Source organism: Clostridium frigidicarnis (assembly GCF_900111985.1).
Lineage (GTDB): Bacteria > Bacillota > Clostridia > Clostridiales > Clostridiaceae > Clostridium_Z > Clostridium_Z frigidicarnis.
On the sequence record NZ_FOKI01000006.1, the window covers coordinates 115,343 to 173,013 of the forward strand.

Sequence of the window (57,671 nt, forward strand, 5' to 3'; positions counted from 1 at the left end):
CTTTTTCATTTTCTTTAGGCATTATAATTGTATCTATACCCGCTCTATAAGAAGCTAAAGTCTTTTCTTTTAATCCACCAATAGGAAGTACCCTTCCTGTTAGTGTTACCTCTCCAGTCATAGCAACATTGTGTTTTACTTTCTTATTTGAAAGAGCCGATACTAAGGCTGTTGCCATAGTTATGCCAGCTGATGGACCATCCTTTGGTATAGCACCTTCGGGAGCATGAATATGTATATCTTTATTTTTGTAGAATTCATCATCTATGTCATATTCTTTAGCTATTGATCTTACTAAGGAATATGCTGTTTTAGCTGATTCTCTCATTACATCTCCAAGCTGACCTGTAAGCTCTAACTTTCCAGTACCCTTCATAACACTAACTTCTACTGGTAATATATCTCCACCATAAGCAGTCCATGCCATACCTGTAACTACACCTATTTTATCCTCATCATCAATTCTTTCCATTGAGAATATTGGATTGCCTAAATATTTTTTTATATGATTAGTAGTTACACTTATACTCTTTTTATTTTTAGCTATTATTTCTGTAATTGCTTTTCTTATTATAGCTCCTATTTTTCTTTCTAAGCTTCTTACTCCTGATTCTCTAGTATATCCTTCTATGATAAATTTCAGAGCTGAGTCGCTAAACTTTATCATTTTTTCTTCTATTCCATGTTCTTTTAATTGTTTAAAAACTAAATATCTTTTACTTATATTTAATTTTTCATCATAAGTATATCCTGATACTTCTATTATTTCCATTCTATCTAATAATGGTCTCGGAACAGTGTCTAGAGTATTAGCTGTTGCTATAAACATACATTTAGATAAATCCATGTCTAGTTCAAGATAATGATCTCTAAACTTATTGTTTTGCTCACCATCTAAAACTTCTAGTAATGCATCTGATGGATCTCCCTTATATTCACTACCCATTTTATCTATCTCATCTAAAAGTATAACGGGATTCATTGACTTAGCTTGTTTCATCCCATAAACTATTCTTCCAGGTATAGCTCCTACATAAGTTCTCCTATGTCCTCTTATTTCTGACTCATCCCTTACACCACCTAAAGAAATTCTAACAAAATTTCTTTGAGTGGCATTAGCTACTGACTTTGCAATAGAAGTTTTTCCAACTCCTGGTGGTCCAACTAAGCATAATATTGGCCCTTTTAACGTTTTAGACATATTCTTTACTGCCAAGTATTCTACTATTCTTTCTTTTACATCATCAAGACCAAAATGTTCATTATCTAATACAACCTTAGCATTTTTTATATCTAAATTATCCTTAGTCTCCTTACCCCACGGTAAGTCTAAAATCCAATCTAAATATGATTTTATAGTTCCACTTTCTGATGAATACTGTCCTGAATTTTTTAATTTATTCAGTTCGTAAAGAGCTTTTTCTTTAATTTCCTTAGGAAGTTTTCCTTTAGAGATTTTCTTTTTATATTCTTTAATCTCTTTCTTTAATTCATCATCTTCTCCAAGTTCCTCTTGAATAGCCTTAAGTTGTTCCCTTAAAAAATATTCTGTTTGAACCTTATCAATTTTCTTTTTTACTTTTACTTCAATTTTCTTTTCAATCTTTAATATTTCTATTTCATTACTAAGTATTACTATTAATTTCTCTATTCTCTCATCTAGATGATTTGCTTCTAAAATTTCTTGTCTCTTATCTACCTTTAATGTAATATAAGAACTTATAACATCTACAAGCTTTGAATCTTCCTCTATATCATCTAAAGAATCTAAAATTTCTTCTGGTAAAGTACCTATTAACTTTACGAAAGCCCCAAAAGTATCCTTTAGTTTAGAAACTAATGCCTCAGCTTTTAAAATATCTTTATCTATTTCATCTGGTACTTTTTCAACCTTAACCTTAAAATACTCATCTTCAGTAAAATCTACAATTCTTCCTCTCTCTTCACCCTCTACAAGAACCCTTACAGTTTCTCCTGGTAACTTTAAAAGTTGTTTAACTGTACATATAGTACCTATTTCATATATATCTTCTTGTTTTGGATCCTCTACTTTAGCTTCCTTTTGAGTTGCTAAAAATATTTTTTGTTCCTTTAGCATAGCATCTTCTAATGCCATTAAAGATTTTTCTCTTCCCACGTCAAAATGTAATATCATGTATGGAAAGACTACCATTCCTCTTAAGGGAATTAAAGGAAGATTTAATGCTTCGTTTTCCATATGTATCCCCTCATTTCTATAAGTTTAACTCTTGAAGCTATTATATAATTATATATTAATTTATATTGTATATCAATTGAAAAAAATATTATAATGTTTATATATAACATTTACATAGCAATTTAAACTATTTTAAATCAAAAAAACAATATACTGTTACAATACGGAGGTACTTATGAAGATTTATATAGTAAGACATGGATACACTCATTGGAATTCCTTAGGAAAACTTCAAGGAGTTCAAGATACTGAATTACATGAAACTGGACTAGAACAAGCAAAAACTTTAGGAAAACGTCTTAAATGTGAAAATATAACAAAAATATACACAAGTCCATTAAAAAGAGCATTTACAACTGCTGAAATAATAAATGAATATACACATGTTCCTATAATAAAAGATGAAAATCTAATTGAAATGAACTTTGGTGTTTGGCAAGGGCTTACTTTAGAGGATGTAAAAAAAGTTCATAGCAAATTTTTCTCTTACTGGGATGATAATAGATTTGAAACCGTTATTCCAAACGGGGAATCCTATGAAATTGTTTCCATTCGTGCATTTAAAACTATAGAAAAAATTGCTAAATCTAATGATAAAAATGTATTACTTATTAGCCATGGATCTCTAATACGTGCCCTTTTTTGTAAAATCCTTAATATTAATATTAAAGATTCAGATAATTTAAACATTGATAATTGTGGAATATCTGTTCTTGAGTATAAAGATGGATGTTTTTTCATTGAAACTATAAATGATTTAGGACATTTCCAATGATATAGAACGAATCAATTCATCTAAACCCCAAAGTGAGGTCTAAGCAACTTGTCGCTCAAATAAGTTCTATTTTCATTACATCATTTTATTGTATAAGAATATATAACTCATAGAAAAAATAAATTTAAAAACTCCTATAATTATCCTTCAATTAAAAAGAGTACCATTTTTATTCATTGGTACTCTTCTTAATAAATGCATATCATTCACTTGTTCTAGATAAGTTTACCCTTGTACCTTGCCAATTACTTAAGTTACCTTTAATAAAAGTCAATATAAACTAGAAAGCATTTAATTAACCATTTATAGATTGGGCTGCTAAAATTTCAACTTTTTCTTCGTTAACTTCTAATTTATTTTCATTTTCTTCCATAACCATTAAAGCTAACCTTATAACTTCTTTTAAATGAGTTACCGGTATTATCTCTATGTCTTTTATCATATTGAAACTATCTGCCCAGTTTTCCTTTGGAATTATTACCTTTTTGACTCCTGCTTTTTTTGCAGCAGCTATTTTAGCACTTACTCCTCCAATTGGTTTTACTGATCCTTGTAGTGATAACTCTCCAGTCATTGCAATTTTATTATTTATTGGTGTACCTTTTATTGAACTGTATATTGCACTTGCTATACTTATACCAGCCGATGGACCATCCACTGGTGCTCCTCCTGGAAAATTCACGTGAATATTATAATCCTCACAATTTAAGTCAAATATATTTTGTAAAACTGTTATTACATTTTCTACAGAGCATCCTGCAGTACTTTTTCTTTTAAATTTCTTGCTTCCGCTTTCTACCTCTTCCTCTTCTATAATTCCAGTTACTTTTATTATACCCTTTCCTTTTTCAACTTTTTTACTACTAACTTCAATTTCCATAAGTGCTCCTATATTAGCACCATACACAGCCAACCCATTTACACAACCAACTCTTGGCTCATCTTCTATAGTTTTATCTAATCTTGGTGAGTATTGACCATTTTCAACCACCCACTCAACATCATCAACTGTTATTATATCTCTATCATCATTTAGAGCCATACCTGCACATAGTTGTATAAGGTTAACAACTTCCCTTCCATTACTACAAAACTTGCTTATAAGACTTATTGCTGCATTTTCTATATTTAAATTCACTTTTTTAATAGCATTTCTAGCTATTATTTCGATTTCATCTGCATTTAAAGCTCTAAAAAATACCTCTACACATCTTGATCTTATTGCTGGAACTATTTCTTCTGGATTTCTTGTTGTTGCACCTATTAGTCTAAAATCTGCTGGTAATCCATTATCAAAAATCTCTTTTATATATAATGGTACATTGGGATCTTCTGAGCTATAATAAGAGCTATCTAAAAATACCTTTCTATCTTCCATTACTTTAAGAAGTTTATTTAATTCTATATGATGTAATTCTCCAATTTCATCAATAAATAGAATCCCTCCATGGGCCTTAGTTACAGCTCCTGGTTTAGGTTGTGGTATACCTGCAACACCTAGAGCCCCTGCTCCCTGATATATAGGGTCGTGGACTGATCCTATTAATGGATCTGCAATCCCTCTATCATCAAATCTTATGGTTGTTGCATCTATTTCTGTAAATTTTGCAGCTTTATTAAATGGTGAATTTTGATTCTTTTTAGCTTCCTCTAATACAAGTCTTGCAGCTGCTGTTTTTCCTACCCCTGGTGGCCCATATATTATTACATGCTGCGGATTTGGTCCACATAAAGCGGCCCTAAGCGCCTTAATTCCTTTTTCTTGACCTATGATTTCCTCAAATGAAGATGGCCTACTTCTCTCTGCTAATGGTTCTGTAAGCTTTATGTTTCTCATTCTCTTTAGTTTATCCATCTCCTTTTTATTTTCTTTGTCAATTACAACCTTGTTTTTCTGTTGACCTTTTAACGCAGTAAAAAAATATAATCCCATTATAAGAGATATAAAGAACTGAATTATAACTAAAATTTCTGCCATAAGTTGCACAACTCCTCACCTTACTTAATCTCTTATATATTGTTTCCTTTTAAATATATTAATATTCCACAACATAGCATTTTTAGTTATACATTCATTTTTACCATTGATGATCCTTTATTTTCAATTGTCAATTCTAAATCTCTTTAGCCCTAGGTTTTGTAATAATTTTACAATCAAAGATTATTATACTTTCCTCGTATAAGGCGCATGAAAGAAAATAACAAGTCAAAGATGCCATGTATATTTTGTGTCATACTGACTTGTTATTTTTTGAATGTGCCTAATAAAAAAAGGTAGAGTTAAACTCTACCTTTTCTTTAAGCGCTCTCTATATCTTTTTTAGTTTTTGCCTTCTTAGCTTTTAATTGAGGTCTTTTTTCACCTTCAACACTTACAAGCTCTGGTTTCTTAGTTTCTATTGTATCACCTTGAACTACTACTTTAGTTATTTCTTCGTTAGATGGTAAGTCAAACATAGTTTCTCCCATCATTTCTTCCACTATAGCTCTTAATCCTCTGGCACCTGTATTTCTCTTAATTGCCTCATCTGCTATAGCTCCTAAAGCTTCATCAGTAAATTCTAATTCCACATTATCCATCTCAAACAATTTTTTATATTGTTTAACAAGGGCATTTTTAGGTTGACTTAAAATATTAACTAAAGTGCTTTTATCAAGAGCATCAAGAGTTACTATTATAGGTAGTCTTCCAACAAACTCTGGTATTAAACCAAATTTTAATAAGTCTCCTGGCATTATATCTTTAAGAAGTTTACCAAGGTCTTTATTAGTTTTCGATTGGATATCTGCTCCAAATCCCATAGAACTCTTTCTTGTTCTTTTTTCTATTATTCTATCAACTCCATCAAAGGCTCCACCACAAATAAATAATATATTAGAAGTATTTATTTGTATAAATTCTTGATGTGGATGTTTTCTTCCACCTTGAGGTGGTACTGATGCTGTAGTTCCCTCTAATATCTTTAACAGGGCCTGTTGAACACCTTCTCCAGAAACATCTCTTGTTATTGAAGGGTTTTCAGATTTTCTAGCTATCTTATCTATTTCATCTATATAGATAATTCCCTTCTCAGCTCTTTCTATATCGTAATCTGCATTTTGTATAAGTTTTAATAATATGTTTTCAACATCTTCTCCAACATATCCTGCTTCTGTAAGAGTAGTTGCATCTGCTATAGCAAAAGGTACATTTAAGAATTTTGCTAAAGTTTGAGCAAGTAATGTTTTACCTGATCCAGTTGGTCCTAAAAGTAATATATTACTCTTTTGAAGTTCTACCTCACTGTCTGCTTCATTACTATGAATTCTCTTATAATGATTATAAACTGCTACAGATAATAACTTTTTAGCAATGTCTTGACCTATAACATATTGATCTAAATATGCTTTTATTTCACTTGGTTTAGCTAAAGTAGATACATCTAAGTCTACAGTCTCCTCGAATTCATCGGATATTATTTCTGAGCAAAGCTCTATACATTCATCACAAATATAAACTCCAGGTCCTGCTATAAGCCTTCTAACCTGATCTTGATTTTTGCCACAGAATGAGCATTTTAACTGCTTTTTGTCTTCATATTTCACCATGTAACACCTCGCTAGGTTTTAATAAGTCTATTTGCTTTCAGCTGGATTTTCGTGCTTTTCAAGAACTCTATCTATCAATCCATACTCTGCAGCCTCTTGTGCTGACATAAAGTAATCTCTTTCAACATCTGATTTTACTTTGTCTAAAGACTGACCAGTTCTTTCACTAATTATCTTATTTAAAGTTTCTTTCATTCTTAATATTCTTCTTGCATGTATATCTATATCTGTTGCCTGACCCTTAAATCCACCTAATGGTTGGTGAATCATTATTTCACTGTTTGGAAGGGCAAATCTTTTGTTTTTAGCACCTGCATTTAATAAGAAAGCACCCATAGATGCTGCCATACCTATGCATATTGTACAAACATCTGACTTTATATATTGCATTGTATCATAGATAGCCATACCAGCTGTTATTGATCCACCTGGACTATTTATATACAAATATATATCCTTATCTGGATCTTCACTTTCTAAAAATAATAATTGTGCAACTACAAGGCTTGCTGTTGCATCATTAACCTCATCACTTAACATGATTATTCTATCCTTTAATAACCTTGAATAAATATCATAGGATCTTTCGCCTCTGTTAGTCTGCTCTACTACCATAGGAACTAAAGCCATATAAAATCCCTCCTTAAATTTATTTAAAAGTATAATTAGCAAATTTACATATCATATAATATAACCAAAAAATTTAATTATAACCATTAACTAAATTATATAATAAAATTCCATACTTTGCTAATAATTATTTAGAAAATTTGGTTATTGTTAATATTATATCCTATAGGGTATTTATTAACAACCTAATATTTTTTAGGTTTAAAATAATTGCCAGAAAATACTTTCTGGCAATTACATTATACTTATTATTGAATTATTAAGCTATTTTAGCACTTTCTACTAATAATTTTATAGCTTTTTCTCTTACAACATCTTGCTTTATTAATGAACCTTGAGATTCTACTAATAAGTCAGCCATTTTCTCTACATCTTTATCTCCGTATTGCTTAGCTATTTCTAAAGCTTTTACTTTCATTTCTTCTTCTGTAGCTTCTAGTTTTTCATCTTTTATTACAGCTTCTAGAACAAGATCAGTTTTAACCTTCTTCTCCGCGCCTTCTTTCATGAATTCCTTCATTTTTTCTTCTGTGTTGTTTGTGTAAGCATAATAAGTTTCAAGATCTAATCCTTGATATTTTAATCTCATTTCAAGATCTTTTATCATTTGATTAGTTTCATTTACTATCATAGCTTCTGGTATTTCTACCTTTGCATTTTCACTAACAGCAGTTAATACAGCTTCTTCTAATTCTCTAGTTGCTCTTAACTCGTTTGATTCTTTCATATTCTTTTCTATATCTGCTTTAAAATCTTCTAATGTATCAAACTCTGATACTTCTTTTGCAAATTCATCATCTAAAGCTGGAAGCTCTTTAACTTTTATTTCGTTAACTTTAACTTCAAATAAAGCTTCTTTTCCGTTCAAGTCTTCTCTTCCATAATTTTCTGGGAATGTAACTTTAACTTCTTTTTCGTCTCCAACTTTAGAACCAACTAATTGTTGTTCGAAGTTGTCTATGAAAGTACCTGAACCAATCTCTAAGCTAAAGTCTTTTCCTTCTCCACCTTCAAATGCAACACCATCTATAAATCCTTTAAAATCTATAATAGCTATGTTTTCATTTTCAACTGTTCCTTCAGTCTTAACTTCAACTCTAGCATTCTTTTCTTGCATTGATTTTAGTTGTTTCTCAACTTCTTCTACATTAACAGGGTATTCTATTTTTTCAACTTCAACCCCTTTATATGTTCCAAGCTCAACTTCTGGTTTAACAACAACTGTTGCCGTATATATGAAGTCTTTGCCTTCTTCTATTTGTACTATGTCTATTTTTGGGTAATCTACTGGAGATATTTTATTTTCATCTAAAGCCATTGGGTAAGTGCTATCACAACAGAAGTTTATAGCATCTTCATATAAAGCCTCTACTCCGTAGTATTTTTTTATTAAATTCATCGGTGCCTTTCCTTTTCTAAATCCTTGCACGTTAAATTTCTTAGCATTTTTGTTATATGATTTCTTTATAGCTTCATTGAATTTAGCAGCTTCAACTACAACTTCTAATTTAACTACGTTAGTTTCAACTTTTTCCATCTTTACATTCATTGCTAATTCCTCCTAAAAACTCTTTATTATTAAATTATTTTAAATAGCAATTGCTACAGATTTTCTCTTTAACATAAATGTACGCAATTTGCCTAACTCAGACATTATAACATATTTTTAAAAATCATTTCAAATATTAATGTAAAATATTTATGTTTTTATGCTAAATTACCTTTATTTTATTAAATTTCAAATGATTTTTATCGTTACGAATCCATTTTATTCATATATTTCAATAATTATGATTATATGTTTTTGTATATTTCTTCTAAATTCTCCTTACTTTCTCTTAATTCTTCATAAGAATTAAAATTTTCTCTATATACTTCAATTATTGCATTACCTTCATACTTAATATCTTTTAGTTTCATAAAAATTTTTTTATAATCTATATTTCCTTTTGTTGGTAACAAACATGATTCATTTTCATTTTTATCATTTATATGAAAATTTTTTAAATCTTTTCCCATAATATCAATATAATCTATAGGTTTAACATTAGCCTTAAATGCTTGTTTTAAATCTAAGGTATATCTTAGTTCTTTTATCTCACTTTTTAAAAGTCTTATAAAGTTTATATCACTTGATTGACACCAACTCACATTTTCTTGGCACAAATATATATTATTCTCCATAGCGATATATACCAATTCTCTATATATGTTTAATACATGGTCTATATCTATGTTTTGTCCCATATATCTTGGACCATGAAATGTATAACATTTTGCTTCCAAAAGTTTTGCAGCTTTACATGCCTTTTTAAATGTTTTTATAACATCTTTTCTTCTTCTTTCATATTTATCAAATAAATATGGCTCAAACATTGAAGAATAGCAGTGTATTGAATTTATATTAAACTTATATTTTTTCTTTTCTTTCAAAAGAATATTAATAAATTTTTTTTCATATTCACTCTCTGTATTTAAAAATATTTCACCAATATCAAATCCTATACTTTTCATAATCTTTATTGACTCTTCTGTATTTACTGTTGGATAAAAACTTGCTGAAGATAATCCTATATTCATAAAACCTCACCCTTTTAAAATCAATTAATATAAATAACATATTATTTTTTAAATAACAAAAGCTATGAACTTTAGATTTTTATTCTAATTTCATAGCTTTTTACATTTCAAATAATTTTTAATTTATTACCTTACCATCTGTAGTTACATATTTTAAAGCTCCATCTATAGTAACTTCTAATCCCTTATCACTTAAATTTCCAAAATCTACTTTCTGACCTTGTACATTCAAACATTGATGGTTTTTGTTATTTAAATCTATCGTCCATATATACTTATCACTTTTATTAAACCATGGAAGTTGACTTACATATACTAAAGTATTTTCGTTTAAAAATCTAGGAGACTCATTCCATATATAGGTTGGATTTTCTCTTAATACATTTTCTTTACTAAACTGAGTTCCGCTACTAGCATTATATGTATCTAAACTAATATCAGTTAATGTGCCATTAGTATCGCTTAAATATAAATTTTGATTATCTTCATCTAAAAGTACTGAATACATTCCTTTAGAATCTATATCAAAAGACACCTTATTTCCATTAGTATCTATGCTCTTAAATATTTTTCCTTGATCTGTTTCATCAAAATTAGCTTTAACAAGTTTTCCATTACCTATATCCAAATCCATAGAAAGACTATTTTCTTCCTGTTCTTTTGGTTCTTCAATTGGTGTTTTTTCTTGTTTATTGTCTTCTTTTGGTTCTTCTTTTATATTTTCCTTTTGGGTTTCATTATCTTTTTTAAATAAACTAGTTAAATAGTCTGAAGAGTATTTATAACTTCCCCCTAAGAAAAAAAAACTTACTCCAAATATAATTACAACCAAACATATAATGCTTAATGTTATATTCCTTGTTCTTCTTCTTTTCATCTTTTTTTCGTAATCTTTACTGAACATGCTAGGTTTTCCCACCTTGAACCCTCCTAGTAATTTTCTTCTCAATTACACTGATTCTTATATCAGTGTGCTATTTGTAGAAATTTTCTTTATTTAATTGATTCTATTATATAGTTTATATGAAATATCTAAATAAGTAATAGAATAAATTTTAAACTTTATTTAGATATAACAGTAAAGTCTACATATTAAACTAAATTAGATTAAAGCATTTGTACACTTAAGATTTCAAATTGAAGTTAAATATGTTCTTTCAAAGTCTTCGATTAATATTATAACACATTTATTCTTATATTAATCAAATAAAATGCTTTTCTATTTTGATATAACTTTACTTTAAACTATGTGCACATTTACTATATTACACTGATTGTTTTTAGGTGTAAATATTTTAGCTATATATAACTTAACTATATTTTAATATTTTTTATTTCATACCTTTTTTCTTGCAACATCCTTTTTCACACTTTGAACAATCTTTCTTTTCTTTACAATTACAATTACATCCGCATGATCTTTTGTCAAATGTATAGATTACCTTTTCTGCATAAATATTTTCTGTATATTCTTCATAACCATGCTCTAAACTAGTTTTTAATAAATTATCTTTATCCAAAAAATCACCTCTAACTATTTATTCTATAATACTAGTATTGTTCTAATTTTAAATATTACTATTATAATACTACAAAGTTTATTTTTCAAAAACTTATGTATATTTTTTTCATTATTAATAAGTTAATCTTATTAATTTATTAATATGCTAAAATTTTGCACATAACAAAAAATCCATTTAATTATGTGTTATTATAATTCATGGGGAATATCTTTACAATACTTTGTTAAAACAATAACTATTATAAAAGGGGATCTACTTATGTATCAAGATAAACTTTTTACTTTTGTATACATTTTAAATTTGTTAATGATATCAATAAATTTATATTTAAGTTATAAATATGATGAGAAAAAAGATGACGATAAAGTTGATAAAACTCTAAAATAGCAAAACCTGGTATAATGTTCTATGCACTATACCAGGTTTTGTTACTTTTGCTCATAAAAGTCCTTGTTATTTAATAATTTTTTCAGTTTATCCCTATCAGTTTTAATTTTTTCTAAAGAATATATATTAACATAAATATTTTGTAAATCATTACATTCTTCAAATGTTAAATACTCATTTAAAATAATGTTTCTTTCTTCTAAATAAGGTCTCATAGAATCCTGAGTTTCTCTTATATCTAACAAGATTTCTCTTTTTTTCTCTTCTCTCTCCTCAATATCTTTATATGTTATGCTAGAATACTTTAACTCGTCCTGTAAATTTATAAGTACCATATAATATTCACTTAACTCATTTAAAAGAAATGTTACTCTATTCCATTTCTTAAATGGGACTTTTCTTAAAATATCTATCTTTTTTTCATCATATTCATTTATTTTCTTATTTATATTCAATAATTCTTCCTGTCTAGGATTGTTTATATTCATAAATAAATACCCCCCTTATTTTAAGTTAATTTTATCATAAATCACTATATATATACAATTCATAAAATTCTCGCATATTAAAATCATCTGTATTTAATATACAAATATATGTTACTCTATAGGTATAAAAGTTTATTTTAGGAGGTAATTATCCATGAGCATTCATATAAATGCAAAAAAAGATTCTATCGCTGATACTATATTGCTACCTGGAGATCCTTTACGAGCAAAATACATAGCTGAAAATTTTCTTGAAAACGTAATTTGCTACAATGACGTTAGAGGAATGTATGGATTTACTGGAATTTATAGAGGTAGAAAAATTTCAGTTCAAGGAACAGGAATGGGAGTTCCTTCAATAAGTATATATACTAATGAATTAATTACTAGCTATAATGTAGAAAAATTAATAAGAATCGGTACAGCTGGTTCTATTAGAAAGGATGTAAAAGTTAGAGATGTTGTTATGGCAATGAGCGCGTGCCACGATTCCAATATTAATTCTAGTAGATTTCCTAATATGACCTACTCTCCTACTGCCAATTTTGAATTACTTAAAAATGCTTATGACATAGCCACTAGCCATAATTTAAATACTAAGGTAGGATCCGTTTTAACTACTGATTCTTTTTACCAAGATGACTTTGATCACTGGAAAAAATGGGCTGATTTTGGATGTTTAGCTATAGAAATGGAGACTGCTGCTTTATATACCTTAGCCTCAAAATATAATAAAAAAGCATTATCTCTCCTTACTATAAGTGATAGCTTAGTAACTGGAGAAGAAACCTCTGCTTTTGAGAGACAAACTACTTTTAATGATATGATTGAAGTAGCTTTAGAGTTATAATAAAAAATATCAATTCCTTGGAAATTCGAAATGAACTCCATGGAATTGATATTTTCATGTTTAAAAAACTTCTATTTTAGATAACTCATTGGATCTTTAAAGTCTCCATTTACACGAAACTCTAAATGAAGATGAGGACCCGTGCTCATACCTGTAGATCCTACCTTAGATACAACTTGTCCTTGTTTAACAGTTTGTCCTTCACTAACATTTAATTCACTATTATGTGCATATAATGTTTGTATTCCACCACCATGATCAATTATTACACAATTTCCATATCCAGCATTTACTCCTGCAAAAATAACTTTTCCATCTTTTACAGCCTTAACAGGTGTTCCCATAGCTGAACCAAAATCGGTTCCTGTATGTAGCTTTTGTTCACCAGTTACTGGGTGAGTTCTATATCCAAATGGAGATGTTATAGAATCATTCACAGGATATATCCATCCACCTGTTGATGGGGTTACTTGTCCACCATTTGATCCATTATTTGCAGTATTTATTATATTATTTATTTCTTTTTGTATGCTATCATTCATAACTTCAAGTTCATATATTTGACTTTGTATTTGTTTTTGAGATGTACTTAACGAGTTATTTTTAGCCTCTTTCTTATTTTCCATTAATTTTAATTCTTCACGAGCACTTTCTAATTTTTTCTTTTCATTCATTAATGATTCCTTAGATGAATTTAATTCTAATTTTTTATTATCTAAATCACTTTTATCACTTTTTAATTTTTCTTCACTTTGTTGTAATTCTTTTTTTAGATTCTCAGTTTCATCCATTAATGATTTATCATATGTAACCATTTTTCTTATATTAGTAAATGTTGTAATTAAATCTGAAAAATTCTCACTCTCTATTAAAACTACTACTAGTTGATTATATATATTGCTTTTATATATAGCTCTTAGTCTTTCTCCTAAAAGTTCTTCTTTTTCTTCATATTCTTTCTCTTTACTTTCTATACTATTTTTTAATTCACTTAATTCACTTTCTATAGAAGATACCTTATTTTGAAGAACACTTACATTATCCTCTATATTTTTGATATTTTTATCTTTTTCATTTATTACATTGGTTTTTTCCATAATACTTGTTGTTAATCCCTCAAGTTCTTTTTCTACAGAATTTTTTTCTTTTTGTAAATTTCCATTTTCTTCATTCAATTTTCCTATTTTACTTTCATTAACTTTCTGCTGTTCTTTCTTTTCATCTACACTTGTTGATGCTAATGCTACACTAGAATTCAAAGAAAAAACTATAGTTAATATTAAAGCAAAACTTCTTCTTCTGATCATGAAATTCTCCTTTCTTTTTCTTATGTTAATTAATACCTCTAAGTTTTAAAGAAATCCCTAACCTATTAGTAGTTTACTATAAGCCCTGGTACTAAAAGAACTTACATAAATCCTTTTATCCATCATATTTAAACTATTAAAATTATGGACATTAAAACTATAGATATCAGATTAAAGAAATTATACTAAACATTTCTACTTTAGTGTGTTAACAAATTGTAACCATTTTTTCATCTTGAACATTCTTAATTTTCCATATAAATATATTATGATTTACATTTATCAAATTAGGAAATGTTCTAAATCAATTATGTCTATTTCATAATCATCAATATACAGGTTCCCACCCATTAATTTTAGTAATATACCTTCTCTTTTATATCCTTCTTTATATTTTTTAATGGCTTAAATATTCTTATAGTCTCACTAGAACTTATATCTAGAATTTTCATTATAGTATTTTTTATCATTAAATATTTTCTCTAATCGCAGTCTTAACTCTCTTTTTAAATTTAAGTCTACATCAATATTACAATGTGCTCTTTCCTAACCAAACTATAAAAATAATTTTTTCAATTAGGCACATGACACAAAATAAACGAGTAGATTGGTCTATTATTTTTTTGAATATGCCTTACATTATATACTCAATTCTTAGTTTTTTCATATCATTTATTATAACAAATTAAAAAGTGTTAGATGCACGCTAACACACTCTAACACTTCTTAATTAAATATTAAAACTTTTAATGTATTCACTAACATCATCACATTCCATAATTGATGACATAATCGCAATTCCTGATGCTCCAGCTTTTAACACCTGTCTATAGTTATAATTATTTATGCCTCCTATTGCAACTACAGGAATTTTAATATCTCTTGCTATACATGTTAATTCATCTAATCCTCTTGGCTCTAGCCCTTCTTTACATTTAGTATAAAAAATATGTCCATAAAAAATATAATCTGCTCCTAAATTTTGTGCCTCTAAAGCCTCTCTGTAACTGTGTACCGATACCCCCTTAATTCCTTTAATATTATTAGGGTTTTCTTTAAAATTATTAAAAGATAGATGTACTCCATAAAGATTTAGTTCTTTATAAATTTTAACCTCTGAATTTATAATTATCTTAGTATTGTAATTTTCCGTAATTTCCTTGATTCTTTTAGTTAATATATAAAGTTCATTATAGTTTAAATCCTTTTCTCTTATTATCATATAAGAGACATTATTTTTGGCTATTTTCTCTATATGTTTATAAAAATCGCTACATAAAATTCTATTAGTTACACAATAAATATTAATCATCTTCTCTTAGTAAATTAATATCCTTTCCTGAAAGAATTTTGTTCATATTTCTCATAGAACACATTTTCCCACACATTGTACAGCTATCATTATGATGAGGAGTTGATTCTTTTCTATATTTTCTTGGTCTTTCGTCATCCAAAGCAAGTTCAAACATTTTGTTCCACTCTAAACTTTGTCTTGCTTTACTCATCTTATAATCCCATTTTTCCGCATTTTTAACTCCCTTAGCTATATCTGCTGCATGAGCTGCAATTTTAGCTGCAATAATTCCTTCTTTCATATCATCTAAATTAGGAAGTCTTAAATGTTCTGCTGGTGTTACATAACATAAAAAATCTGCTCCATAAGTAGCTGCAATAGCTCCTCCAATTGCTGATGTTATATGATCATATCCTGGAGCTACATCTGTAACTATAGGTCCTAAAACATAAAATGGTGCTCCGTGACAAAGCCTTTTTTCTAAAATCATATTAGCTTCTATTTCATTTATCGCCATATGCCCTGGTCCTTCAATTATAACTTGTACATTCCTATCCCATGCTCTTTTTGTAAGTTCTCCAAGAATCATAAGTTCCTTTATCTGGCTAGCATCTGTACTATCATTTATGCACCCTGGTCTACATGCATCTCCAAGACTTAATGTTAAATCATACTTTTCACATATATCAAGTAATCTATCAAAGTATTCATAAAATGGATTTTCCTTATTATTAAGTTCCATCCAAGCAAATAGTAATGATCCTCCTCTTGATACTATATGTGTAAGCCTTTTATTTCTTTTAAATGTTTCTACAGTTTCTTTATTTAAACCAGCATGTATAGTTACAAAGTCAACTCCATCTTCCGCATGTTTTTCTACTACTTTAAAAAATTCGTCTACTGTTATATCTCTTAGCTCCTTATCATAAAATCCAACAGCATCATATATAGGAACAGTTCCTATCATAGCCTTAGATTCATTTACTAATTTTTTTCTAAATTCTGCTGTTTTACCATAATTAGATAAATCCATTATAGCTTCTGCATTCATATCTAAAGCAACTTTAACTTTTTCCATTTCTTTATCAATGTCATAGGCATCTTTTGATATGCCTAAATTCACGTTTATTTTAGTCTTTAATCCTTGTCCAACTCCGTTAGCTTCTAGAGATTTATGATTTTTATTTGCTGGTATAGCAATTTTGCCTTGTGATACAAGTATCCTTAAAGTTTCTATGTCCATACCTTCTTTTTCTGCTACACATTTCATTTCCTTTGTTACTATCCCCTTCTTAGCAGCATCCATTTGAGTTGTATATTTCATTTTATTTTCCCCCTAATTAATTTATTTTTTATTTAATCTATATTATTACTAATATTCATAACTATTAAATGCAAAAATCCTATACTACTTTTCTATTTTTCCCCAACAAACGCTAAACAAATTTTAAATCTCTTCACTTAATAGTTCATTAATCCAATCTTTAAATATTGGTTCATATCCCTTGTTTCTTATAGCCGTCTTTACCTCTAGTTCGCTTCTACTATCATTTATTTCAAATTGACTTTCTCCTCTTGACTCCTTATTTAATGTATGTCCACCTACTGCTGTGCTAACTCCAGCTGACATCTTAGTTATACCTAATGGTATTAAATTATTTCTAAAACTTTCTTCTTCTCTAGTTGATATATTAATTCCACAATTAGGAAACATAATTCTTAATGCTATAATCCCTTGAACTAAGTCTTTATCATCTACTGGGTAAACTTCTTCAAAAATACCTGCATGTGGTCTTATTCTTGGTAGGGAAAAACTAACATCTATATTCCCATATTTTTTCTGTAAATATAATCCATGTAGTGCTACAAAAAACAATTCTTTTCTCCAATGATTAAGACCTAGAAGTGCTCCAATATTTATACTTCTTATTCCAGCCCTACATCCTTCTTCTGGTGCATCTAATCTAAATTTATAATTCCTTTTTGGTCCCTTTAAATGCACTCTACTATAAATTTCTTCATCATATACTTCTTGATAAACAGTTATCCCATCTACTCCTAATTTAATTAAATATCTATATTCCTCTTCTTTCATAGGAAATACTTCTATGGAAACAGAAGAAAAGTATTTTTTCAAGACCTTAACAGCATCCCCTATATATTCAACTGGTGTATCTTTAGGTGATTCTCCCGTTAATAAAAGTATATGCTTAAACCCTTTTTCACTTATTTCTTTAGCTTCACTTTCTATTTCCTCTATATTAAGTTTTTTTCTAATAATATTATTTTCTATGTTATAACCACAATAGGCACATTTATTTACACAATAATTAGCTATATACAGTGGCGTATATAAGAGTATTGTTTTTCCAAAGTATTGATTTGTTAGTTCATTAGCCTTTCTTGCCATATCTTCAAGATATAAATCTGATTTTGGGCTTAATAATATTAAAAAATCCTCTTCAGTTAACTTACTTTTATTCATTGAAAACTTAATATCCTGGTCTTTTACATTATCCCAAAACTTAGAAAAATCAAAATTTCTATATTTTTCAATTACATTATAAAAGCTCAATATGTTCACCTTCCTTATAATAAAAATCCAGTTAACGGAGAAGATGCATTGGCTATTTTGCTTTTATTGCCCAAACCTGTCTTAAAAGCAATTCTTCCTGACTCTACAGCTAATGAAAATCCATAAGCCATTCCCATTGGATCTTTTGACGATGCTATTGCTGTATTTACAAGTACTGCTGCCGCTCCCATTTCCATAGCCATAGCTGCTTCTGATGGTCTTCCAATACCTGCATCTACAATTACTGGTGCATCTATTTCATCTATCATGATTTCTATAATATCTTTTGCCCCAATTCCTCTATTAGATCCTATTGGTGATCCTAGTGGCATAACCGCAGCTGCTCCAGCTTCAACCATTCTTTTACCCATAATTAAATCTGGATTCATATAAGGTAAAACTATAAATCCTTCCTTAGCTAAAACCTCTGTAGCTTTTAATGTTTCTAAGTTATCTGGTAGTAAATATTTTGAATCATTTATAACTTCTATTTTTATAAAATCTCCACAACCCATAGCTTTAGCTATTCTTGCTATCCTAATTGCCTCCTCTGCATTTCTTGCTCCTGAAGTATTAGGTAAAAGAGTTATATTTTTAGGTATATATTCCAATATATTTTCTTCTTTATTATCCAGATCTACTCTTCTTATTGCCATTGTGACTATTTCTGTTCTACATTTATCTATAACTTGTGGCAATATTTTATTATTTCCATACTTTCCTGTGCCTATAAATAATCTACTATTAAATTCTTTTCCACCTAAAATTAATTTGTCCATCCTTATCTCCCCTTTAAACTTTTTCTTCTCCTAAAAGAATTCTTAAAACCATATTAGCCTCATGATGAGCTACTATTCCTACTCTTGGTGCCATAAGTCCACAACCAATTTTCGCTTCACTTTCTTCATCACCACACAAATAGAGTCTAGAATTTATTTTTCTTGTTTTTATTAAGTTGTTTGAAAAATATCCCGCCATGCCAGATGCTGAAACCACCTTAACAGTTGATATATTCTTTAAAACCTCGCTTATTAACATAACCTTATTTTCTACATTATCAAAAGCTTCAACCACAATGTCTATATCACTAAACAATTCTCTTATATTCTCTTTAGTTACATATTCATCCACATCGTCCACTTTTATAAAAGGATTAATATTCTTTATAGTTTCTTTAAGTCCCTTACTTTTCTTCATTCCTATTTGATTTATAAAATATTGTTGTCTATTTAAATTACTAGGCTCTACTAAATCAAAATCTACTATTCTTAAAAATCCTACTCCTACTCTAGCTAATGCTATTGCTACATTTGAGCCCAATCCACCAAGTCCTGCTATTGCAACCCTTGAATTTTTTATTCTTTCATAAACATAAGGAGTGTGCCTACTCATCATTAGATTTTTTAATTCTTCATCATTAGGAATTTCTCCACATTTTATTATTACAATTTTATCCCCTTCACTCACTACCTTATCTTCTTCAATAGGAAATCCATTTAATATTAAAATGTCTCCATTAGGTTTTATTCTTTCTTTAATTCCAAAGCACCTAATTCCCTCCTGAAAATTCATCCCTTTTTCATTTACATAAACTTTCATTTAGCCTCCTCCAACAAAACTTATAATTTCTATTTTACTGTTTTCGTAAAGATTAACTTCCTCAAAATCATCTCTTAAAATTATATTTCCATTAACTTCTACAACCACTTTATTCTCTAGTAAGTTTAATTTTTTTAGCAGTTCCTTAACTGTAATTCCATTACAAACAGTTACATCCTTATCATTAACCACCATACTACCCCTCCTTTCTTCATTAAGTGATTCTAGGTTCAAATAAATACAAAAAAGTCACTCCTTGCCTTTAAAGCTAGAAATGACTTTACTATAAATAGTGTTTACTTAACTAATTTATCAGTAAGTAAAACAAAAAGGCTTGCCTAGGCAAGCCTTACTAATCAAATTACAACGTAATAAAATAACTTTGCAATTATTATAGCTTTCCTACGTTGGTGTTAACCACATCAGGTTCAAGGGTTAAAGCTCACTGCTTCTCTCAGCTTATTATAATAAGCACCCCTAGCTTTAAATATCATTATTAAATTCTACAGCATCATTATATACCTTGAAATTTATTTTGTAAACATTTTCTTGTTTTAATATCTATTAATAAAACAATTATCATTTTAAACTTAAAATGCAATTAATAAAACATCTTAAACTAAACAATATTATTTTAAAGTTAATTCAACACTCCTAAATTTTACTTCTTCGTTTAATTCATTAGACAGTTCTTTTGCTATTTCTTCTGCATGCCACTTATATTGCCACTTATCAGCATTTTTTAACGATACCTTTTTTATTGTTCTATTTTCTCTAAACTCTAGAAATTTCCCATCACTAAACTGCACTACATAAATTGTTGTAGTATCAAAATAGTATAATTCTAAACTTTCTTCTTTGCATTGTTTTTTTATTCCTTCATTTGTGTGAACTGTATATGTTTTTTTTCCCTCTAGTTCTCTTCTATCTACAACTTGACCAAAATACTCTATACCATTCTCACTAAAGCATACATCATACCCTATTGGAAAAATAAAGTTCATAATAACTCCTCCTATGTTTTAAGGTTTTAATAATTAATTTATTAACATTCTTATTTTTTTCTCATATCATTAATACTTTAATAATATATTATCTATTATTATAATACATTGTATATATATGTAAAGTATACATTATTAGTATAATATATATTATATTATATTGTCACAATTGCTATATTTTATGATAAAATACATCTGAACCATTACACTATTAAATCAACATTAAATAAAGGAGCTTATTAAATAATGTTAAAACATTTAAAAGAAAATAAAGATATACAACATATTATTGAATTGTTTAAGTCTAATTCTATAGAAAAAATTAAAAGTTTAGAAAATAGTAGCACTACTAGTTCTAATGTTAAATTTATAGCTAGTCTTTCGAGTATTATATTATCTATATCATCTCCAATCAAAAATATAATAAAAAGATTATTGATTGTAACTACTAAAGTAAGTAGCTACAGTATACAGTTAGAATATTTTTCTAAAGATTTAAAGTCAACTTCATCAACATTAAAAAACTCAACTAATATTTTATTGAGTTCAGTACAGGAAACTAATTCAGCTTTAAATGAAATAGCTAATTCCTCTACTTCTAATTCTGAGTATATTAATGAAATTTCTAATAAAAGTAGTGAAATTTCATCCCATATATCAACAAATGCTACTACTCTAAATAAAATTGTACAAGTTACCCAAGAGTTATCAAGTGAATCTATTGGTATGGAAAACGATATGAAAAATCTTATGACTCTTGTAGGCGAAATCCAAAAATTAATGGAAGGAATAAACGGCATAGCATCACAAACTAATCTTTTAGCATTAAACGCTTCTATAGAAGCTGCCAGAGCTGGAGAACATGGAAAAGGCTTTTCTGTTGTAGCTGATGAAGTAAAAAAACTTTCTGAAACTACTACTGTGCAATTAAATGATATGAAAAACTTTGTTGAAAAAATAGAAGCTGCTTCAAAACAGTCTATAAATAGCGTGTCACACACTATTACTTCTATAGACTCTATGGAAAGCTATACAAAAGATATGAGTGATATATTTGAAGATACAACAAAACACATTGAAGAAATATCAAATGATATATCTACATTAGCATCTAATATGGAGGAAATAAGTGCATCCACAGAAGAGGTAAATGCAGCAATGGAAGTTATTGCTGATAACGTATCTTTAATTAATGATGAATCAATAAACATAGACTCAAAAGCTGAGAACGTAAAAAATATAGGACTTGGAATTGATGAGTTAGATGATGAGATAACTGAGCTTACTAAATTAAGTTCTAACTTAACTAAAGATGACCATTTTTCTTTATCACACCACGATTTTATTGAAGCTTTAGATTCTGCTATTTCAGCTCATGAATCCTGGGTAAAAACCCTAGAATATATGAGCGAAAATATGACACTAAAACCTCTACAATTAAACTCTAATAGATGTGGATTTGGTCACTTTTATAATTCTATAACTCCTTCTAATGAAAATATTTTAGAAATTTGGAAAAGTATAGATGTTCTTCATAAAGATTTTCATAATCTTGGACACGTAGCAATAGATGCTATTAAGAAAAACAATAAATCTTCTGCGTTAAATACTACAAAACAAGCAAGAGATTTATCCATAAAGTTAATTTCAATGCTAGAAAAAATAAAATCTCTGGCTAAAAATTAATATATGGATTTACCAAAAATTAATATTACGTCCTATTAATTAACTATATATTTCCTAATTTTTCTATCTATTTTTTCCCATTTTATACTAAGCATTATATAAAATTTCAAATAAAGTCCGAATAAATTTATCTAAATGAAAATTTACTCGGACTTTGTTTGAATTATTCATAATTTCCCCATATATTGATATTTTTTTACTCTCCTTCGTATTCCTTGACATTTTTCGTACTTTGTAGTATAAAGTAGTTGCCACACTTTTTAATATGTTAAATAATACACATATTTCTTCTTGCCCAGAATTAGTGTGGCGCCCATTTGATTTAATTTATTTTAATCTGAAATATAAAGTTCAAATTAAAAATATCATGAAAGTCTATTATTCAAAATATAGATTTAATCTCAACGTCATCCCACAAATTTTTTAGTAACCCCTCATTTAAAGAAGCCTCATTTATAAATTCATCTGGATTTTTAAACGTTTTCAAATCCCCCATATATCCATATCTTATAAAAGAAATTCCATCATCTGTGTTGCTTATACCATAAAATCTATTTTTATATTTAATATCAAATTCATGTCCTACATCTAAATCTTTATGAAAATCTGATAAACTGTAACTCAATATACCACACTCCTAAAATTTTCAAATTAATTTCATATTATATAATTCTTTATTTGTATAGAATATACCTTGCAGTTTTCAAAAAATATACATTTTTAAGAAAATTATAACATTTTACTCAATTGAGGTTCATCTATATTATTATTGGCACTAACTATATGAATAAATTCTTTTATGCTTTTTTTGGTTTCATCTATTTTTTCCTTATCGAGCCCTCCTCTACCTAATCTATCACTTAACGATACTAGTGCTACTTCTTTTAATGAAGTATCTTTTAAAAGCCCCTCGATATCACTAAAAGGTAATTTTTTAACTATAAATAGCGGATTCATATGATACTTTACTAATGCACTTACCTTTTGTACAAACTCTTCGCTTTCATTAAAATTTCTTAAAAACTCTTTTGCCATATCACTCCCTACTCTATCATGATCATAAGAAGTCCACCGTCCTTTTCTTAGTTTCGTAGTTGGAGTTTTCCCTATATCATGCAAAAGTAAAGACCACATATAAACTCTTTCATCTTCGCTGTAATGCCTATAATTTACTCCTTGATCAACAACCATCATAACATGATTAAAAGTGTTTCCCTCTGGATGATATTTAGGATTTTGTAAAACTCTTTTCAAGTCACTAATCATTGAAAATGGATATAAGTTTAACTTTCCCTCTTCTAGCATTTTATTTATATATTCAGACGGCTTACTGTCATTTAATAAATGGTACTGAATCTCTTCAAAAATCTTCTTATCTTCACTGTTCAACTTAATCACCATCCTTTAATGTTATCATATATATTTTATACTTAATTTTAAAATATATAATAACTTTTTAAAAAAGGCTATGCCCTCTTTTAGTGACAAATTGATGTTGAAAATCACAGATTTTCTTTAATTATATTTTTTTATTTTTAAAATCTTCCTGAGAAGATTCATCCACAACTTGCAACTTGTAATTTTTCACTCATTAAAGTTTTCAACTAAAAAATCTATATATTTTAATAGTTATCAAAGTTATCCTCAGATTTGAAATTTTATAATATCCTATAAAGTGAAAAAGTACCTATGACATTTTTTAAGTTACAAGTGTCAAGTTATGGTTAAAAATCACAAATTTTCTTTAAAATATTTTCATTTTAGAGATCTTCGTTAGAAGTTTTCACTCTTAACTTATCACTACTTTAAAATTTATACTTCTATACAAATATAATAAGAGCTATGTTATAAACATAGCCCTTTATTTTAATTAAATATTATATTCTTCTTGATTTTCTTATAGCCTGTACTATTGCCACAGTTATAACAGCTGCTGCTATGGCTTCTAACACACCATTTGTATATATAAGGCTTTTTATTAAGGTCTTAGCACCCTCTAGAGACGTTTGTTTAGCTTTTGCATACTTATCTATATGTAATGCGAATAACATTCCCATTACACCGATTGTGTTAGTTAAAGACCCTATTAAGGCAGCGACTCCTATTCTAATAGATTCATTTTTAATTTTTAGAATTTTGTACACTCCGTAAGTAGTTAATGGTATTAATAACCTTGGAAGTATAGACACCCTCGGATCTATAAATGCAAATGATAAAAGATTAGGTGCCATTAAATTTTGAAAGAAACTAAATCCACCAAACATAAATGCTATAGCGAGTCCAACTTTAGGGCCTTCAATTAAGACTCCTATTATTACTGGTATATGCATTATTGTGAGTCTTGCCACTGGTAATTGTATAAAACCATATCCTGTGACGCCTAAAAAGATTGTTATTCCTGATAGTAGCCCTACAATTGTCATTTGTCTTACTTTACTACTATGAGAATTAAAAGTTTTGTTCATAACTACCTCCCACTCTCACTCCTATAAGGATGTGAGTTGTTCAAAGAAAAATTTTTTTTTAAAGTTCAGTTTCAAAATTGAATACTGACAAAAATATTTTAACATTTTTCAAACAAATTTCAACAATTACTTTTCTCAAAAAACAAGGTTTATACAAATTATTCCTCGCGAGGGTACTATTAATAAGTATTTCCTTCTTTTTTATAGGTTATTTTATTTTTTCATGGATACAATACTATTACAAGGTAAACAAAACAAACTTACCTTGAAATATAAAGTATTAAGAGGAGGAATTTATTATGTCAAAAACATTAATACCAGAAGCAAAAAATGGTTTATCAAACTTCAAAAATGAGGTTGCAAGTGAAATGGGAGTACCATTCAAAGAATACAATGGAGACTTATCTTCTAAACAATGTGGATCAGTTGGCGGAGAAATGGTTAAGAGAATGGTAGAACAATATGAAAGAGGAATGAAATAATATTGTTCAAAGCTTAAAGAAGCTATGTGAGAAATTGAAATTTCTCACATAGCTTCTCCTATTTGCAACGTAAATTCATAATATTTTCACTATTTACTCAATTGTTATTTGCAAGATATTTTCTCCATTTAAATCCTTTATTATGAATTTATCATCCTCTAAAATACCATAGCTATGTTTTGTATTTTCTTTAGGAAATGTTATCGATCCTGGATTTATAAAGTATAATCCTTCTACTTTTTCACATACTGGTATATGAGTATGTCCACTTATTATAATGTCACCCTTATCTACAGGTAACATATTATTTTTATTATATTTGTGACCATGCGTTAAAAACAATCTTTTTTCTTTATAAAATATAGTTGAGTAATCACATAAAATTGGAAATTCAATCATCATTTGATCCACTTCACCATCACAGTTTCCTTTAACACACATTATTTTATTTTTCAGTTTATTAAGAGTGTTAGCTACACTTTTAGGATCATATCCTTTAGGAATATCATTTCTTGGACCATGATAAAGTATATCTCCTAATATAACAATATATTCACATTTTTCTCTTTCATAAGCTTTTAAAGCTTTATTTAAATAATAAAGCGATCCATGTATGTCTGACATAAAAAATATTTTCATTGATTTTCCCCTTATATAGTAGAGTTATTTAAAACTTTAGGCCATATTTCTGAAAGTTCCCTATCTTTTTTCACATATTCTTTAAACCACGGTAGTATTTCTATGGCTTTTTTCAAATCTTTACATGATTTTTTATCTTCTTTACATAATGCATAAAAGCATGCCCTATTGTAATACAAAGAAGGCATTTCAGGATTAAACATTATTCCTTTACTTATAACTTTTATAGCTTTCTCGTAAAATCCACTTTCTTTATATATCACAGCTAAATTTAGAAAAGAAAAACCATATCCTAGATTTGCTTTTATAGATTCTCTATAAAATTCTATGGCTTTATGTACCTTATTAATCTTCTTCATTAAAACACCCATATTAAACAATGCCATATAATGATCTGGTATTATTTCTAAACTTTTATTTATTTCTTCAATAGCTTCATTATTTCTGTCTAATTCTTCATATATACTTCCAAGGTTTAAATGTGCCCAAAAATCAGTAGGAGTTATTTCTATGACTTTTTTATAGTATTCTATTGATTTAATTTTATCTCCTAATTCATCATAAGCATTTGCCATAAAAAAATATGCCCTATCATAATTTTCATCAAAACTAATAGCTTTTTCATAAAACATTATTGCCTTTTTATATTCTTTTATATTATCATATAGAATTCCTATTCCATAATAAGCTCTAGGTTCTTTAGGATTTATATTTAAAATTTCATTATATATTTTTTCTGCATACTCCATATTGTCAAGTTCATCATATAAAAGTGCTAAATCTAAAAGAAATTCTAAATCATTTTTACTCTCATAGCATAGGTTAGCCTTAACAAAATAACTTAGTGCCCCCTTTAAATCACCCTTTTCTTTTAATTTTTCTCCTATAAATATAAGATCATCATACTTGTTTATTTTCACTATAAACCTACTCTCCCTTAAATTTTAATTGACAATTTAAAATTAACAATTGACAATTATCGTTGAAAATCACAAAATTCCTTAATAAAAGTTGAGAATGGAGAATGTAAAGCTGTGGTTAAAAATCACAGCTCTTCTTTAAAAATGTTTTTATTTTAGAAATCTCCTTAACAAGATTCCATCCTTCACTCTCAACTCCCTACATTCAATTTTCAACTTTAAAAATATTCTTATTCTTAATTTTCTAAGTTTCAAAGTTCAAAAGAGTTCATAAAATCTCTACATTGATTCTATTATTAATTTTTCTTTATTTGCTTTTACAATCACATTAGAACCATCATGAATTTCTCCACTTATTATTTTTTTTGCAATATCTGTCTCCAAGGTATTTTCTATGAACCTTTTTAAAGGTCTAGCTCCATAATGAGGGTCATATCCTTCTATTGCAAGAAGCTCTTTTGCTTCATCTGTTATCTCTAATTCTATTTTTTTCTCTTTCAATCTATTCTTTACGTTTTCCATAAATATATCAATTATTTTTTTAATTCCCTCTATGCTTAATGGTTTAAATAATATTATATCATCTACCCTATTTAAAAACTCTGGTTTAAATCTTCTTTTCATTTCCATGATAACTTCATCCCTTATGTTATCATTTATAACTCCATTAACTGTTCCCTCTAATAAGAAAGTGCTACCTATATTAGACGTCATAATTATTATTGTATTTTTAAAATCTATTAACTTCCCTTTATTGTCTGTGAGTCTTCCATCATCTAAAATTTGAAGAAGCATATTAAACACATCTTCATGTGCCTTCTCTATTTCATCAAATAAAATAACACTATATGGTTTTCTTCTTACTGCTTCGGTAAGCTGACCGCCTTCCTCATATCCTACATATCCTGGAGGTGCACCAACTAATCTTGAAACTGAATGTTTTTCCATATACTCTGACATATCTATTCTTATTATACTGTCTTCAGAATCAAATAATGTTCTTGCTAAAGTTTTTGCAAGTTCTGTTTTTCCTACTCCTGTTGGTCCTAAGAAAATAAAAGACCCTACTGGTCTATTTTCATCCTTTATACCAGCTCTTGCTCTTATTACTGCATTGGTTACAGATTCTACAGCTTCTCTTTGTCCTATTACTCTTTTTTCAAGTTCATCACTAAGTTTCAAAAGTTTTTGTCTTTCTCCCTCAACAAGTCTTGAAACTGGGATTCCTGTCCATTTAGAAATTATATCTGCTATTTCTTCCTCCGTAACTTCTTCTTTTAAAAGAGAAGTATCATTATTTTCTTTTAATTTTTTCTCTTTCACCCTTATTTCTTCTTCTAATGATGGTAATATGCCATACTTAAGTTCTGCAACCTTATTTAAGTCATATTCTCTTTCATATTTTTCTATTTTTCCCCGAACATCATCTAATTTAGATTTTAAATTTCTAATTTCAGTAAGATTATTTTTTTCTTTTTCATAGGTAGCAGTTAATTCATTATCCCTATCCTTTAAATTATACAGTTCTTTTTCAAGTGACTTTAGCCTTTCTCTTGAATAATCATCTTTTTCTTTTATCAGTGCCTCTTTCTCTATTTCAAGTTGGAGAATTCTCCTTTTTAAATTATCTAATTCCGAAGGCATCGAATCTATCTCTGTTCTTATCATAGCGCCAGCTTCATCTATAAGGTCTATAGCTTTATCTGGTAGATATCTATCCTGTATATACCTATTGGATAGCTTTGCTGCTGCTACAATGGCAGAATCGTGTATTCTAATACCATGGTGTATTTCAAACCGTTCTTTAAGACCTCTTAAAATTGATACTGTGTCTTGAACTGAAGGTTCATTTGCTATAACTGGTTGAAATCTTCTTTCTAAAGCTTTATCCTTCTCTATATACTGTCTGTATTCATCAAAAGTTGTTGCTCCTATACAGTGAAGCTCTCCTCTTGCTAAAGCAGGCTTTATTATATTTCCAGCATCCATTGCTCCTTCTGTTTTACCTGCTCCAACTATGGTGTGCATTTCATCTATAAAAAGAATAATTCTTCCATTGCTATTTTGAACCTCTTTAATTACAGCTTTTAATCTTTCCTCAAATTCTCCTCTATATTTAGCTCCTGCAACTAATGAACCCATATCTAATGAAAAAATTATCTTATTCTTTAATCCTTCTGGTACATCACCTTTTATTATCCTTTGAGCTAGCCCTTCTACTATAGCTGTTTTACCAACTCCTGGCTCCCCTATAAGTACAGGGTTGTTTTTAGTCCTTCTTGATAATATTCTTATTACCCTTCTTATTTCATCATCTCTTCCTATTACAGGATCAACCTCATGGTTCTTAGCCCTTTCTATAAGATTAACTCCATATTTAGCTAATGCATCATAAGTTCCCTCTGGATCATTACTTTCAACCCTTTGATTTCCTCTAACAGCTGATAAAGCATTTAAAAAACCATTTTTATTTATTCCAAATTGACCAAGTATTTTTCCTGTATCCCCTTTATAATCTATATCCATTATTGCCATCATTACATGTTCCACACTTATATATGAATCTTTAAATTCATTAGCTATATCATCTGCTTTTAAGAAAATTTCTTCAAATCTTCTTGTAGGATAAACTCCCCCACTTTGTGCTCCTTGTCCTAACACTTTTGGCATAGAATCTAATGTTGTATTTATTGATATCCTTAATGCATTTATGTCCTTTCCCATTTTTTCAAATATATTTGGTATAAGGCCATTCTCTTGATTTACTAATGCATAAAATAAATGCATTATATCCATTTGTTGATGATTAAACTTTATTGTTGCTGCATGTGCATCATTAATAGCTTGCTGTACCTTTAATGTTAATTTCTCAATATTCATGTAAAGGACTCCTTTCAAAAATTTCTTACTATATATATTATAATATATTTTCTCCTAATTTATAAAACTAATCTTCATTTAAGTGGTGTACTTTCACCCATCTGAATGCTATTAGTTTTTCAAAACAACACTAAAAAAATATAAGCCATCTTTACTAAAGAGGCTTATATTTTTTGTTTATATTTTTTTTCAACGTTTATTGCCAAGTTAAAATATTTTAATGAGTCTCCTATTTCTCCAAGCTTAAAATACATATTACCCATATCCAAATATCGTTCATATATTTCTTTTTTTCCACCAAATTTCATAAGAGCATCTAGAGAAAGATTCATATACATTTCAGACTCTATACATTTGTCTTGTCCTTGAAGTATTTTAGATTTGAAATAATAAGCTCTCTCTATATATTTTACATCATTACTAGCTATGGCATGATTTAATGCATCATCACATATTTTATGTGCCTCTTCTATTAAATTATTGTTTAATAAGTTTTCTACACATATTAATAAAACTTCTACAAGTAATTCTTCACAGTTATCTTTACACAATTCTATAGCATTATTCATATACTTTAAACTTGTCTCTATTTTACCTATTTCTATAAGTATTAGTGATGAATTTATTAATGCATCTATTTTATCCTCAACACTATCATAAAGACCAAAAGCAATTTTCTCATATTCATCAGCATCATTAGCGCCTCTTTTTAACTGCATATCTGCTATAAAATTATATATTATAGCTTTCTTACATTTTTTGATAACATTATCTACTATTTTCATTAGATCATCTACTAACAAATATGTTTTATCAAACTCATTTAAATATGTGTGACAAATTGCTTTATTGTATACAGCTATAGCTTCTTCATTTTTATCTTGAATTTTATTTTCTCGAATTAATTTTATTATATTTTCAAAATAAGTAGCTGCTTGAGAATATTCTGAGTTAGCAAAAAAATATCTACCCATGTCTTTGAAATATACTAAAACATTTGATGTTAATCCACTCTTTTGACAAATATCATAATATCTTGAGATATTAACTTGAATATTTTCATAGCTCTTATTAATTAGATAATTATGAAATAATATATGCATTAATTCAAAGGCCAAATTATATTCTTTATATTCCAAAGCATATTCTAAATTATAGAATGTTTTTTCTTCTAAATCGTTTGAAAATTCCTTATTTTCAATCTCAGCTATATTATCTTTTATTTGATTTTCTACATCTTTTAATAAATAGTTTATGTTTATATCTAGTTTTTCTGCAACCATCTCAAGTATCCAAAGTTCAGGTTTCACCTTGTTATTCTCAATGCAACTCATTTTAGATACTGAAATCTTATCCTCACATATATCCTTTAAAGTAGCTCCTTTATATACTCTGGCTCTTTTTATTTTTTCACCAGTTGATAATATCTCCATATTCATCACACCTAACAACCTTTATTTAAAGTTCTTTTAAAATACCTATCTCTTTAAATAAGACAACTCCATCATTTAAATATTTTGCTGCTTTTCCATCTTGTTTATTGTCAATATAAAATTTACCAAGCATTATGCAAATCTCAGCAGACTTTTTAATAAACTCCATATTCTTAGCATAATTTAAAGCAAGAATCAGAGTATTTTCTGCGCTCATAAGATCGCCTTTTAAAAGTTCAACTCTGTATTTTAAAAGATAATACTCTACAAATGTTACTCCACCAATATCTTGTACTAAATTTAAAATGTTATCTAACATTTCTTCACATTTTTCAATGTCTTTTAATTTGATATAGTTTTCACATATATTTACTAAAGTATTTATAAGAGTTTTATCATTATTTCGCTCTTTTAATTCCTTAGACTTATTATAATGCTTAAAAGATTCTTCCAAATTATTAAATTCATAGAAAAGTTTTCCTAAATTATTTTCTATATTAGATAACTGAACGGAATCATCTAACTCTCTAAAAACTTCCAAAGTCTTTTTGGAATATTTTATTGAATTATGTAAATCTCCTTTAGTATTATACTGTTCTGTAAGCAATAATAATGCTTTAGCATATTCCCTCTTGTTATCTAATTGATTAAATTTTTCTTTTGTTAAGTATGAATAGTTTATTGCCTTGTCCAAATTATCTAGTTTGAAATAAACACTAGCAATATAATAATATATTTCACCTAGTATTGTGTCATTACCCATTTCATTATCTAAATAAACCTTTTCAGCCTGTTGCAAGTACGAATTTGATGAATGATACGCTTTAACTTCAAATGTTATTTTTCCTAATTTTAAAAATGTATTTACAACTTCTTCATAATCGTTATTTTTTATAAATATTACATTGGCTGATAAAAAATACTGCTCTGCTAAAGCATATTCATTTTTCCCCATATGTATACATGCTCTTAAATGTAAGTTTCTAGCCTTCCTATACTCCAAATTATACTTTTCTGCATAATATAAAGCTTTTTCTATATATTGCTCACCTTGAAACAAATCACTATTTAAGATATATGCTTCAGCTATATTTTCAAAATATAAACAAATCTTTTCTGCTTGAGTTTCTTCAGACTCCATTAAATATTCTACTGAAGTTTTTAATGATGTAGCTAAATATTCTAACAAATCCATACTTGGATTAGATTTGCTAGATTCTACAAGACTTATTTGACCTGGAGTTATTCTATCTCCTGCCAATTCCTTTAAGGTCATGTTCAGTTCTTTTCTTCTTCTTTTTATTTTTTCTCCTAAAGAAAGTATCTCCATATTTCACTCTTCCTTTACTGAAAATATTCTCAAAAATATTCATTTTATGTATTATTATAGCATAATTTCATTTTTCAACAATGATTTACATGAATTTTTTTAATATTTTTTCATATTTTATTTTTTAAAATAGAAATACCCTAGATATTTTTAATATTTCTAGGGCATTCCATTCATTATCTTTTATAATGTTTCATATGTGAATACATATCATCAGCCATGCATATAGCATTTTTACCAAATTTCCTAATTTTTCTTTTGGTGCTTCTGTCCATATTCATCATAGTCCCTACTGTGCTTCCTATAATAGCTCCAGCAGTCATGCCAACTAAAAATTTAGTATTACGATGCATACAATCAACTCCTTAAAATACTTTATGAGTTTATCATATGCAATTTCTCTTTATTTAAACTATATATTTTTTACCAATAAATAAAAAAACTATTAAACTATCCCTAAGGCTTTTTTTGCTAAAATATCAGCTCTATCATTATATGTATCGCCGCTATGTCCTTTTACTTTAATAAATTTTATATCAATTTCTTCTAAATTCTCTTTTATGAACTCATTATAACCCTGGGTTAAAAAATTATTTCTTTTCCAAGTTCCTTTTGCCCATGACTCAATTCCTTGATAATCAAAATATATACTTATAGATTTATAGCCATTATTTTTGGCAAATTCTACAGCTTTTATAGCCCCAAGAACCTCTCCTGCCACATTTCTCATAGCTGCAGCCTCATCGTTTCTTTTTCCATTTTCTTCGTAAATTACATTGCCATTAAATAATGCAATTAACCCATAAGAATATTCTTTTGATGACAAATTAAAACTACCATCAACATAAACTTCTAATCTATCTTCATTAGATTTCTTTTCTTCTTTATTTTTAAAATCATTTCCATTTACCTTTACTCCATGGGCTTCTAAAAAATCTTCAGCCTCTAATAGGGTTGGAAAACTTTTATATATGGCACCTTTAAAACCAATAACATCCTTTTTACATTTATCCCATGTGTCATATATTTTACCTTCTCCACTTTTACCTTTTGCCACTGCATAGAACTTTCCCATGTACATTTCTCCTCTATCAAACGATTCTTAGATTCAGATGGAGTTACTTAAAAAAATACGATAAACAATTTACTTTTTAAAACACATTATAAATTTTATTTACCCTTTCTCCTCCTGCAAATCCATTTACATAATTAATTCCTTCTTTTATGACAGTTATTATGTCTTCCTCACCTTCCCAGTTTTCTAAAATAACAATTTCATCTACACTATTTAAGATTTTATTTAATGCAAAAAATATCATAGCTACATCATCTATTCTACCGATAAAAGGTATATCATCTGGTAATATATCAATAGGGGATGCAACATAGGTTATAGATAAAGACACCGCCACTTTTACTTTAGTAGGTACTCTTTTGTCTTTGAAAAGTCTAAAAATCAAAGCTATTAAATCTGGTATTATCATTACATATTTAAATACCGGTTCATATTTTTCTGGAACCTTCTCTCCTACTAAACATTTTAATTGTGTATATGAGTCTTTAGTTTTGTTTAATATCAATACCGATTGTTCAACTTCTTCACTCTCTATTTTCACATTATCTTCTATAGGTCTTGTCATTGAAAAGTTAATATTCATTACCTCAACATTTACAAATCCATCCTTTAAAAATAAATCTTTTAAGTTCAAATTAAGAAATACTGGTGCCTTCTTTAATAATTTATTTATATATATTATTATTCTTCCCTCATTAAATGCTATACCTTCATCTTTAAGATCTTCTATAACCTTTTTAAGAGCCAACTTTCTAAAGAAAGAATAAATCTGCAACTTATATAATTTTATAGAAGTTAAATTTAAATATATGCATTCCTTAGAAGTACCTTCTAAAGATAAAGTTATTTTAAAAGGTATTTTTATTATAACTTTATATTGTCCATTTATTTCTATTTCATCTTTAATTACAATATTTTCTACAGTCAGTCCTGGAATATAAACCCAGTCCTCTATTAAGGATAAAATATCATCTCCATTTAAAGCTCCGTTTAAACTACTTATCCTCATTTAAATACTCCCCCACTAAATTTATATATTATGCTAATTTAAGTATACCATATTTTTCATTTTAATAAATAGAATTATATTTTGTACCATAAATTACTTTACCAAAACTTATGATTTTGGTTAGACATTTATTTTTAAATCCGTATAATGAGATTGTAAATAAGATTTAAGGGGGAATTCAGTTAATGAAAGTTTTGAAAAAAAATTTATTTATTATTCCTTTTTCTATAATTTTAATTTTATCTATAGGTTTTGGTGTATATTCATTTACACAACCTACTCCATTATATAAAAACTATAATTATTTTTTATCTGATATAAATGGTGATAATGTCTTAAGTGTAACATTGGATGAAAGCGATAAAATAACTATTAAATCAAAGGACGGGTTAATCTATACTACAGATAATCCTAATTCCCTTTCATTGAAAGAGGACTTGCTTAAACAAAATATAACTGTAAACACTAGATCGTACCCTTCTCCTTTAAAAATTTTTTCTATACTATTAGGATTAACACTTATAGGTTCAACTGTATTTGTTTTATCTAAAAAGAATTCTAAAGGTGCTAAAGGTATGCTCAATGTAGAATCTATAGAGGTTCATAATATTGAAAATTATAAATACAACTTTGATTGTGTTGCTGGAAATGATGAAGTAAAAGAGAGTGTTAAAGATATAGTAGACTTCCTTAAAAATCCTGAAAAATATAACAAATATGGTGCTAGAATGCCTAAAGGTATCATCCTATACGGCGCCCCTGGTACTGGTAAAACTCTCATGGCTAAGGCTGTAGCAGGAGAAGCAAATGTTCCATTCTTTGCTTTATCTGGTTCTGATTTTGTTCAGCTTTACGTAGGAGTAGGTGCATCTAGAATAAGAAATGTTTTTAAAAAAGCTAAGAAAACTGGACGTGCTGTTATTTTTATAGACGAAATAGATGCTATTGGTAAAAAAAGAAGTAATGGAAAAGCTGGTGGTTCTGATGAGAGAGATCAAACTCTAAACGCTCTGCTAACGGAAATGTCTGGATTTAGTGAAGCTGATGGTATAGTAGTAATGGCAGCTACAAACAGGCTTGATACCTTAGATGATGCACTACTAAGGCCTGGTAGATTTGATAGACATATAGAGGTTCCTCTTCCTGATATTACTGCTAGAGAAAGTATTATAAAACTACACTTAGAAAATAAACCTTATACAAACATAGATATCAAAGCCTTAGCTAGAAAAACTTCTTATTTTTCTGGTGCTAAGATTGAAAACTTAATTAATGAATCTGCTATATTAGCATGTAAGGATGAAAGTGAATTTATTGAAGAAATTCATCTTGATAAAGCTTTTTCTATTGTTATAGCAGGATATGAAAAAATTAATACTGAAAGTTTAAGAGAAGAAGATAAAAAATTAACTGCTTATCATGAATCTGGACATGCTTTAATATCAAATCTAGTACTTCCTTATGACAAAATATCTAAGATAACTATAATACCAACATCCAAGGGTGCTGGAGGATATACATTAACAATACCTGAAGACAGTAATTACCAGACTTACTCTTATCTTCATAATAAAATAATGGTTTTATTAGCGGGGCGTGCTGCTGAAGAAATTGTTTTTGGAAAAGATAAAATAACAACAGGTGCATATAATGATTTAAAGCATGCTACAAGCATAATTTCAACAATGGTTACTCAATATGGGATGGGAGACTCCTTAGGCCTTCTAAGCTTAAATGAGCTTAATAATATAGGTGCTGTAAATACATCTGATATATTGTGTGAATGCAAAAATATAGTTAATTCTCTTTATGATGAAACTAAAAATTTAATCCTAGATAATAAAGATTTGCTAAACTCTTTAGCTGAAAACTTAATTTTAAAGGAAACTCTTTATGAAAAAGATATATATTCAATTGTTGCATAACCCTACATTTCAATCAAAATTCATTTCAAGGTTTTTCTAAATAAAGCAAAAAAGCAATTAAGATAACCCTTAATTGCTTTTTTTTATCATAGGATAAATTACAAAACTACTTATTATACCAGCTAAAAGCCCTCCTAAATGTGCATAGTTATCTATATTAGGAAGCGTTAAGCCAATAAATATGTTTATTCCTATTACTTTTAATATTTCTACAAGAAACTCTTTTCCAATTCTATGCTTTTCATTATATGCGAATACCAGTGCAGCTCCTAATAGACCAAAAATAGCTCCTGATGCTCCTACTGCAATTCCCTCAGATAATTTATAGCTAAAATAGGATCCGATAATACCTGAGATAACATATATTATAGAAAATTTTAATTTCCCATAAATATTTTCAGTTAGATATCCTATAGATTTTAATGCATACATATTAAATGCAATATGCATTAATCCCCCATGTAAGAACATACAAGTAAATAATCTATAGTATTCACCCTGATTAATAAAATAGTTAACCTTGGCCCCAAGTGCTGCTAATACATATATATTTATATTTAATAAATTCCTAGACAATATTGCACTTATAATAAAAATAATTATATTTATTATTATAATTGCATTTGTAACTGCAAATAAATCTTTTTCTTTTATTTTTTCCTTTAGTGTCTTGGGTGTTGAAATATTTTTCAAAGTATTAATAACCCATTCAGTTGCACCTCTTGCACTTATTAATTCTCCAGTATGAATATTTACAGTTATAGTTCCATAAAAGTCTCCTTTTTCTATAACTTCACTTTCAACTTGTATAACGTTATTTATATAAACTTCATTAATCCCTTTTGATTTCAAATAATTTAAAGCATCCAGTGCTTTTAAATGATAATTATCCTTGTTACTGGTTATTACAGCTAATGCACCTTTACTATTGTAATATATAGCTATATAGTTGTTATTTACACCATCAATGCTCTTAAACTCTTCTATGGTAAACCCATTATTAGCTAAAGTATTAAAAAATTTATTGAAATTCATAATTCCCTACACTCCACTCAATTAGTTGTAATTTATACAATACCTATTACGGTTAAATTTATATTAGTTAATAAATCTATTTCATAAAACGGTATAGGTTTTTTCGATTTACTATCATAAAGAACTCTTATTATTGGTCTATCTGGATATCCAGAATTTTGACTTATTACATATCCCTCAGTATAATTTGATAATTTTACGCAACATCCTAATGGATATACAAAAAAAGTTTTTCTAAAGTTGTTAATCATATCCATACTAAAACTATTATCACCCTCTGATAAAATTAATTCATATGCATCATTAGGAGAAAATTTAGACCTGTAGATTCTATCATTACTTACTGCATCGTATACATCACATATAGACACTATTTGTGATAACTTACTAATCTCATCACCCTTTAACCCAAAAGGATATCCTTTTCCGTTTAGTTTTTCATGATGTTCTCTTATTATTCTTAAAATTCTGTTAGAAACATTATAATTTTTACTAAGAATTTCTTCTCCATAAATGGGGTGCATCTTTATTTTTTCAAATTCTTCATTTGTTAAAGCACCTTTTTTATTAATTATTTCATTTCCAACCTTTATCTTTCCTATGTCATGAAGTATGGCTGCTACTCCTAAATCTACAAGATCACTCTTCGGAACATTAAAATTTATCCCCATAAATAAACTCATAATACCTGTGTCTATTGAATGAACTTGAGTATAATTATCAAATGTCTTTATATCATATAAACTTTTATTTACATCACCTATATTTAATATGTAATCCATCAGCTCCTCAACTATAGCTACAGGAGTCTTTAAATCTACTTCACTAGAGTTGTCTATATTTCTAATTACACCCCCTAAAGCCTTAGCTGCGCTTAACTTTATTTCATTTAATTTTTCATCCTCAACATCTATATCTTCTAATCTCTCATCCTTAACATAAATATAAAAAACTTCTAATTGCTTAAGTTTTTTTATATATCCATGGGTTAATTTCATTCCCGATCTTAATAACACCTTACCATCTCTTGAAAAGATGCTTTTAGCAAGTATATCACCATCACTAACCCTATCAATAAATTCAAACCTCATTATTGTACCTCGCAAAATGTTATATACTAAATTCTAACATAAACTGCACTTAAAAGTTTACACTCTTAGAAAATATTTTTTAAACTTAAAGTACATTAAATAATGTATTTTACTAATCCTTATATACTTATTTTATATAATTAATTATATCCTTTTATAAATCTATTTCAACAATGTATTTTCATATATAGTAACTTTTTTATCATTAGTTCAAAAAAAACATATAAATTGACTTGCTACTTTTAATATAGCAAGTCAATTTATATTACTAAATTTCTTTTTCTAACATATCTAAAAGTTCCTTAAATCTTGTCATTGTAGCCTCTAAAGGTTTAGAAGTAGTCATATCAACTCCAGCTTTCTTTAAAATATTTATAGGATAATCACTTCCTCCTGACTTTAAGAAGCCTTTATATTTTTCAACCGCTTTTTTTCCATCTGTTAAGATTGAATTTGCAAAGGCTGCTGCCGCTGCATAACCAGTAGCATATTGGTAAACATAAAAATCAGAATAAAAATGAGGTATCCTACTCCACTCTATATCAACTTCCTCATCAACTATCATGTTTTCTCCAAAATATTTTACATTTAGATTATGCCATATTTCATTTAAATCTTTTCCTGTAAGAGGTGCACCTCCTTCTATACTTTCATGAGTTGTTTTTTCAAATTCAGCAAACATAAGCTGTCTAAATACAGTAGTTCTTATTTGCTCTAATTCTTGATTTATTAAATATAATTTTTTCTTCTTATTTTCCTCTTTATTTATTAAATAATTTATAAGAAGTGCCTCATTACAAGTTGATGCAACCTCTGCACAAAACAATGTATATGATGAATATATATAAGGTTGTTCTTTCCTTGAATAATAAGAATGTATAGAGTGTCCCATCTCATGGGCAAGAGTGGATACATCACCTAAATCATAATTGTAATTTAGTAAAACATAAGGCATTGAATCATAGCAACCCCATGAATATGCTCCACCTCTTTTACCTCTATTTTCAAATACATCTACCCATCCACTTTCAATTCCTTTTGAGAATATATCTAAGTATTCTTTCCCTAAAGGTTTTAATCCTTCTTTAACTAGTTTAACAGCATCCTCAAACTCTATGTGTTCCTTTTCAATTTCAATTACCGGAACATATAAATCGTACATATGAATTTCATCTACACCTAATAACCTCTTTTTTATATCTACATATTTATGAAGAAGTGGTAAATATTCATTAATTGTATCTAAAGAATTTGAATATACTTCTAATGGTATATTATTAGGTTTCAATGTTCTTTCCATGCAAGATTTATAATTTCTAAGTTTTGCTTCGAACACTAAATTATTAATATTTGAAGTTAATGATGTAGATATTGTGTTAATAAATTTCTTATAAGTTTTAAACAATGCTTTAAATGCCGCTTCTCTAACATTCCTATCTTTAGATTTTATAAATGTTCCATAATTAACTTCTGTAAGCTCTACATCTTTTCCCTCTTCATCCTTGATTATTGGAAAAGTCATATCAGCATTTGTTAACATGGAATATATTTCTGCTGGTGCTATTAAACAATTAGAAACAGATGCTAGAATCTCCTCTTGTTCTTTATTTAAAGTATGTGGTTTTTGTATTAAAATATCCTTTAAATAAAATTCATATAATTTTAATTCCTTCTTTTTCATTACATCACTTAAATAGTTTTCTTCTAATGACAATATTTCTGGTTCTAAATAAGCATAATATGATTTTAAAATAGGCATATAATTATCTATTTTACTTTTCAATGCTTGATATGTTGAATTTCTTGTATCCTCATCACCTTTTAAATGTGCATAAATAAAAAGTTTTTCAGCCCTTCTTGAAATTTCCTCATATTTTTTGAAAAAGTCTAATAATTTTTTTTCCTCCCCAAGACTTCCCTCATATGTTTTTAATACTTTAGATTTTTCTTTTAGGTCAGTAAAATCTTTTTCCCAGGAATCAATACCTTGATATAACTCATTTATTTTCCATTTGTACTTTTCTTCTATTTCATTTCTTGATTTTATAGATTTATTTTCTTCCATGATACCCTCCTTTTATTGTAAAAATAATAAAAAAATCCCCAAATTTATAATATCATAGGGATTTTTTATTTTAAATAATAAAATTTGTTATTTTATTAAAATCTGTTATTGTATTAGTTAAATCTTATTTGTATTCTTCTTCTTTTCCTTGAATATCATTAAATACCTTTTCCATTGCTTCTTCTATAATAGAACAAACTTTATCAAGTTCTTCTTTCATTTCACTATGTTCATCCTTATATTTTAATATAACCTTCCATGAAGGGTTATATTCATCATCAACATCTTCTATATCTAATGATGAATTTCTAAATAAATCATAATCTAACAAATCATATATAGCACTATATTCCCATTCTGCTACATCTTTATTTGTATCAAAATACATTACTACCTCTCCATCTATCTCATGTAACTTAGTAACATATTTTGCACCGTCTCCAGCTTGATAACTACCTAATTCTTTAATTAAATATCCAGTTTCTTTATCTTTTTGCATTATAACTAATGACGAAAAATCCATTATATTCTCTCCTTTGTACTCTAATAATATTACATTATTATCATACCACACCTATTTTAAACTATTATATATCTTTTCTAAGTTTTCTCTCATAGTTTCTAAATATGAGCCTTCACTCTCTAACGTATTTATTTTTTCTACATTTCCATTAATCTCTTTTGCAATAGTTTGTGCAACTTTTTCACTTCCATCTGATTCCATGAAAATAGTTTTCACATTATTTTCTTTACAGAAGTTAACCATATCACTTAATTTTTGTGAAGTTGGTTCTCCATCATTAAATATTCCTGCTACACTACTCTGTTGCAATTTGAAATCTCTGCATAAATATGCAAATGCAGCATGACTAGTTACAAAACCTTTATTTTCAATTTTAGAAAATTTTTCTTCATACTCTTTAAGTAAAATTGCATTTCCTTCAGAAAACTCTTTATATCTCCCTTGATAATATTCCTTATTTTCACCATCAACCTTTATAAAAGCTTCCATAATATTTCTAGCCATAATATTTGAATCTTGAAGACTTAACCATACATGTGGATCAAATTCTCCATGACCTTCACCTTCTTTGGAATCCTTGTTTTTTATTAAATTTGTGTTTTTTGTTGCTTCTACAACCACTAATTTATCATTATTTATTGATTTCAGTGTACTATCTACCCATTCTTCCATTCCTAGCCCATTGTAAACAAAGACATCTGCTTTATTCAAATCAACCATATCTTTAGGTTTAGGTTCAAAATCATGGGCTTCAGTTCCCTTTGGAACTATATTTTTAATAGCTATCCTATCCCCACCTATTTTACTTGCAATATCATAAATAGCATTAAAACTAGTTACAACCTCTATTTTATCTGTTGACTTTTCTTTAGCTATCTTATTACCACATGCTGTAAGCATACTAAATGATAAAATTAAAGACAAGCCTAAATATATTTTTTTCTTCATTCAAAAACCTCCTGTTGCAAATCATTTGCATTTGGTTATATAATAATATTTGAGTTATTAAATGTCAATAATTAAATTATAAAATTTGTTAAGGAGCTGATTTCTTGATTAACATAAAAAATTTGTACTTTTCATATCCAAATAGCCCTTGTTATTTATTGAAGGATATTAATATTAATATTCCTAAAGGAAGCTACGTGTCTATAATTGGTGAAAATGGAAGTTGTAAAAGTACACTAGTAAAACTTATACTAAATCTTCTAAAACCTTTAAAAGGAACTATTGAACTAAAAGGTTCTAAAGTAGGATATGTTCCTCAAAGGATGGATAACTTTAATGCAGAATTTCCTATTACAGTAAAGGAGCTTCTTAATACTTATAGAAAACTTTTGAAAATAAAAGACTCTACTGCGATTTATAATTGTTTGAAAAAAGTTAACATGATAAATTTTGAAAATCATCTTCTTGGAAATTTATCTGGAGGGCAACAACAAAGAATCTTTATTGCTAAAGCTTTAATGGGAACCCCTGATATTTTAATTTTAGATGAACCTTCAACTGGCATAGATATCACAAACCAACGTGAAATATATTATCTTATAAAACATTTAAATCTATGTGAAAAAATAACAGTTATTTCTGTAGAACATAATTTAGATGCAGTACTTTCAAATTCCACCCATGTTTTACAACTTAAAGATGGTGGTTCAAAACTTTATACCTTAGAGGAATTCAAAGCCTCTATAGACACTCAAGGAGGATTATAATGCTACAATACGAATTTATGCAAAATGCATTAATTGCTGGTTTTTTTATATCTATACTTTGCCCATTAGTTGGAATATTTTTAGTACTTAAACGTTACTCTATGATGGGAGATACTTTATCTCATGCCTCTTTTGCCGGGATTGCCATAGGTCTTGTTGTGGGAATAGACCCCCTTCTTGCCTCCTTTGGTTTTACATCATTTTGTGGTATATTCATAGAATTTCTAAGAAACTACTATAAAAAATACTCTGAGCTTGTCATGTCTATAATTTTAACCTTAAGTATAGGTATCGCAATAATATTAATAAGTACAGGTAAAGCCTCTGCTAATGTTAATTCAATACTTTTTGGAAGTATATTAACTGTATCCAGAAAAGATTTACTTATCATACTTGCAATAGGTATTATTTGCATATTAATTATTAGTTCTTTATTTTCAAAATTAATATATATAACCTTCGATGAAGAGGGTGCTAAAGCAATAGGTATAAATGTATCTCTAGTTAACTATATTTTTACTTTGTTAGTTGGTGCTACTATCTCTGTTTCAATTAGAGTTATGGGAATACTTGTTATATCCTCTATGATAGTTGTTCCAGTGGCTACTGCACTTCAATTAAAAAAAGGATTTAAAACCACTCTTATATGGTCTATAATCTTTGGTTTTCTAGATATATTTATAGGTATTATAACTTCCTTTTATATAGACAGTGCCCCTGGCGGTACAATTGCTGTTACCTCTGTTATAATTCTTATAATAACCTTAATAGTTAATATAATTCTTAAAAAACTAAAAATAATGAAAAATTAATCATAAAAAATAGGATATCTCTTAATTAAGATATCCTATTTTTCATCAGAACAATCCTTGCATAAACCTTTCATCTTTAATTCATGTTCTAATAAAACAAATCCTGTTTCACTTTTAACCATTGCCTCTATTTGCTTCATAGGGCAATTAAGCTCTATTTCCTTATGACATATACTACACTGTAAAACATGTTTATGATCATTTTTTTGAATGGAAAAATTATAACATCCTTTACCTAAGTCATATTTTTCAACTATGCTTTTATCCTCAAATAGATCTAATGTTCTATACACTGTAGATAAATTAATATTTAATCCATTTTCCAGACATTTTTTATAAACATCTTCAGCAGTAATGGCATCATGTTCTTCCATTATTATATTGTATATGCTTATTCTTGCTTTTGTTAATTTAATATTATGCTCATTAAATACTTTTATAGCTTGCATAACTTCACCTACATTTTATTATTTCTATATATAAGTATACCAAATATTATATGCAAAATTCTACCTTTTGCTCTCTTTTTCATAAAATGATCCTTAGCCACATAAAATCATAAATATAATTTTTTACTTTCTTGTTTATAATTTCATTTCAAAATACATTTAAGTTTATGTTCAACCTGCAATTTCAATCATTAGCTTTATATAATCCAATGCAAATAAAAAGAACCCCAATAAAAGGCTCTTAAAAAAACATCATTTTAAATCCAAATAGGATTAATATGGTTCCACCAATAAAATCTGCATATTTACAGATAAATTGTACTTTATTAAGATATTTGGTTAACAAAAATGCTATAGATGTTAATATCAAAGTTGTTACCCCTATAATAATAGTATCAGTTAATAATATTGATATGCTTATTATAGAATTTAATGTTACAAATCCTACAACCAAAGCATCTATGCTTACTGATATACCTAAAATTAAATACATGCTCTTTTTAAGTAACATACATTCTTCTTTTTCCTCAAACCCTTCCTTTATCATCATTACTCCAACTATTGCTATTATAATTCCCCCGATAATACTCGGAACAGAAGCAAAAGATGTAAACAAATATCCTGCATATGCTCCTATAAATGAAAGTATGAATTGAAAAAATCCAAAAGAAATTATAAATCCTATTTTATTAGATGCCTTTACGTGAGGATTAAGTCCTATACTTAGAGCAACCCCAAATGCATCTAATGATAATGCTATTGCTATTATCATTAATGAGTAAAAATTCAAATGCTTCATCTCCTTATTAAAGTTTAAAAATAATAATATTTCTCTTTATATATTATATCATCTATAAAAAAAAACCTTCTATTTTTCGAATTTTTTTAATTTTATAAGATTAATTTAGGTGCATGAAAGAAAGTGACAAGTCAAAGATGCTATGTATATTTTGGTCAAACAAGGAAGTAATATTCGTTCATAGCAGAGCTTATAGGCTAATATTACTGACGCAGTATGACACGAATAGCCTAACATACTGACTTATTATGTTTCTGAATGTGCCTTAAAAGTATTATATAATTTATATATCTATAAGACTATACAAATATATACTATATATGCTATACTATTTATGCAAAAACATGCTATATTAACATAATATAATGAATTTATCTTTATTTTTCAACCTTTTTATTGTATTATGTTTCAAAAAACTTATATTGTATAATCTAATTGCTTGAAAGGAGCATTATAATATGTCTAATTGTATCATTGCACAATCGGGTGGTCCAACTTCAGTTATAAACGCAAGTGTAGTAGGAGTTGTAAAAGAAAATTTAGAAAAAAAACTATATAACAATGTATATGCTGGTATTAATGGTATAGAAGGAATTTTAAATAAAAATATAATAAATCTTTCTGAAAAATCTCTAGAACAACTAGAAAGATTTAGATTTACTCCTTCATCTGGATTAGGTTCATGTAGATATAAAATGAAAAACTTTAATGATAGTGCCGATGAGTACATAAAGCTTTTTGACATTTTAAAAGAGCTTAACATAGATACGTTTTTTTATGTAGGCGGAAATGACTCCATGGATACAGTAGCCAAACTTAGTGAGTATACTAAATTAAATAATATTCCTGTAAAAGTCATTGGAATACCTAAAACTATAGACAACGATTTACCAATTACAGATCATACCCCTGGATTTGGATCTGCTGCCAAATTAATTTCAACTTTAACATTAGAAACTTATTTGGATTCTTCTGTTTATATAAATAATGGGATATTTATTTTAGAAACTATGGGAAGAGACACAGGATGGTTAGCAGCATCTTCATGCGCAGCAAAATTAGGTGGAAAACCTGTAGCAGACTTTATATATCTTCCAGAAATTATTTTCTCTGAGGATCAATTCATAAAGGATGTAGCTAAAAAGTTTAAAGAACAAAATCAAGTTTATATAGTTGCCTCTGAAGGATTAAAAAATAAAAACGGAGACTTCATCTCTACTTGCAATATAAGTGGAGCTCATGACAATTTTGGACATGCCCAATTAGGTGGAGTTGGTAATTATCTTAAAACTCTAATAATCAATGCCGGAATAACTAAAAGAGTTAAAGCATTAGAACTTGGAGTAATTCAAAGATGTTCTATGCACATAGCTTCTAAAATTGATTTAGAAGAATCTTATATGGTTGGAAAAGCTGCTCTTACCTATGCTTATGAAGGCAATAGTGGCTATATGGTCGCTATAAATAGGGACTCAAATACACCTTATAAATCATCAACTATGTTAGTTGATGCAAATAAAGTTGCTAATAATATAAAGTATTTTCCAAAGGAATGGATAAATGCTGAAGGAAATAATTTAACTAATGATGCTATGTCTTATATTGAACCATTAGTAGACAATGACATACCTTCTTATGAAGTATTTAACAAATAATTTTCTTGAATATGCATAAAAAAAGACGTATTTACTACGTCCTTTTTCTTATTTTATACAGAACACAATTCTATTTTTCTACTTCACTTATATTTCTCATAGAATATGATTAATTCTTAATAAAAATATGAATATCAGTATAAAAATTTTTACACTTATACTCTTATTGATTATTTTTATTATATATACCTTCGTCTTATAATATACTCTATAGCATATAAAAATCTATCTATTTCTTCCCTTGTATTATATACACCTAGACTGGCTCTTACCATACCTGGTTTTTTTACTTTATCATAGTTCTTTACATAATACTCTATTTCTTCTTCTGGAATCTTTAAAAGCTTTTCTACATAAGGATGTGCACAAAAGCATCCATTTCTTACTGCAATTCCAAACTCATTTGACAATTTAGTTGCAACTTGTTCATGGTAAAGAGGACTAATATTAAAACTAACTATTCCTACTTTATTTTTTGCATTGTTAGGTCCATATACAGTTATTGGAAGTCTTTTTAAATTATTCAAAAGATACGATGTTAATTTGATTTCTTCATCATGAATATTATCCATTCCTATTTGATTTAAAAGTTTCATAGATGATATTAATGCCACTATACCTAATATATTAGGTGTTCCGCCCTCATCTTTCAATGGTGATCTATCCCAAATAGCTATGTCTTTAGTAACTAATTCTACAGTTCCACCACCTTTTATAAATGGTTCATTGTTATCTTCTAAAAATTCTTTTTTAGCTACTATAACACCTATTCCAAAAGGAGCATACATTTTATGAGCTGAAAAAACTAAAAAATCAATTTCTTCTTCAATACAACATCCTGACATATTTATACTTTTATGGGGTATTAATTGAGCTCCATCTACTATTATTCTAGTTCCATATCTATGACAAAGACTTGCCAATGCATTTATATCATTAACACACCCAGTCACATTAGATGCTCCTGTAACTGTTAAATATTTAATATCTTTTTCAATTAATTTTGATTCTAAATCAAGCATATTTAAAGAGCCATCTTCGTTTATATCTACATAATCTAACTTACACTTATTTCTCCAAGGAAGATCGTTAGAATGATGCTCCATAAAAGTTGAAAGTACATTATCATTTTTTTCAACTAACTTATGACTTAATAAATTTAATCCTTCAGTTGTATTTTTAACAAATATAACTGTATATTTGTTTCTAGGGGCATTTAAAAAATCTAAAATACTCTCTCTTGCTTCTTCATAAAACTCTGAACACATTATAGATTTATATCCTGTTCCTCTATGAATAGACGAATACATAGGTGAAAAATTTGATATGCTGTTTAATGCGTATATAAATGGTGGTGTAGTTGCTGCATTATCTAAATTAATTCCTAAGGTCCTTCTTCCATCTTCTAGAGGTACTAATTCATTAAGACCTGGAAACAACTTTCTAATCCTTTGTACATTCAACATAAAACTCCCTCCTTAATATAATATTATGAAATATATATTAAAGTGATAAAGTTTTCTTCTTAATATCATAATTTAATATATTTTTCATATTATGTATTGATATATAATAAAATGGAGGTAATTTAATGGAGAATAGCAAATTACATGGTATAGACTTTGAGGATCCTATTGAGTTTATTCCTTTTGATAATTCAGATTATAATACGCAACAATTGCAATGTTTTATGCCTTTTCAGTCACATAATATATCTATGAAGGTACTACCCCTAATTCCAAGACTAAAAGAATTTAATAAGGTATTGCCAATAAATATTCCTTGTTTTCCTATGGATTCTGTTAGCAACAAAATAAACTCATTACCCAAAAACTTACCATGTACTTACTTAGAATCAAGTAGTAATGAATTCAATAACAGAAAAGATTTAAGAAATTCTACATCTTCTATAAGTGTTAGAGCCTCAAATATTTTATCATCTATAGAAGAAACCACCCCTACTGTTTTTAAAACTTTAAATTCTTATAACATACCCTACCCAATTGGAGAATTACTTGTAAAAAAAATTATACTTTTAACCTTAGACTTTGAATCTAAACAATAATCAATAAAGTCCATCATCATGTAAGTCATTATATGGTGATGGACTTTTATGATTATCTACTTTTGAAATTTTATTATTTGTATAATTTTATATTTTAATCATTTAATAGTATATTTGATAAAATTAATGTATATATAGTATAATTGTTAAAGATAGTTCTTAAAAGGAGACTTTAAATAATGATAGTTATAGGATGTAAAGATATACACAAAAGTTATGGTATAGATGTTATTTTAAATAAAATTACTTTTTCAATTAATGAAGGAGAGAAAGTTGGCCTTATAGGAGCCAATGGGGCTGGTAAATCTACTCTTTTTAAAATATTAATAGGAGCACTTGATAGAGACTCTGGGGATGTTTTTATAGATAAAAATAAAACTCTCGGATATCTTTCACAGCATCTGTCATTAGAAATGGATACAACCATTTATGAAGAGTTGTTAAAAGTATTTTCCTCGCTTACAGACATGGAACATAAAATGAATGTTTTAGAAGAAAAAATGAATGAACCCTATGATGCTTCTCGTGCAGAATATCACGAAAAACTAATTAAGGATTATACAACCCTTACAGAGCTTTACAACAACAGAGGTGGTTATACTTATAAAGCTGAAATAAGTAGGGTCTTGAAAGGACTTGGATTTACCGAAGAGGATTTTGATAAGAGTATAAGTATTTTAAGTGGTGGTCAAAAGACAAGAGTAGCATTATGTAAACTGCTTCTTACAAATCCTGATATTCTTTTACTGGATGAACCTACTAACCATTTAGATTTAGAAGCTATAGAATGGTTAGAAGAATACCTAAAAGCTTACAAAGGTACTATAGTGGTTATTTCCCATGATAGATTCTTCTTAGATGCGATAACCTCTCATACCTTTGAAATTATGAATGGAAACATTCATACATTCAATGCTCCATATACTAAATTTTTAGATCTTAGAAAAAAGGAGTATGAATCTCTACTTAAAGCATATAACCTTCAACAATCAGAAATTAAAAGACAAGAAGAAATTATAGAGAAATTCAAATCTTTTAACCGTGAAAAAAGTATAAAAGCTGCTGAAAGCCGTGAAAAAGCTTTAGCTAAAATTGAAAGAATTGATGCTCCTGAAAAAAAAGCTAAAGGTTCTAAAATAAAATTTGAAACTCAGCTTAAAAGTGGTAATGATGTTTTATTTGGAGAAAAGCTTTGTAAAAGCTTTGGAGAGAAAACCCTATTTAACAACGTAAATCTAGATGTGAAAAGAGGGGAAAAACTTGCCCTAATAGGTGAAAATGGTCGTGGAAAAACTACTCTTTTCAAGATTATAATGGATGAAGAGACCCCAACTTCAGGTGTCAAAGTTCTAGGTAAAAATGTTTATGTAGGATATTATGATCAAGAACAAAGCAATTTAAATGAGAGTAAAACTATAATAGATGAAGTATGGGATGAGTTTCCGACCCTTACTACTACACAAATTAGAAATGCATTAGCATCATTCCTTTTTACCTCGGATGATGTCTTTAAAAAAATAAATCTTTTAAGTGGTGGGGAAAAATGTAGGATTAATCTTCTGAAGCTTATGTTATCTAAATCAAACTTCCTTTTGTTAGACGAACCAACAAACCATTTAGATATTATGTCTCGTGAAGCTTTAGAAGAAGCTATATTAAGCTATGATGGTACATTAATTGTAATTTCCCATGATAGATATTTCTTAAATAAAGTAATAGATAAAATTCTAGAACTAAATGAAGATGGAGTTAAAGAATTTCTTGGTAATTACACTTATTATTGTGACAAGAAGAAAAACCCTCATAGATATGAAGGTTTAGAAGAAATCCAAGGAAAAACTAAAACTCAAGTAGCTGAAGAAAGAAAAAAGAAAAGAGAAATTGAAAAAGAACTTAAAGCTAAAACTAAAAAAATTAAAGATACAGAAATTGAAATAGCAAATTTAGAAGAAACTCTAAATGAATTTCAGAATATGCTTTGTCTAGAAGAGATTTATTCAAATCCTGAAAAATCCCAAAAGGTTAACAAAGATATATCTGAAACTCAAAATCAAATAGACTCTCTTTATGAATTATGGGAAACTCTTTCTATGGAATAACAAATTAATTCATGTGAACAGTATAATTCATAAAAGAGAGTGGGCATAAGCAACACAAACTAACTGGTTGCACGTATTATTCTAAGCTATAAAAAAACATTGATGATTAACGTTCACCAGATAGTTTGTTAATACTTATGCCCACTCTCTTTTAATAATATTTTGTTATTTTTCATTAAAATAATTTAGTTTTCTAATACTTATATCCATTCATAGTATTTCCCACCTATTACTAAATACATTTTATTCCAATATAGCATACATTGTATATTACTACGCCACAAAATATAAGATAATATAAATGATTAAACAAACATTGGCTACATTACATTGAACAATAAAGTAAAATTATTATAAAAAGGTCGCTATTAATTTAGCGACCTTTAAATACGTTATATTGCTTTTGTAGCTTCTTTTAAGAAGTCTTTATCATCTTTCTCTAAATATGGAGAAAGTTTTTCAAATACAGTTTTATGATAATCGTTCAACCAATTTTTCTCAGCTTCATTTAATAATGAAACATCTATAGCTTCTAAATCTATTGGACACAAAGTTAATGTTTCAAATTTCATGAATTGTCCTGCATATTGAGTACGTTCATCTTTTTGAACAACTACTAAATTTTCTATTCTTATACCATGCTTTCCTTCTTTATAAACTCCTGGTTCGTTAGATACTATCATACCTTGTTCTAATTTAATATTATTTGGAGCTGGAGATATTCTATGTGGTCCTTCATGAACATTTAAGAAGAATCCTACTCCATGACCTGTACCATGTTTAAAATCTAGACCAGCATTCCAAAGAGGAATTCTTGCTAGTATATCTAAGCTTGAACCTGTTGCTCCGTAAAGGAATCTTTGCATAGTTAAATCTATCATTCCTTTTAATACTAATGTAAAATCAGTTCTTTCTTCATCAGTTAATGGACCTGCAGCAATTGTTCTTGTTATATCTGTAGTTCCATCAAAATATTGAGCTCCAGAGTCAACTAAATAAAGACTCTTAGCTTCTATTGTTGCTTGATTTTCAGGTGTTGCACTGTAGTGAGGCATTGATGCATTTGCTTTATAAGCTGATATTGTTCCAAAGCTTAGGTCAACAAAATTATCTCCTTGTCTTCTAAACTCTTCAAGTTTATCTGATACCTCTATTTCAGTCATAGTTTTTTCTTTAATTGTTTTCTTGAACCAATTAACAAATTTAACCATGGCAACACCATCTCTAACCATAGTAGTTCTTACATTGGCAACTTCAACTTCATTTTTCATAGCTTTTAATCTAGTTGTTATATCCATACATTCAACTGTTTCTACTTTTATTGAACTATGAACTAATACATTAGTTTTAGATGAATCAAATAGTATAGTTCCTTCTTTTATATCACTTAAGCTAGAAATTATATCTTCATATGCTTTAATTTCTACATTGTCTTTTTTAAGTTCTTTTTTAACTTCATCATTTAACTTACAATCATCTATAAATAAGCAAGTTTTGTTTTCTGAAACTATAGCATAAGCTATGGAAACAGGATTACAGCTTACATCTCTACCTCTTATATTAAATAACCATGCAATGTCATCTAGTGATGATATTACATAATAATTAGCATTTAAATTTTTCATTTTTTCAATTACTTGAGCTATTTTTTCTTCTCTAGTCTTTCCAGCATATTTCACATCATGAAGTATAACTTGTGTAGATGGTTTAGCTGGTCTATCATTCCAAACTAAATCTATTAAATCTTCATCAACTTTAAATGAAAAGTCCTTTATCTTTAATGATTTATTAAGATTTCTAAAATAGTCTACAGATATAACTTTTCCGTCAAATCCTATTGTAGATTTTTTTTCTAAAGATTTATTTAAAAATTTTTCTATAGTTGGAATTCCAGGTTCTCCCATTTTAAATAAAGTTACACCTGTATCATTTAATTGTCTCTCAGCTTGTATGAAATATCTTCCATCAGTCCATAAGCCTGCTCCATTTAAAGTAATAACAGCTGTTCCTGCTGATCCTGTAAATCCTGTTATATATTCTCTTTCTGCATAATGCTCAGCAACATACTCACTTTGGTGTGGATCCCCACTTGGCACTATATATGCATCTATGTTTCTTTCCTTCATTAAATTTCTTAATGCTTCAACTCTCTCTTTAATATTCATTTTTACCCCTCCCTTTTTACTACATTTTAACACACTTGAAATATTCATACAAAACAAAAAATAGTTAATTGTCTGTTATAAGAATATATTTACTTTAACTTATTCATTTTTTTGCAAGATTTCAACTTTTTCTGCATTTTTTATGTTCTTATATTTGTCATTTTGCTTAGATGTTTTTTATCAATTTAGTAATATGATCTGTTATTTTTTGATAAACTAACCCTGGTAAATTTCTATCGGTAAACCATCCGGATCAAAGAAAAAGAAAAATTTCTTATTAGTATATTCATCTACCCTAATAGTTTCTATATTAACCTTATTCTCTTTTAAATAAATGTAGTCATTTTCTAAATCTTCACTCTCAAAAGCTAAATGCCTAAGTCCACATGCCTCAGGATAACTCAATCTTTTCGGGGAATTTTCAAAAGAAAATAATTCTAATTGAATGTCTCCCTTTTCTACATCTAATTTATATGACTTTCTTTCTTGTCTATATACTTCTCTTATAATTTTAAATCCTAAAATACTCACATAAAATTCCTTGGATTTATTATAATCTGAACCTATTATGGCAACATGATGCATTTTTTTTACTTTTAACATTATACCCTCCATAATCAACTAAAATTCTATTTAAATATTATCATAACATTATTATAAAAAAGTGGCTACATCATATCCTAATTAACAATTTAAAATTGAGAATTGACAATTATAGTTGAAAGTCACAGATTTTCTTAAAGACTTTTTTATTTCAGAAATCTTTTCAAGAAGATTCCATACTTAACCTGTCACTTTTCACTTGCAACTTGTCAATGGTTAAAGCTTTAAATTTCAAAAATCATTTAATCCTAGGTTTTATTATCATTTTAAGATATCAAAAATTCTATAATACTCTCTAACTCAAAAATAGTCATGTTAAAACATTTAACATGACTATTTTGGGATCTATATATAAATTTTAAAAAGGGGCAAATTAATTGTTTGTGTATTGGTCATTACTATTCTGCCAATTGAAGTTCTATTGTTTTTTTACTATTATTTCTATATATTTCAACTTTTACAGTATCTCCTGACTTATGCTTTGCTTTTATTTCATTTATTTCCTCTACAGTTTTAACTGCCTTGCCATCAAAACTTGTTATTATATCTCCTGCTTGTAACCCTGCTTTTTGAGCTGAGCTAAGATCTTCAACCTGTGCAACTAATACTCCTTGTGGAACATTATTTTCTTTTGCAGTGTTTTCGTCAATTGCTTTTCCCGCTATTCCAATTTTTAATAAAGGTTTTACAAGATCTTCAAGTTTTGGTTTTATTTCATTTATTGGTATAGCAAACCCCATACCTTCTACTCCTGTTTCACCAGTTTTTAATGTATTTATTCCTATAACTTCACCTTTTGCATTTATTAATGGTCCACCACTGTTTCCTTTGTTTATTGCTGTATCTGTTTGTATGAATTTTAATTTAGTACCATTTTGATCCATAACAATATCTCTATTTACAGCACTAATTATTCCTGAAGTTACTGTTCCTAAAAATTCTTTTCCAAGTGGGTTACCAATTGCAACAACCTGTTGACCTGGAAGCAATTCATCTGAATCTCCAAGTGGTGCCACTGCTGGCATCTTTATATCATCAGTTATTTTAACTATTGCTATATCTCTTTGAGCATCATAATTTACAACTTTTGCATTAACTTCTTTCCCTTCTCCATTATTGTTTAATATTACCTTAACTTCCTGAGCACCTTGTATAACATGATAATTTGTTAAAACATATCCTTCTTCACTAAATATAACTCCTGATCCTATACCTTCCATAACTTGTTGTTTTCCATAGAACATATCTTGACTTACACTTTTAGTTGAAACTCCTACAACTGCTGGTGCAACTTGCTTTACCACATCTGTTAAACTCATCCCTTCACTAGTTTGAGTAAACTCTGGAACTTTCCCCTCATAGACACTATTTCCTTTTATGCTTTTATATAACTCCGTGTTCTTAAACATATCAGACTTAGGTAAAACATATAGAATTGAACTTGTTGTAATAATGCCTCCTAATATAGCACCTACAAGTCCTACACCTACATACTTCATCCATTTTCTATTCTTTTTAGGCTTCTTTTCATTTAAAGGTTCATTATCAAATTGAAATTCATCATTTGTAAAATTATTGTTATCGTAAAAACCAACATTGTTATCGTTAATATTATTATTCGTTGAGTCATCTCCCATAACAAAATTTGGTTCATTATTATTTAAGTTATTATCCATCACTTTTACCTCCTAATAGATACTCTCTTTATTGTTTCCTTGCTATGTTTATATAATACCAACCTTATGTGACAGTTTTATGTCAAAAGCAAAAAAAATCAGAAGTTTTTTTACTTCTGATTTTAATCACATGAAAGAAAATAATAAGTAAATATACTAGCATACTTACTTATTATTTCTTTGAATGTGTCTTAAGAAATTAATTAGTAGTTTTAGGTATTTTCTTACTTACTGACTTTATTGCATTTACAATAGTTTCTGGCTTTTCTAAAGGTATTAATATATTATTATCTTCCAATGAATTTATTTCACTTTTAGAGGATAATTTCAAAAATTCCTTTTGTCTTTCTAATTGTTCTTCCTTCCTAGAAGTAATAACAAAAACAGGTTTATCTTCTAATGCTCCTTCACTTAAATTATTAACCTTTAAAGAAGCTAATGATTCTCTTTCATTTAAAAATGTTTCACAGAAACTTCCCGTAACTCTATAGTTTCTATAAAGCTCTGCATCACTTTCAGAAAGACCTTCTAATAAACCTTTAGGATATTTTATAACATTAAACTTATCCATAGCTCTTGTTATACCTACTCTAGATAATAGTTTTTGAGATTTCAACTTTGTTATTTGATTTTTATTTTCTTTTTTAAATTCATTAGATTGTATATCTTCATTTGTATATCCATCAACAAAAACGACTCCTCCAACATCATCTTTATATAAATTTATAAATTCTTGTGTTATAAGAGACCCGTATCCATTTCCCACCAAGATATAAGGTCCATTAAGTCCTGCTTTATTTAAAATCTTATAAAGCTCTTTTGCCTCAGTTTCTGGTGTCACTTCTTTTTCTGTACTTTCACTTTTACCCAATCCTGCTCTATCATAATAAAATAGCCTCATATCCTTAGGAGCTGCTTTTAAAACCTTACTCCATTCTTGATTTGTCATTCCCATATCACTTTCTAACACTACAGTAAATGATCCTTGTCCTTGTGTATTATACTGAATCTTAGAACCATTTATTGTCACTATTTTATTTTTAATTTTGTTTGATGTTACTATTTTATTATTACTTATAGCCTCATATAAAAATCCCGTTATAAGGCTTAAAAATAGTATTACTATTATGTACTCAATAAGTTTGAATTTGTTTATTTTTCTTTTAACTTTATAAGTATGCATACTATTAGAGTGATTTATAAGTTTCATAGAACCCTCCTTAACTCTCTATCTTTCTCCTAATTTTAAATTAGGCTTGGCATTTAAGTTTAGAGGAGATATATTCCCCTTAATAAATTCAAAATAAGCAGCACTTCCTATCATTGCAGCATTATCTGTGCATAATATTGGTGATGGGAATAAAACTTCTATTCCTTTCCTTTGCCCTTCTTCAATCAAAGTTCTTCTTAATGCAGAGTTTGATGCAACTCCACCTGCTATGGCTATTTTATCAGCCTTTTTCATCTTACATGTTTTTATTGCATTATCAGTTAAAACATCTACTACAGCTTTTTGAAAAGAAGCTGCAACATCTGCTTTATTTACTTCTTCCTCTTTCATGTTCATTTTATTAAGATAATTTAAAACTGCAGACTTTACTCCACTAAATGAGAAATCTAAACTATTATCATGAAAATTTGCTCTTGGAAACTTTATAGCATTTTCATTACCTTCTTTAGCTAATTTGTCGATTTTGGGGCCACCAGGATATCCAAGTCCTATTGATCTTGCAACCTTATCATAAGCTTCTCCCGCTGCATCATCTCTTGTTTGTCCTATTACTTCATACTCTCCATGATCTTTTACATGAACTATAAAAGTATGTCCACCTGATACGACTAAACATACGAAAGGTGGATTCAAATCTTTATGTTCTATAAAATTAGCACTTATGTGCCCTTCTATATGATTAACTCCTATAAGTGGTTTCTTAGAAGCGAATGCTAAACCTTTAGCATATTGTAATCCTACAAGCAATGCTCCTACAAGTCCCGGTCCATAAGTTACTCCTATAGCATCAATTTCTTCTAATGTAACCCCTGCTTTTTCCAAAGCTTCTTCAACAACTTCATTTATAACTTCAATATGTTTTCTTGATGCAACTTCTGGAACAACCCCACCAAATTTTGTATGTATGTAAATCTGAGAAGATATTATATTAGATAAAACTTCCCTTCCATTTTTAACCACTGCTGCTGATGTTTCATCGCAACTTGTTTCGATTGCTAATATTAACTTATCCTTATTCATATATAT

The 57,671-nt window shown here is 28.1% G+C and carries 52 protein-coding genes and 1 riboswitch (1 of these 53 cut by a window edge); of the genes, 11 read left to right on the forward strand and 41 right to left on the reverse strand.

Annotation, left to right across the window (positions count from 1 at the left end; translation table 11 throughout):
* Positions 1–2,218: the 5' portion of an endopeptidase La gene (lon, locus tag BM119_RS05255; protein ID WP_090039521.1), read on the reverse strand. Its footprint begins 101 nt before the window's first position; 2,218 of the gene's 2,319 nt are visible here — the first part of the coding sequence; it begins with the start codon at positions 2,216–2,218; its stop codon lies beyond the left edge, outside the window.
* 175 nt (positions 2,219–2,393) lie between these two features.
* Here lon and BM119_RS05260 point away from each other — a divergent pair, with 175 nt between their 5' ends.
* Positions 2,394–2,993 (forward strand): histidine phosphatase family protein, encoded by a 600-nt coding sequence (locus BM119_RS05260; protein ID WP_090039522.1) that lies wholly within the window; start codon positions 2,394–2,396, stop codon positions 2,991–2,993.
* Positions 2,994–3,288: 295 nt separating this feature from the next.
* Here BM119_RS05260 and lonB read toward each other — a convergent pair whose 3' ends face one another.
* From lonB to BM119_RS05295, 7 genes are all read right to left on the reverse strand, one after another.
* Positions 3,289–4,971: an ATP-dependent protease LonB gene (gene lonB / locus BM119_RS05265; protein WP_090039524.1), complete on the reverse strand. Its 1,683-nt coding sequence runs from the start codon at positions 4,969–4,971 to the stop codon at positions 3,289–3,291.
* Between the two features lie 320 nt (positions 4,972–5,291).
* Complete coding sequence (clpX, locus tag BM119_RS05270) at positions 5,292–6,581, reverse strand: ATP-dependent Clp protease ATP-binding subunit ClpX (RefSeq protein ID WP_090039525.1); 1,290 nt, start codon at positions 6,579–6,581, stop codon at positions 5,292–5,294.
* 27 nt (positions 6,582–6,608) lie between these two features.
* A complete protein-coding gene (clpP, locus tag BM119_RS05275) occupies positions 6,609–7,211 on the reverse strand; it encodes an ATP-dependent Clp endopeptidase proteolytic subunit ClpP (protein WP_090039527.1) in 603 nt (200 codons plus the stop codon).
* Between the two features lie 259 nt (positions 7,212–7,470).
* Positions 7,471–8,760: a trigger factor gene (tig, locus tag BM119_RS05280; RefSeq protein WP_090039529.1), complete on the reverse strand. Its 1,290-nt coding sequence runs from the start codon at positions 8,758–8,760 to the stop codon at positions 7,471–7,473.
* A gap of 245 nt (positions 8,761–9,005) precedes the next feature.
* Positions 9,006–9,791, reverse strand: coding sequence for a sugar phosphate isomerase/epimerase family protein (locus BM119_RS05285; RefSeq protein WP_090039530.1), 786 nt, complete (start codon positions 9,789–9,791; stop codon positions 9,006–9,008).
* A gap of 118 nt (positions 9,792–9,909) precedes the next feature.
* On the reverse strand, positions 9,910–10,710 hold the full coding sequence (locus BM119_RS19770; RefSeq protein ID WP_090039532.1) for a hypothetical protein: 801 nt from the start codon (positions 10,708–10,710) through the stop codon (positions 9,910–9,912).
* A gap of 412 nt (positions 10,711–11,122) precedes the next feature.
* Complete coding sequence (locus BM119_RS05295; RefSeq protein WP_090039534.1) at positions 11,123–11,311, reverse strand: hypothetical protein; 189 nt, start codon at positions 11,309–11,311, stop codon at positions 11,123–11,125.
* Positions 11,312–11,572: 261 nt separating this feature from the next.
* On the opposite strand from BM119_RS05295, the gene BM119_RS20370 reads away from it, so the two are divergent.
* Entirely contained in the window at positions 11,573–11,701 is a 129-nt protein-coding gene (locus tag BM119_RS20370) for a hypothetical protein (RefSeq protein ID WP_278336781.1), read from the forward strand.
* Between the two features lie 41 nt (positions 11,702–11,742).
* On the opposite strand, the gene BM119_RS05300 is transcribed toward BM119_RS20370, so the two are convergent.
* Positions 11,743–12,189, reverse strand: coding sequence for a hypothetical protein (locus tag BM119_RS05300; protein WP_090039535.1), 447 nt, complete (start codon positions 12,187–12,189; stop codon positions 11,743–11,745).
* Between the two features lie 154 nt (positions 12,190–12,343).
* Between BM119_RS05300 and deoD the strand changes: the two genes are divergently transcribed.
* Positions 12,344–13,039 carry a purine-nucleoside phosphorylase gene (gene deoD / locus BM119_RS05305; protein WP_090039537.1) on the forward strand — a complete coding sequence of 232 codons (696 nt, stop codon included), beginning with the start codon at positions 12,344–12,346 and terminating at the stop codon, positions 13,037–13,039.
* 71 nt (positions 13,040–13,110) lie between these two features.
* Here deoD and BM119_RS05310 read toward each other — a convergent pair whose 3' ends face one another.
* From BM119_RS05310 to BM119_RS05345, 8 genes are all read right to left on the reverse strand, one after another.
* Positions 13,111–14,346, reverse strand: a complete 1,236-nt coding sequence (locus BM119_RS05310) for a murein hydrolase activator EnvC family protein (protein WP_090039539.1) — start codon at positions 14,344–14,346, stop codon at positions 13,111–13,113.
* A 730-nt stretch (positions 14,347–15,076) separates the two neighbouring features.
* Positions 15,077–15,658, reverse strand: coding sequence for a thiamine phosphate synthase (locus BM119_RS05315; protein WP_177199320.1), 582 nt, complete (start codon positions 15,656–15,658; stop codon positions 15,077–15,079).
* Positions 15,651–16,964 (reverse strand): phosphomethylpyrimidine synthase ThiC, encoded by a 1,314-nt coding sequence (thiC, locus tag BM119_RS05320; RefSeq protein WP_090039540.1) that lies wholly within the window; start codon positions 16,962–16,964, stop codon positions 15,651–15,653. Before thiC ends, BM119_RS05315 begins: the two co-directional genes overlap by 8 nt.
* Positions 16,965–17,087: 123 nt before the next feature.
* Entirely contained in the window at positions 17,088–18,215 is a 1,128-nt protein-coding gene (gene thiH, locus BM119_RS05325) for a 2-iminoacetate synthase ThiH (protein ID WP_090039542.1), read from the reverse strand.
* A gap of 14 nt (positions 18,216–18,229) precedes the next feature.
* Positions 18,230–18,994: a thiazole synthase gene (locus BM119_RS05330; protein WP_090039544.1), complete on the reverse strand. Its 765-nt coding sequence runs from the start codon at positions 18,992–18,994 to the stop codon at positions 18,230–18,232.
* A gap of 13 nt (positions 18,995–19,007) precedes the next feature.
* A complete protein-coding gene (gene thiF / locus BM119_RS05335) occupies positions 19,008–19,814 on the reverse strand; it encodes a sulfur carrier protein ThiS adenylyltransferase ThiF (RefSeq protein ID WP_090039545.1) in 807 nt (268 codons plus the stop codon).
* Complete coding sequence (gene thiS / locus BM119_RS05340; protein ID WP_090039546.1) at positions 19,815–20,009, reverse strand: sulfur carrier protein ThiS; 195 nt, start codon at positions 20,007–20,009, stop codon at positions 19,815–19,817. It lies immediately after the preceding gene.
* Positions 20,010–20,196: 187 nt separating this feature from the next.
* A riboswitch (TPP riboswitch) is annotated at positions 20,197–20,303 on the reverse strand.
* Positions 20,304–20,443: 140 nt separating this feature from the next.
* A complete protein-coding gene (locus BM119_RS05345) occupies positions 20,444–20,818 on the reverse strand; it encodes a hypothetical protein (protein WP_090039547.1) in 375 nt (124 codons plus the stop codon).
* Positions 20,819–21,064: 246 nt separating this feature from the next.
* Between BM119_RS05345 and BM119_RS05350 the strand changes: the two genes are divergently transcribed.
* Positions 21,065–22,504, forward strand: a complete 1,440-nt coding sequence (locus BM119_RS05350) for a methyl-accepting chemotaxis protein (protein WP_090039549.1) — start codon at positions 21,065–21,067, stop codon at positions 22,502–22,504.
* 382 nt (positions 22,505–22,886) lie between these two features.
* On the opposite strand, the gene BM119_RS05355 is transcribed toward BM119_RS05350, so the two are convergent.
* The 3 genes from BM119_RS05355 to BM119_RS05365 form a co-directional block, all read right to left on the reverse strand.
* Positions 22,887–23,129 (reverse strand): hypothetical protein, encoded by a 243-nt coding sequence (locus BM119_RS05355; protein WP_090039550.1) that lies wholly within the window; start codon positions 23,127–23,129, stop codon positions 22,887–22,889.
* A gap of 104 nt (positions 23,130–23,233) precedes the next feature.
* Positions 23,234–23,905: an HD domain-containing protein gene (locus BM119_RS05360; protein ID WP_090039552.1), complete on the reverse strand. Its 672-nt coding sequence runs from the start codon at positions 23,903–23,905 to the stop codon at positions 23,234–23,236.
* A 476-nt stretch (positions 23,906–24,381) separates the two neighbouring features.
* Positions 24,382–24,969 (reverse strand): ECF transporter S component, encoded by a 588-nt coding sequence (locus BM119_RS05365; protein WP_090039554.1) that lies wholly within the window; start codon positions 24,967–24,969, stop codon positions 24,382–24,384.
* A gap of 299 nt (positions 24,970–25,268) precedes the next feature.
* Here BM119_RS05365 and BM119_RS05370 point away from each other — a divergent pair, with 299 nt between their 5' ends.
* The gene (locus BM119_RS05370; RefSeq protein WP_090039556.1) at positions 25,269–25,451 is read left to right on the forward strand and encodes an alpha/beta-type small acid-soluble spore protein; all 183 of its coding nucleotides are present in this window, start codon (positions 25,269–25,271) and stop codon (positions 25,449–25,451) included.
* 93 nt (positions 25,452–25,544) lie between these two features.
* On the opposite strand, the gene yfcE is transcribed toward BM119_RS05370, so the two are convergent.
* The 8 genes from yfcE to BM119_RS05405 all read right to left on the reverse strand — a co-directional run bounded on the left by yfcE (position 25,545) and on the right by BM119_RS05405 (position 34,737).
* Positions 25,545–26,090, reverse strand: coding sequence for a phosphodiesterase (yfcE, locus tag BM119_RS05375; RefSeq protein WP_090039558.1), 546 nt, complete (start codon positions 26,088–26,090; stop codon positions 25,545–25,547).
* Between the two features lie 11 nt (positions 26,091–26,101).
* Positions 26,102–27,010: a tetratricopeptide repeat protein gene (locus BM119_RS05380; RefSeq protein WP_242948326.1), complete on the reverse strand. Its 909-nt coding sequence runs from the start codon at positions 27,008–27,010 to the stop codon at positions 26,102–26,104.
* Between the two features lie 279 nt (positions 27,011–27,289).
* Complete coding sequence (gene clpB, locus BM119_RS05385) at positions 27,290–29,890, reverse strand: ATP-dependent chaperone ClpB (protein ID WP_090039561.1); 2,601 nt, start codon at positions 29,888–29,890, stop codon at positions 27,290–27,292.
* Positions 29,891–30,054: 164 nt separating this feature from the next.
* Positions 30,055–31,323 carry a helix-turn-helix domain-containing protein gene (locus BM119_RS05390; protein ID WP_090039563.1) on the reverse strand — a complete coding sequence of 423 codons (1,269 nt, stop codon included), beginning with the start codon at positions 31,321–31,323 and terminating at the stop codon, positions 30,055–30,057.
* 25 nt (positions 31,324–31,348) lie between these two features.
* Positions 31,349–32,653, reverse strand: coding sequence for a helix-turn-helix domain-containing protein (locus tag BM119_RS05395; RefSeq protein ID WP_090039565.1), 1,305 nt, complete (start codon positions 32,651–32,653; stop codon positions 31,349–31,351).
* 176 nt (positions 32,654–32,829) lie between these two features.
* Positions 32,830–33,006, reverse strand: coding sequence for a YtxH domain-containing protein (locus BM119_RS19570; protein ID WP_143087297.1), 177 nt, complete (start codon positions 33,004–33,006; stop codon positions 32,830–32,832).
* A gap of 92 nt (positions 33,007–33,098) precedes the next feature.
* Entirely contained in the window at positions 33,099–33,728 is a 630-nt protein-coding gene (locus BM119_RS05400; RefSeq protein WP_090039566.1) for a ribonuclease H1 domain-containing protein, read from the reverse strand.
* Positions 33,729–33,804: 76 nt separating this feature from the next.
* Entirely contained in the window at positions 33,805–34,737 is a 933-nt protein-coding gene (locus BM119_RS05405; RefSeq protein WP_090039568.1) for a YkvA family protein, read from the reverse strand.
* A gap of 185 nt (positions 34,738–34,922) precedes the next feature.
* On the opposite strand from BM119_RS05405, the gene BM119_RS05410 reads away from it, so the two are divergent.
* Positions 34,923–36,662 carry an ATP-dependent metallopeptidase FtsH/Yme1/Tma family protein gene (locus BM119_RS05410; RefSeq protein ID WP_090039570.1) on the forward strand — a complete coding sequence of 580 codons (1,740 nt, stop codon included), beginning with the start codon at positions 34,923–34,925 and terminating at the stop codon, positions 36,660–36,662.
* Positions 36,663–36,731: 69 nt separating this feature from the next.
* Here BM119_RS05410 and BM119_RS05415 read toward each other — a convergent pair whose 3' ends face one another.
* From BM119_RS05415 to BM119_RS05435, 5 genes are all read right to left on the reverse strand, one after another.
* A complete protein-coding gene (locus tag BM119_RS05415) occupies positions 36,732–37,697 on the reverse strand; it encodes a rhomboid family intramembrane serine protease (RefSeq protein WP_090039572.1) in 966 nt (321 codons plus the stop codon).
* 32 nt (positions 37,698–37,729) lie between these two features.
* The gene (locus BM119_RS05420) at positions 37,730–38,788 is read right to left on the reverse strand and encodes an HD-GYP domain-containing protein (RefSeq protein ID WP_090039574.1); all 1,059 of its coding nucleotides are present in this window, start codon (positions 38,786–38,788) and stop codon (positions 37,730–37,732) included.
* A gap of 268 nt (positions 38,789–39,056) precedes the next feature.
* Positions 39,057–40,853, reverse strand: coding sequence for an oligoendopeptidase F (pepF, locus tag BM119_RS05425; RefSeq protein ID WP_090039576.1), 1,797 nt, complete (start codon positions 40,851–40,853; stop codon positions 39,057–39,059).
* A 124-nt stretch (positions 40,854–40,977) separates the two neighbouring features.
* Complete coding sequence (locus BM119_RS05430) at positions 40,978–41,376, reverse strand: DUF6762 family protein (RefSeq protein WP_090039578.1); 399 nt, start codon at positions 41,374–41,376, stop codon at positions 40,978–40,980.
* Positions 41,377–41,427: 51 nt separating this feature from the next.
* A complete protein-coding gene (locus BM119_RS05435; RefSeq protein ID WP_090039580.1) occupies positions 41,428–42,324 on the reverse strand; it encodes a metal ABC transporter solute-binding protein, Zn/Mn family in 897 nt (298 codons plus the stop codon).
* A gap of 104 nt (positions 42,325–42,428) precedes the next feature.
* On the opposite strand from BM119_RS05435, the gene BM119_RS05440 reads away from it, so the two are divergent.
* Positions 42,429–43,091, forward strand: coding sequence for a metal ABC transporter ATP-binding protein (locus BM119_RS05440; RefSeq protein ID WP_090039582.1), 663 nt, complete (start codon positions 42,429–42,431; stop codon positions 43,089–43,091).
* A complete protein-coding gene (locus BM119_RS05445) occupies positions 43,091–43,903 on the forward strand; it encodes a metal ABC transporter permease (RefSeq protein WP_090039584.1) in 813 nt (270 codons plus the stop codon). The genes BM119_RS05440 and BM119_RS05445 overlap by 1 nt, the downstream gene beginning before the upstream one ends.
* Positions 43,904–43,938: 35 nt before the next feature.
* Here BM119_RS05445 and BM119_RS05450 read toward each other — a convergent pair whose 3' ends face one another.
* The gene (locus BM119_RS05450) at positions 43,939–44,352 is read right to left on the reverse strand and encodes a Fur family transcriptional regulator (RefSeq protein ID WP_090039585.1); all 414 of its coding nucleotides are present in this window, start codon (positions 44,350–44,352) and stop codon (positions 43,939–43,941) included.
* 241 nt (positions 44,353–44,593) lie between these two features.
* Positions 44,594–45,142: a manganese efflux pump MntP gene (locus tag BM119_RS05455; RefSeq protein WP_090039587.1), complete on the reverse strand. Its 549-nt coding sequence runs from the start codon at positions 45,140–45,142 to the stop codon at positions 44,594–44,596.
* A 467-nt stretch (positions 45,143–45,609) separates the two neighbouring features.
* Here BM119_RS05455 and BM119_RS05460 point away from each other — a divergent pair, with 467 nt between their 5' ends.
* Positions 45,610–46,806 carry a 6-phosphofructokinase gene (locus BM119_RS05460; protein WP_090039588.1) on the forward strand — a complete coding sequence of 399 codons (1,197 nt, stop codon included), beginning with the start codon at positions 45,610–45,612 and terminating at the stop codon, positions 46,804–46,806.
* Positions 46,807–46,985: 179 nt separating this feature from the next.
* On the opposite strand, the gene BM119_RS05465 is transcribed toward BM119_RS05460, so the two are convergent.
* The gene (locus BM119_RS05465) at positions 46,986–48,272 is read right to left on the reverse strand and encodes an aminotransferase class V-fold PLP-dependent enzyme (RefSeq protein ID WP_090039589.1); all 1,287 of its coding nucleotides are present in this window, start codon (positions 48,270–48,272) and stop codon (positions 46,986–46,988) included.
* A 125-nt stretch (positions 48,273–48,397) separates the two neighbouring features.
* Between BM119_RS05465 and BM119_RS05470 the strand changes: the two genes are divergently transcribed.
* On the forward strand, positions 48,398–48,871 hold the full coding sequence (locus BM119_RS05470) for a hypothetical protein (protein WP_090039591.1): 474 nt from the start codon (positions 48,398–48,400) through the stop codon (positions 48,869–48,871).
* A gap of 179 nt (positions 48,872–49,050) precedes the next feature.
* The gene (locus BM119_RS05475; RefSeq protein WP_090039592.1) at positions 49,051–50,970 is read left to right on the forward strand and encodes an ABC-F family ATP-binding cassette domain-containing protein; all 1,920 of its coding nucleotides are present in this window, start codon (positions 49,051–49,053) and stop codon (positions 50,968–50,970) included.
* A 392-nt stretch (positions 50,971–51,362) separates the two neighbouring features.
* Here the strand turns inward: BM119_RS05475 and BM119_RS05480 are convergent, their stop codons facing one another.
* The 5 genes from BM119_RS05480 to tsaD all read right to left on the reverse strand — a co-directional run bounded on the left by BM119_RS05480 (position 51,363) and on the right by tsaD (position 57,665).
* On the reverse strand, positions 51,363–53,135 hold the full coding sequence (locus BM119_RS05480) for an aminopeptidase P family protein (RefSeq protein WP_090039594.1): 1,773 nt from the start codon (positions 53,133–53,135) through the stop codon (positions 51,363–51,365).
* 216 nt (positions 53,136–53,351) lie between these two features.
* Positions 53,352–53,738, reverse strand: a complete 387-nt coding sequence (gene gloA2 / locus BM119_RS05485) for an SMU1112c/YaeR family gloxylase I-like metalloprotein (RefSeq protein WP_090039595.1) — start codon at positions 53,736–53,738, stop codon at positions 53,352–53,354.
* Between the two features lie 398 nt (positions 53,739–54,136).
* Complete coding sequence (locus BM119_RS05490; protein WP_090039596.1) at positions 54,137–55,414, reverse strand: S1C family serine protease; 1,278 nt, start codon at positions 55,412–55,414, stop codon at positions 54,137–54,139.
* A 199-nt stretch (positions 55,415–55,613) separates the two neighbouring features.
* Complete coding sequence (locus BM119_RS05495; RefSeq protein WP_090039598.1) at positions 55,614–56,624, reverse strand: alpha/beta fold hydrolase; 1,011 nt, start codon at positions 56,622–56,624, stop codon at positions 55,614–55,616.
* A gap of 18 nt (positions 56,625–56,642) precedes the next feature.
* The gene (gene tsaD / locus BM119_RS05500; protein WP_090039600.1) at positions 56,643–57,665 is read right to left on the reverse strand and encodes a tRNA (adenosine(37)-N6)-threonylcarbamoyltransferase complex transferase subunit TsaD; all 1,023 of its coding nucleotides are present in this window, start codon (positions 57,663–57,665) and stop codon (positions 56,643–56,645) included.
* Positions 57,666–57,671: the final 6 nt, after the last annotated feature.

What these genes read in the sequence shown, in the direction of transcription:
- clpP (WP_090039527.1), bottom strand. Translation starts at nt 7,211, where the DNA reads ATGGCTTTAGTTCCTATGGTAGTAGAGCAGACTAACAGAGGCGAAAGA.
- BM119_RS05330 (WP_090039544.1), bottom strand. Translation starts at nt 18,994, where the DNA reads ATGGACAAATTAATTTTAGGTGGAAAAGAATTTAATAGTAGATTATTT.
- BM119_RS05405 (WP_090039568.1), bottom strand. Translation starts at nt 34,737, where the DNA reads ATGAGGATAAGTAGTTTAAACGGAGCTTTAAATGGAGATGATATTTTA.
- pepF (WP_090039576.1), bottom strand. Translation starts at nt 40,853, where the DNA reads ATGGAAGAAAATAAATCTATAAAATCAAGAAATGAAATAGAAGAAAAG.
- BM119_RS05360 (WP_090039552.1), bottom strand. Translation starts at nt 23,905, where the DNA reads ATGGTGATTAAGTTGAACAGTGAAGATAAGAAGATTTTTGAAGAGATT.
- BM119_RS05395 (WP_090039565.1), bottom strand. Translation starts at nt 32,653, where the DNA reads ATGGAGATACTTTCTTTAGGAGAAAAAATAAAAAGAAGAAGAAAAGAA.
- BM119_RS05315 (WP_177199320.1), bottom strand. Translation starts at nt 15,658, where the DNA reads ATGATTAATATTTATTGTGTAACTAATAGAATTTTATGTAGCGATTTT.
- BM119_RS05445 (WP_090039584.1), top strand. Translation starts at nt 43,091, where the DNA reads ATGCTACAATACGAATTTATGCAAAATGCATTAATTGCTGGTTTTTTT.
- BM119_RS19570 (WP_143087297.1), bottom strand. Translation starts at nt 33,006, where the DNA reads ATGCATCGTAATACTAAATTTTTAGTTGGCATGACTGCTGGAGCTATT.
- BM119_RS05490 (WP_090039596.1), bottom strand. Translation starts at nt 55,414, where the DNA reads ATGGATAATAACTTAAATAATAATGAACCAAATTTTGTTATGGGAGAT.
- clpB (WP_090039561.1), bottom strand. Translation starts at nt 29,890, where the DNA reads ATGAATATTGAGAAATTAACATTAAAGGTACAGCAAGCTATTAATGAT.
- thiF (WP_090039545.1), bottom strand. Translation starts at nt 19,814, where the DNA reads ATGAAAGTTTATGTAAATGAAAAAGGGATGAATTTTCAGGAGGGAATT.
- gloA2 (WP_090039595.1), bottom strand. Translation starts at nt 53,738, where the DNA reads ATGTTAAAAGTAAAAAAAATGCATCATGTTGCCATAATAGGTTCAGAT.
- BM119_RS05460 (WP_090039588.1), top strand. Translation starts at nt 45,610, where the DNA reads ATGTCTAATTGTATCATTGCACAATCGGGTGGTCCAACTTCAGTTATA.
- BM119_RS05410 (WP_090039570.1), top strand. Translation starts at nt 34,923, where the DNA reads ATGAAAGTTTTGAAAAAAAATTTATTTATTATTCCTTTTTCTATAATT.
- tsaD (WP_090039600.1), bottom strand. Translation starts at nt 57,665, where the DNA reads ATGAATAAGGATAAGTTAATATTAGCAATCGAAACAAGTTGCGATGAA.
- BM119_RS05260 (WP_090039522.1), top strand. Translation starts at nt 2,394, where the DNA reads ATGAAGATTTATATAGTAAGACATGGATACACTCATTGGAATTCCTTA.
- BM119_RS05400 (WP_090039566.1), bottom strand. Translation starts at nt 33,728, where the DNA reads ATGGGAAAGTTCTATGCAGTGGCAAAAGGTAAAAGTGGAGAAGGTAAA.
- yfcE (WP_090039558.1), bottom strand. Translation starts at nt 26,090, where the DNA reads ATGAAAATATTTTTTATGTCAGACATACATGGATCGCTTTATTATTTA.
- BM119_RS05435 (WP_090039580.1), bottom strand. Translation starts at nt 42,324, where the DNA reads ATGAAGAAAAAAATATATTTAGGCTTGTCTTTAATTTTATCATTTAGT.
- BM119_RS05420 (WP_090039574.1), bottom strand. Translation starts at nt 38,788, where the DNA reads ATGAGGTTTGAATTTATTGATAGGGTTAGTGATGGTGATATACTTGCT.
- BM119_RS05475 (WP_090039592.1), top strand. Translation starts at nt 49,051, where the DNA reads ATGATAGTTATAGGATGTAAAGATATACACAAAAGTTATGGTATAGAT.
- BM119_RS05285 (WP_090039530.1), bottom strand. Translation starts at nt 9,791, where the DNA reads ATGAATATAGGATTATCTTCAGCAAGTTTTTATCCAACAGTAAATACA.
- BM119_RS05345 (WP_090039547.1), bottom strand. Translation starts at nt 20,818, where the DNA reads ATGAACTTTATTTTTCCAATAGGGTATGATGTATGCTTTAGTGAGAAT.
- thiS (WP_090039546.1), bottom strand. Translation starts at nt 20,009, where the DNA reads ATGGTGGTTAATGATAAGGATGTAACTGTTTGTAATGGAATTACAGTT.
- BM119_RS05430 (WP_090039578.1), bottom strand. Translation starts at nt 41,376, where the DNA reads ATGGATTTTTCGTCATTAGTTATAATGCAAAAAGATAAAGAAACTGGA.
- BM119_RS05495 (WP_090039598.1), bottom strand. Translation starts at nt 56,624, where the DNA reads ATGAAACTTATAAATCACTCTAATAGTATGCATACTTATAAAGTTAAA.
- BM119_RS05470 (WP_090039591.1), top strand. Translation starts at nt 48,398, where the DNA reads ATGGAGAATAGCAAATTACATGGTATAGACTTTGAGGATCCTATTGAG.
- deoD (WP_090039537.1), top strand. Translation starts at nt 12,344, where the DNA reads ATGAGCATTCATATAAATGCAAAAAAAGATTCTATCGCTGATACTATA.
- lonB (WP_090039524.1), bottom strand. Translation starts at nt 4,971, where the DNA reads ATGGCAGAAATTTTAGTTATAATTCAGTTCTTTATATCTCTTATAATG.
- BM119_RS05415 (WP_090039572.1), bottom strand. Translation starts at nt 37,697, where the DNA reads ATGAATTTCAATAAATTTTTTAATACTTTAGCTAATAATGGGTTTACC.
- BM119_RS05365 (WP_090039554.1), bottom strand. Translation starts at nt 24,969, where the DNA reads ATGAACAAAACTTTTAATTCTCATAGTAGTAAAGTAAGACAAATGACA.
- BM119_RS05310 (WP_090039539.1), bottom strand. Translation starts at nt 14,346, where the DNA reads ATGATCAGAAGAAGAAGTTTTGCTTTAATATTAACTATAGTTTTTTCT.
- BM119_RS05465 (WP_090039589.1), bottom strand. Translation starts at nt 48,272, where the DNA reads ATGTTGAATGTACAAAGGATTAGAAAGTTGTTTCCAGGTCTTAATGAA.
- tig (WP_090039529.1), bottom strand. Translation starts at nt 8,760, where the DNA reads ATGAATGTAAAGATGGAAAAAGTTGAAACTAACGTAGTTAAATTAGAA.
- BM119_RS05350 (WP_090039549.1), top strand. Translation starts at nt 21,065, where the DNA reads ATGTTAAAACATTTAAAAGAAAATAAAGATATACAACATATTATTGAA.
- clpX (WP_090039525.1), bottom strand. Translation starts at nt 6,581, where the DNA reads ATGGTGAAATATGAAGACAAAAAGCAGTTAAAATGCTCATTCTGTGGC.
- thiC (WP_090039540.1), bottom strand. Translation starts at nt 16,964, where the DNA reads ATGAAATATACAACTCAAATGGATGCTGCTAAGAAGGGGATAGTAACA.
- BM119_RS05480 (WP_090039594.1), bottom strand. Translation starts at nt 53,135, where the DNA reads ATGAATATTAAAGAGAGAGTTGAAGCATTAAGAAATTTAATGAAGGAA.
- BM119_RS05450 (WP_090039585.1), bottom strand. Translation starts at nt 44,352, where the DNA reads ATGCAAGCTATAAAAGTATTTAATGAGCATAATATTAAATTAACAAAA.
- BM119_RS05370 (WP_090039556.1), top strand. Translation starts at nt 25,269, where the DNA reads ATGTCAAAAACATTAATACCAGAAGCAAAAAATGGTTTATCAAACTTC.
- BM119_RS20370 (WP_278336781.1), top strand. Translation starts at nt 11,573, where the DNA reads ATGTATCAAGATAAACTTTTTACTTTTGTATACATTTTAAATTTGTTA.
- BM119_RS05300 (WP_090039535.1), bottom strand. Translation starts at nt 12,189, where the DNA reads ATGAATATAAACAATCCTAGACAGGAAGAATTATTGAATATAAATAAG.
- BM119_RS05390 (WP_090039563.1), bottom strand. Translation starts at nt 31,323, where the DNA reads ATGGAGATATTATCAACTGGTGAAAAAATAAAAAGAGCCAGAGTATAT.